Source organism: Microbispora sp. NPDC049125 (assembly GCF_040802045.1).
In the GTDB taxonomy this organism is placed as follows: domain Bacteria; phylum Actinomycetota; class Actinomycetes; order Streptosporangiales; family Streptosporangiaceae; genus Microbispora.
Genome location: NZ_JBEZDW010000055.1, coordinates 1 through 44521, shown reverse-complemented (window position 1 = coordinate 44521; position 44521 = coordinate 1). Strand labels below are relative to the sequence as shown.

Annotated in this window: 48 protein-coding genes and 2 pseudogenes; 18 read left to right on the top strand and 32 right to left on the bottom strand. The window is 69.6% G+C overall.

From position 1 onward, the window contains the following. Nucleotides 1-303: 303 nt before the first annotated feature. Nucleotides 304-1413, top strand: a complete 1110-nt coding sequence (locus AB0B72_RS37555; RefSeq protein WP_367744346.1) for a transposase — start codon at nt 304-306, stop codon at nt 1411-1413. Nucleotides 1414-1474: 61 nt separating this feature from the next. Here the strand turns inward: AB0B72_RS37555 and AB0B72_RS37550 are convergent, their stop codons facing one another. Further along, a complete protein-coding gene (locus AB0B72_RS37550) occupies nt 1475-4954 on the bottom strand; it encodes an NB-ARC domain-containing protein (protein WP_367744345.1) in 3480 nt (1159 codons plus the stop codon). Between the two features lie 303 nt (nt 4955-5257). On the opposite strand from AB0B72_RS37550, the gene AB0B72_RS37545 reads away from it, so the two are divergent. Then, a complete protein-coding gene (locus tag AB0B72_RS37545; RefSeq protein ID WP_367744344.1) occupies nt 5258-5446 on the top strand; it encodes a hypothetical protein in 189 nt (62 codons plus the stop codon). Nucleotides 5447-5478: 32 nt separating this feature from the next. Here the strand turns inward: AB0B72_RS37545 and AB0B72_RS37540 are convergent, their stop codons facing one another. From AB0B72_RS37540 to AB0B72_RS37530, 3 genes are read right to left on the bottom strand one after another with little or no spacing between them, the layout of a single operon-like run. Next, nucleotides 5479-5901: an integrase core domain-containing protein gene (locus AB0B72_RS37540; RefSeq protein ID WP_367744342.1), complete on the bottom strand. Its 423-nt coding sequence runs from the start codon at nt 5899-5901 to the stop codon at nt 5479-5481. Between the two features lie 3 nt (nt 5902-5904). Then, nucleotides 5905-6396 carry an IS3 family transposase gene (locus AB0B72_RS37535; RefSeq protein ID WP_367744341.1) on the bottom strand — a complete coding sequence of 164 codons (492 nt, stop codon included), beginning with the start codon at nt 6394-6396 and terminating at the stop codon, nt 5905-5907. A 2-nt stretch (nt 6397-6398) separates the two neighbouring features. Continuing rightward, entirely contained in the window at nt 6399-6542 is a 144-nt protein-coding gene (locus AB0B72_RS37530; RefSeq protein WP_367744339.1) for a hypothetical protein, read from the bottom strand. A gap of 555 nt (nt 6543-7097) precedes the next feature. Between AB0B72_RS37530 and AB0B72_RS37525 the strand changes: the two genes are divergently transcribed. Both AB0B72_RS37525 and AB0B72_RS37520 read left to right on the top strand, forming a co-directional pair. Further along, nucleotides 7098-8285, top strand: a complete 1188-nt coding sequence (locus AB0B72_RS37525) for a hypothetical protein (RefSeq protein WP_367744338.1) — start codon at nt 7098-7100, stop codon at nt 8283-8285. A 299-nt stretch (nt 8286-8584) separates the two neighbouring features. Beyond that, nucleotides 8585-9064: pseudogene (locus AB0B72_RS37520) on the top strand (DUF4158 domain-containing protein); the annotation flags it as partial. Nucleotides 9065-10054: 990 nt separating this feature from the next. On the opposite strand, the gene AB0B72_RS37515 reads toward AB0B72_RS37520, so the two are convergent. Next, nucleotides 10055-10702 (bottom strand): nitroreductase family protein, encoded by a 648-nt coding sequence (locus AB0B72_RS37515; RefSeq protein ID WP_367744337.1) that lies wholly within the window; start codon nt 10700-10702, stop codon nt 10055-10057. 14 nt (nt 10703-10716) lie between these two features. Beyond that, nucleotides 10717-12078, bottom strand: a complete 1362-nt coding sequence (locus tag AB0B72_RS37510; protein WP_367744336.1) for an MFS transporter — start codon at nt 12076-12078, stop codon at nt 10717-10719. A 135-nt stretch (nt 12079-12213) separates the two neighbouring features. Here AB0B72_RS37510 and AB0B72_RS37505 point away from each other — a divergent pair, with 135 nt between their 5' ends. Beyond that, nucleotides 12214-12693: a MarR family winged helix-turn-helix transcriptional regulator gene (locus AB0B72_RS37505; RefSeq protein WP_367744335.1), complete on the top strand. Its 480-nt coding sequence runs from the start codon at nt 12214-12216 to the stop codon at nt 12691-12693. Nucleotides 12694-12836: 143 nt separating this feature from the next. Continuing rightward, nucleotides 12837-13784 carry a tyrosine-type recombinase/integrase gene (locus tag AB0B72_RS37500; RefSeq protein ID WP_367744333.1) on the top strand — a complete coding sequence of 316 codons (948 nt, stop codon included), beginning with the start codon at nt 12837-12839 and terminating at the stop codon, nt 13782-13784. A 141-nt stretch (nt 13785-13925) separates the two neighbouring features. Here AB0B72_RS37500 and AB0B72_RS37495 read toward each other — a convergent pair whose 3' ends face one another. Beyond that, nucleotides 13926-14633 (bottom strand): LysR substrate-binding domain-containing protein, encoded by a 708-nt coding sequence (locus tag AB0B72_RS37495; protein ID WP_367744348.1) that lies wholly within the window; start codon nt 14631-14633, stop codon nt 13926-13928. A 63-nt stretch (nt 14634-14696) separates the two neighbouring features. Then, nucleotides 14697-14801 (bottom strand): annotated as a pseudogene (locus tag AB0B72_RS37490) (hypothetical protein); the annotation flags it as partial. Here AB0B72_RS37490 and AB0B72_RS37485 point away from each other — a divergent pair. Next, the gene (locus AB0B72_RS37485; protein ID WP_367744331.1) at nt 14783-15031 is read left to right on the top strand and encodes an EthD family reductase; all 249 of its coding nucleotides are present in this window, start codon (nt 14783-14785) and stop codon (nt 15029-15031) included. The pseudogene AB0B72_RS37490 and the gene AB0B72_RS37485 overlap by 19 nt on opposite strands. Before the next feature lie 379 nt (nt 15032-15410). Continuing rightward, on the top strand, nt 15411-15845 hold the full coding sequence (locus AB0B72_RS37480; RefSeq protein WP_367744330.1) for a VOC family protein: 435 nt from the start codon (nt 15411-15413) through the stop codon (nt 15843-15845). 200 nt (nt 15846-16045) lie between these two features. Here AB0B72_RS37480 and AB0B72_RS37475 read toward each other — a convergent pair whose 3' ends face one another. After that, a complete protein-coding gene (locus AB0B72_RS37475; RefSeq protein ID WP_367744328.1) occupies nt 16046-16387 on the bottom strand; it encodes a hypothetical protein in 342 nt (113 codons plus the stop codon). 72 nt (nt 16388-16459) lie between these two features. Here AB0B72_RS37475 and AB0B72_RS37470 point away from each other — a divergent pair, with 72 nt between their 5' ends. From AB0B72_RS37470 to AB0B72_RS37460, 3 genes are read left to right on the top strand one after another with little or no spacing between them, the layout of a single operon-like run. Then, entirely contained in the window at nt 16460-16822 is a 363-nt protein-coding gene (locus AB0B72_RS37470) for an ArsR/SmtB family transcription factor (protein ID WP_367744327.1), read from the top strand. After that, nucleotides 16806-17327, top strand: a complete 522-nt coding sequence (locus tag AB0B72_RS37465; RefSeq protein WP_367744326.1) for an SRPBCC family protein — start codon at nt 16806-16808, stop codon at nt 17325-17327. The genes AB0B72_RS37470 and AB0B72_RS37465 overlap by 17 nt, the downstream gene beginning before the upstream one ends. Beyond that, nucleotides 17327-17992 (top strand): dihydrofolate reductase family protein, encoded by a 666-nt coding sequence (locus tag AB0B72_RS37460; protein WP_367744325.1) that lies wholly within the window; start codon nt 17327-17329, stop codon nt 17990-17992. The genes AB0B72_RS37465 and AB0B72_RS37460 overlap by 1 nt, the downstream gene beginning before the upstream one ends. Before the next feature lie 28 nt (nt 17993-18020). Here the strand turns inward: AB0B72_RS37460 and AB0B72_RS37455 are convergent, their stop codons facing one another. After that, nucleotides 18021-19064 carry an aldo/keto reductase gene (locus AB0B72_RS37455; RefSeq protein WP_367744323.1) on the bottom strand — a complete coding sequence of 348 codons (1044 nt, stop codon included), beginning with the start codon at nt 19062-19064 and terminating at the stop codon, nt 18021-18023. 115 nt (nt 19065-19179) lie between these two features. Between AB0B72_RS37455 and AB0B72_RS37450 the strand changes: the two genes are divergently transcribed. Beyond that, on the top strand, nt 19180-19719 hold the full coding sequence (locus tag AB0B72_RS37450; protein WP_367744322.1) for a TetR/AcrR family transcriptional regulator: 540 nt from the start codon (nt 19180-19182) through the stop codon (nt 19717-19719). Between the two features lie 20 nt (nt 19720-19739). Here AB0B72_RS37450 and AB0B72_RS37445 read toward each other — a convergent pair whose 3' ends face one another. The 5 genes from AB0B72_RS37445 to AB0B72_RS37425 form a co-directional block, all read right to left on the bottom strand. Next, on the bottom strand, nt 19740-20072 hold the full coding sequence (locus tag AB0B72_RS37445) for a YnfA family protein (RefSeq protein ID WP_367744320.1): 333 nt from the start codon (nt 20070-20072) through the stop codon (nt 19740-19742). 55 nt (nt 20073-20127) lie between these two features. Next, a complete protein-coding gene (locus AB0B72_RS37440) occupies nt 20128-20715 on the bottom strand; it encodes a helix-turn-helix domain-containing protein (protein WP_367744319.1) in 588 nt (195 codons plus the stop codon). 115 nt (nt 20716-20830) lie between these two features. Beyond that, nucleotides 20831-21415 (bottom strand): hydrolase, encoded by a 585-nt coding sequence (locus AB0B72_RS37435; RefSeq protein ID WP_367744317.1) that lies wholly within the window; start codon nt 21413-21415, stop codon nt 20831-20833. 73 nt (nt 21416-21488) lie between these two features. Continuing rightward, nucleotides 21489-21941 (bottom strand): MarR family winged helix-turn-helix transcriptional regulator, encoded by a 453-nt coding sequence (locus AB0B72_RS37430; protein ID WP_367744315.1) that lies wholly within the window; start codon nt 21939-21941, stop codon nt 21489-21491. Between the two features lie 83 nt (nt 21942-22024). Further along, the gene (locus tag AB0B72_RS37425) at nt 22025-23176 is read right to left on the bottom strand and encodes an FAD-dependent oxidoreductase (protein ID WP_367744314.1); all 1152 of its coding nucleotides are present in this window, start codon (nt 23174-23176) and stop codon (nt 22025-22027) included. A 140-nt stretch (nt 23177-23316) separates the two neighbouring features. Between AB0B72_RS37425 and AB0B72_RS37420 the strand changes: the two genes are divergently transcribed. Beyond that, nucleotides 23317-23946 (top strand): TetR/AcrR family transcriptional regulator, encoded by a 630-nt coding sequence (locus tag AB0B72_RS37420; RefSeq protein ID WP_367744312.1) that lies wholly within the window; start codon nt 23317-23319, stop codon nt 23944-23946. Nucleotides 23947-23994: 48 nt separating this feature from the next. On the opposite strand, the gene AB0B72_RS37415 is transcribed toward AB0B72_RS37420, so the two are convergent. Continuing rightward, nucleotides 23995-24795 (bottom strand): putative protein N(5)-glutamine methyltransferase, encoded by an 801-nt coding sequence (locus AB0B72_RS37415; RefSeq protein ID WP_367744310.1) that lies wholly within the window; start codon nt 24793-24795, stop codon nt 23995-23997. Between the two features lie 279 nt (nt 24796-25074). On the opposite strand from AB0B72_RS37415, the gene AB0B72_RS37410 reads away from it, so the two are divergent. After that, nucleotides 25075-25725 (top strand): SRPBCC family protein, encoded by a 651-nt coding sequence (locus tag AB0B72_RS37410; protein ID WP_367744309.1) that lies wholly within the window; start codon nt 25075-25077, stop codon nt 25723-25725. Between the two features lie 174 nt (nt 25726-25899). Here AB0B72_RS37410 and AB0B72_RS37405 read toward each other — a convergent pair whose 3' ends face one another. Both AB0B72_RS37405 and AB0B72_RS37400 read right to left on the bottom strand, forming a co-directional pair. Next, entirely contained in the window at nt 25900-26376 is a 477-nt protein-coding gene (locus AB0B72_RS37405; RefSeq protein WP_367744307.1) for an N-acetyltransferase family protein, read from the bottom strand. 42 nt (nt 26377-26418) lie between these two features. Beyond that, nucleotides 26419-27582 carry an FAD-dependent oxidoreductase gene (locus AB0B72_RS37400; RefSeq protein ID WP_367744305.1) on the bottom strand — a complete coding sequence of 388 codons (1164 nt, stop codon included), beginning with the start codon at nt 27580-27582 and terminating at the stop codon, nt 26419-26421. Between the two features lie 94 nt (nt 27583-27676). Between AB0B72_RS37400 and AB0B72_RS37395 the strand changes: the two genes are divergently transcribed. Continuing rightward, the gene (locus AB0B72_RS37395) at nt 27677-28222 is read left to right on the top strand and encodes a TetR/AcrR family transcriptional regulator C-terminal domain-containing protein (protein WP_367744303.1); all 546 of its coding nucleotides are present in this window, start codon (nt 27677-27679) and stop codon (nt 28220-28222) included. A 39-nt stretch (nt 28223-28261) separates the two neighbouring features. On the opposite strand, the gene AB0B72_RS37390 is transcribed toward AB0B72_RS37395, so the two are convergent. The 5 genes from AB0B72_RS37390 to AB0B72_RS37370 all read right to left on the bottom strand — a co-directional run bounded on the left by AB0B72_RS37390 (nt 28262) and on the right by AB0B72_RS37370 (nt 33372). Beyond that, nucleotides 28262-29464 (bottom strand): alpha/beta hydrolase family protein, encoded by a 1203-nt coding sequence (locus AB0B72_RS37390; RefSeq protein ID WP_367744302.1) that lies wholly within the window; start codon nt 29462-29464, stop codon nt 28262-28264. Nucleotides 29465-29533: 69 nt separating this feature from the next. Further along, nucleotides 29534-30976, bottom strand: coding sequence for a S41 family peptidase (locus AB0B72_RS37385; protein WP_367744301.1), 1443 nt, complete (start codon nt 30974-30976; stop codon nt 29534-29536). After that, a complete protein-coding gene (locus AB0B72_RS37380) occupies nt 30973-32046 on the bottom strand; it encodes an ABC transporter permease (RefSeq protein WP_367744300.1) in 1074 nt (357 codons plus the stop codon). Before AB0B72_RS37380 ends, AB0B72_RS37385 begins: the two co-directional genes overlap by 4 nt. Further along, nucleotides 32043-32930, bottom strand: coding sequence for an ABC transporter ATP-binding protein (locus AB0B72_RS37375; protein WP_367744298.1), 888 nt, complete (start codon nt 32928-32930; stop codon nt 32043-32045). The genes AB0B72_RS37380 and AB0B72_RS37375 overlap by 4 nt, the downstream gene beginning before the upstream one ends. 49 nt (nt 32931-32979) lie before the next feature. Then, complete coding sequence (locus AB0B72_RS37370) at nt 32980-33372, bottom strand: GntR family transcriptional regulator (protein WP_367744296.1); 393 nt, start codon at nt 33370-33372, stop codon at nt 32980-32982. A 255-nt stretch (nt 33373-33627) separates the two neighbouring features. Here AB0B72_RS37370 and AB0B72_RS37365 point away from each other — a divergent pair, with 255 nt between their 5' ends. Both AB0B72_RS37365 and AB0B72_RS37360 read left to right on the top strand, forming a co-directional pair. Further along, a complete protein-coding gene (locus AB0B72_RS37365; protein ID WP_367744294.1) occupies nt 33628-34080 on the top strand; it encodes a hypothetical protein in 453 nt (150 codons plus the stop codon). Between the two features lie 215 nt (nt 34081-34295). Next, complete coding sequence (locus tag AB0B72_RS37360) at nt 34296-34619, top strand: Tn3 family transposase (RefSeq protein WP_367744293.1); 324 nt, start codon at nt 34296-34298, stop codon at nt 34617-34619. On the opposite strand, the gene AB0B72_RS37355 is transcribed toward AB0B72_RS37360, so the two are convergent. From AB0B72_RS37355 to AB0B72_RS37315, 9 genes are all read right to left on the bottom strand, one after another. Continuing rightward, entirely contained in the window at nt 34501-35736 is a 1236-nt protein-coding gene (locus AB0B72_RS37355) for an iron-containing alcohol dehydrogenase (protein WP_367744291.1), read from the bottom strand. The two genes, AB0B72_RS37360 and AB0B72_RS37355, sit on opposite strands and share 119 nt — an antisense overlap. A 1-nt stretch (nt 35737) precedes the next feature. Beyond that, entirely contained in the window at nt 35738-35986 is a 249-nt protein-coding gene (locus tag AB0B72_RS37350; protein ID WP_367744290.1) for a hypothetical protein, read from the bottom strand. Then, nucleotides 35983-37443, bottom strand: coding sequence for an NAD-dependent succinate-semialdehyde dehydrogenase (locus tag AB0B72_RS37345; RefSeq protein WP_367744289.1), 1461 nt, complete (start codon nt 37441-37443; stop codon nt 35983-35985). The genes AB0B72_RS37350 and AB0B72_RS37345 overlap by 4 nt, the downstream gene beginning before the upstream one ends. A gap of 76 nt (nt 37444-37519) precedes the next feature. Beyond that, nucleotides 37520-37696, bottom strand: a complete 177-nt coding sequence (locus tag AB0B72_RS37340; RefSeq protein WP_367744287.1) for an FAD-linked oxidase C-terminal domain-containing protein — start codon at nt 37694-37696, stop codon at nt 37520-37522. A 23-nt stretch (nt 37697-37719) separates the two neighbouring features. Beyond that, on the bottom strand, nt 37720-38796 hold the full coding sequence (locus AB0B72_RS37335; protein ID WP_367744286.1) for an ABC transporter ATP-binding protein: 1077 nt from the start codon (nt 38794-38796) through the stop codon (nt 37720-37722). Continuing rightward, entirely contained in the window at nt 38796-39863 is a 1068-nt protein-coding gene (locus AB0B72_RS37330) for an ABC transporter ATP-binding protein (protein WP_367744285.1), read from the bottom strand. The genes AB0B72_RS37335 and AB0B72_RS37330 overlap by 1 nt, the downstream gene beginning before the upstream one ends. Continuing rightward, on the bottom strand, nt 39863-40774 hold the full coding sequence (locus AB0B72_RS37325; protein ID WP_367744284.1) for a carbohydrate ABC transporter permease: 912 nt from the start codon (nt 40772-40774) through the stop codon (nt 39863-39865). The genes AB0B72_RS37330 and AB0B72_RS37325 overlap by 1 nt, the downstream gene beginning before the upstream one ends. Further along, nucleotides 40774-41724 carry a carbohydrate ABC transporter permease gene (locus tag AB0B72_RS37320; RefSeq protein WP_367744283.1) on the bottom strand — a complete coding sequence of 317 codons (951 nt, stop codon included), beginning with the start codon at nt 41722-41724 and terminating at the stop codon, nt 40774-40776. The genes AB0B72_RS37325 and AB0B72_RS37320 overlap by 1 nt, the downstream gene beginning before the upstream one ends. Further along, nucleotides 41721-43070, bottom strand: a complete 1350-nt coding sequence (locus AB0B72_RS37315) for an extracellular solute-binding protein (protein WP_367744281.1) — start codon at nt 43068-43070, stop codon at nt 41721-41723. Before AB0B72_RS37315 ends, AB0B72_RS37320 begins: the two co-directional genes overlap by 4 nt. Nucleotides 43071-43538: 468 nt before the next feature. On the opposite strand from AB0B72_RS37315, the gene AB0B72_RS37310 reads away from it, so the two are divergent. Next, nucleotides 43539-44282 carry a GntR family transcriptional regulator gene (locus AB0B72_RS37310; protein ID WP_367744280.1) on the top strand — a complete coding sequence of 248 codons (744 nt, stop codon included), beginning with the start codon at nt 43539-43541 and terminating at the stop codon, nt 44280-44282. Nucleotides 44283-44521: the final 239 nt, after the last annotated feature.

Here is a 44521-nt window from a genome sequence, read left to right as displayed (position 1 = left end):
ATCGGTCAACTCGATCGGTACCGCGGACGGGCCCGGATTCCCCATACGCATCAGGATAAGTATTTATCCGACGAATTTCAGGCGTATGGCACTAGTGGGGTCTGACTCAATCAAACCCTGACCTCGACGGTGAGTGTCTTTGCGCCGATCTGCCGGCTCCGCCGGGGCGTCTGCAGGGTGCATCCCGAGCCGGTGCCCGTGACTTGATAGGAGCCTGACAGTAGGTCCCGTCACTGGTCTGTCCGCTCACCGGCCCGGCGCGTGCCACCAGTCCTTGTCTCAGAGGAAGGTGGCAGGTCCAGGATGGCACGAGGCGGCAAGAAGCCGAAGAAGCGGCGGATCGTCGGTGGGGTTGACACCCACGCCGATACCCACCATGCCGCGGTGGAGCTGATGAACGGCGGCCGGGTCGCCGACGCCCAGTTCCCTGCCACCGCCGACGGATACGCGCAGTTGCTGGTGTGGATGCGCTCGTATGGGCGGCTGCACGCCGTCGGGGTCGAGGGCACCGGGTCCTACGGCGCCGGCCTGGCCCGGTATCTGCGCGGTCAGAGTGTGCACGTCGTCGAGGTGAACCGGCCCGACCGGCGTCAGCGCCGCAATCGGGGCAAGTCCGATCCGCTGGACGCCTATGCTGCAGCCGACGCCGTGCTGGCCGGCCGAGCCCGCGCGCTGCCCAAGGGCGGCGATGGGATCGCCGAGTCGATCCGGGCCGTGCACCTGGCCCGCTCGGGCGCGATCAAGGCCCGCACCGCCTGCCTCAACGAGCTGCGCAGCCTGCTGGTCACCGCGCCCGCCGAGCTGCGCGAGCGGATGGCCGGCATGTCAGCCCAAGCGCTGACCGCCGCCTGCGCGCGGCTACGCCCGGCCGCAGACCTTGCCGATCCCGTCCAGGGCACCAAGCTTGCGCTGCGCAGCCTGGCCCACCGCTACCAGGCCCTGACCACCGAGATCGAAGAGCTCGATGCCCACCTGGCGGCCCTGGTCGCTCAGGCCCGCCCCAAGCTTTTGGCCGTACACGGGGTCGGGCCCGAGACCGCCGCCCAGCTGCTGATCACCTGCGGCGACAACCCGACCGACTCACCTCCTCAGCGGCCTTCGCCGCCCTGTGCGGAGCCGCCTGCGAGCGAATCTGATCGCCTCACGCGGCAGTACCGTCGCGGCGGCCTATCTAGGACGGGTCGCCGACTACTCCGCCGCCTTCCGGTTCACTACTGCGCCAGCCCGATCGCGAGCTGGACCGCCGCACCCATCTTCACGATGACGAGCACCACCACGATGACGGCGACCGGGATCGCCCAGCGGCCGAAGCCGTCGAGAACAGCGACGAGGACGACTTCAGGGGGTAAACCTCCTGTTCGGAACACCAACTTGTGGTGTCGAACCCGAGGCGGAGCACGACTCCCCGACTGACCTGGTGTACGGATCCAGTGAGCCGGTGCCGGATGACCGTTTCGGTGGCGGTGGACACTGCTCATGAAGTCATGGTGAACCGGTACAGACCGCCGGTGCCTCCGACTACGAGATGGTTGCCGGTCGGGCTCCAGGCGCAGGCGCGTACGCCACCGTCGACTCGCATCATGGCGCGTGGCTGGCCGGTAGAGGGGTCCCAGAGCCTGATTCCGCCGGTGTGGCCGGCGGTAGCGAGTGTGCGGCCGTCGGGGGCGACGGCGAGTGCGGTCGCGGCCGGATCGGTGAGTCGCACGCGCTGTCGCCAGGTGGTGGTATCCCAGATGCGTGTGGTGCCGTCGCGGCTGACGCTCGCCAGCCAGGTGCCGTCCGGCGCTACGGCGACACCGTCCACCCAGTTTGTGTGTCCGGTGAGTATCGCGCGCTGCCGCCAGGTGGTGGCGTCCCAGATCCGCACAGTGTTGTCCCACCCGGCGGTGGCCAGCCAGGTCCCGTCGGGGGCGACAGTCACGGCGCGCACACTGCGGTGCTCGTGCATCAGCGCCTGGCGTACGCCGGTCGCGGCGTCCCAGACCTGCACCGTCCCGTCGTGGCTGCCGCTCGCCAGCCAACTGCCGTCGGGGGCGATGGCAACCGCGTGTACGGCGTTGTCATGGCCGGTGAGGGTGCTGCGCGGCTGCCAGGTCGCTGTGTCCCAGATCCGCACGGTGTCGTCCCCGCCGGCGGTGGCGAGCCAGGTGCCGTCTGGAGCAACGGCGACGTCGCCGACCCACCATTTCGTATGACCGGCCAGGGTGGCGCAGGGTATGCCGGATCGATCCCAGATCCGCACTAGGGCGTCGCCCTGGTCTCCGGTGGCGTACCAGGTGCCGTCGGGCGCGACGGCCACGGCGGTGATGACCCGGCTGCGGTCGGCTGCGGCACGCGGCCGCGGTCTGATGGTGTCCCAGATGCGGACTCGAGTGGCGTGGCCGGTGGCGAGCCAGGTGCCGTCTGGCGCGATCGCTATCACGGTCGAGCCGGTGAGCCTCATGCGCTGTTCCCAGATCGTGGTGTCCCATAGCCGCAGCTCGCCGCCCTCGCCGGCGGCGGCGAGCCAGGTGCCGTCCGGCGCGACCGCTACCGCGTTCACCCTGCCTCTGTAGCGCAGCGCCTGGAGCTCCCGCCAATCGTCGGTGGCCCAGATGCGCAGGTGCGACGATGCGTCAACCGTCGCCATCCATGTGCTGTCTGGGGCCACCGCCACACCGTACACAGCTCGGTCTCCGGGTAGTTCGGCTCGGACCGTGCCGGTGACGACATCCCAAATCTGTACCGTCGAAAGCTCGGATACGGCGGCGAGCCAGGTGCCGTCCGGCGCGACCGCAAGCGGTCCGATGTTGCTGAACAGGCTGCGGCGGCCCACGAGCGGTGCCTGCTCACGCCAGCGGTCGGTCTTCCAGATTCGAATCGACCGGTCCTTCGTTCCTACAGCGAGCCAGGTGCCGTCCGGCGCGACCGCCAGGGCGTTGACCCGACGGCCGAGGTAGAGCGTGCGGCGCTCCTGCCAGCAGCCCGTGTCCCAGATCCGCACGGTGCCTACGTGGTCGCCGGTGGCGAGCCAGGTGCCGTCTGGCGCGACCGCCGCAGCGGACACCTTTCCCTCGTGGTTGGTGAGCACCGCGCGTCGCTGCCAGGTCGCGGTGTCCCAGATGAGTACGGTCGCATCCGAGCCGCCGGTGGCGAGCCATGTGCCGTCCGGGGCGACCGCCATGGCATACACCCAGTCGGTGTGGTCGGTGAGGACGCGGCGTAAGGCTGGGTCCGGCGAATCCGGCAGTGGCCAGTCGTTGACCAGTGCGGGCCCCTCGCGCCAGGCGGCCAGCATCCGTGCCTGTGATCCCCAGTCAGGATCGTCGGCCATCCGGCTGAGCAGCACGTCGACGCATGAGCGAGGTGGGTCGGTCGGCGTCAGCAGGTGAGCGGCCTGCCCGAGGAGGCCGCGCAGGCGGATGGTCTGTGGCGTAGCCAGATGCCTTAGATCCGCCAGCGGTGCCGTGGGACCGGATCGCTCCAGCCGTGCCGCGACCCACCGTAGATCGGTGACGAGCGTCTCGGCACCGGCCGCAGCGCCCGCAGCGCACAAGTGCTCGACGAGGTGGTTCCACAGGTACCCGTCCGGCTCAGCCAACCGCCACCACGGTGTGCTGATCCCCGGCGGGTCGTCCGGCTCGACCGGCAGGCGGGCCGCGATCGTGTCGAGCAGCCGCCGGTTCAGGTCGGCGACTGTGGCCGGGCCCAGTTCGCCGCGAAGGAAATCGCGCAGCACGTCGTGCATGCCGACAGTGCCGCCGGCGTCGGTCGGCTCCAGCGTCACCAGAGCGAGGTCGGCCAGCCGGGCGCACATCGCGTCGGCGGTGAGCCGGTCGATCCCACCGGTGGCTCGCCATAGCATCGCCACCAGCGCCGCCGGCACCGGCTCGTCCTCGGCGAAGATCGCCAACTCGGCGAGGCGGGCGCGATCGAGCGGTGCGAGCAGTCCACGGCTGGCCTCGATTGTCGCGGCTACCGCGCTGATTCGCTGTCGTGGGTCGCCGACATTCAATCGATGGGGCGCAGCGCCAGTGAGGCGGTCGACTTCGGCCACGCCGCCATGCTGTAACGCCTCCAGCAGTTCGCGCCCCACCACAGCCGAGTCGGTCCGTAACCGAACCTGGTCGCGTAAGACCCTGTTGACCAGCCGCAGCAGCAGCGGCCACCGCCCGGTCTCGGCCAGTAACCCATTGAGCACGTCCGGAGGCAGAGCGGGTAGGTCCGCCAACAGCACCGCACGCGCCTGCACGTCGGACATCTGATCGACGGGTACAGCCGCCACCGTGTGACCAGCGATGAGCGTCGGCACCCGCGTGGTCACCAACCTTGTACACCGCCCGGCAATCGGAAACGCGGCGAGCTGATCGTCGAACCACACGTCGTCGAGCACGATAAGCCGCGACGGCCCGACGGCGAGCACCTTCGCCAGGTGATCGGCAGCCTGCTGCACGTCGGTGAACGGCTGCGCCTGGCTGGGGTCGATCTGCCGGACGAGGTCGTTGACCTTCGAAACCAGGGTGTCACGGCGCACGTCACGGCCGAGCGTCACCCAGTACACCCGCCCGCCAAACCGGCGCAGAATTCTTCGGTCGGCCCGTACGAGCTTCGCCAGCGTGGTCTTGCCGAAACCCCCAGCGCCCTGCACCGCCGTGGTGCTAGAGGCGCGCAGCGCATGCACGATCTGGCCAACCTCGGCCGGCCGGTCGACGACCCACCGCTCCGGGCGCTGTACCGGCGGGATCAGCGCGGAGAGTTCCCGTTCAGCGAGCCGCTGGCTCCAACCAGCCAGCACCGCCGCAGCGGCCACCGCGGCGGTCGCGCCCACTGTCCACCAAAGGGGATGCCGCTCGATCGCGGGAAACCACGGACTCGACCCGCCGGTGGCCACATTGGACGCGATGGTCAGCAGCGTGCCGGCACCTGCAACGACCAGCGGCACCGCCAACACCAGGATCATCCGCCGCCAGCGCATCACCGCTTCCCTTCCCGGCCTCACGATAGAGGAAGTGACGGGTTCATACAGGATGTGAGCGGGCGTGGATTGCCGATACACAGCGGCCGCATTCCTCGCCCCACAGTCCCCGAACGTTCTGGGCCCGCGGCACCCGCGTGCCGTCCCGCTGCATCAGAAGCTCCATCGGGGTGGTGATCCGCGCGGCGGCTGCGGCCGATACCAGCGCTCCGCCCAAACCCCGTACCCCGTTCCCGCTTGGGGTTTGGCGGCAACGAACGCAACCGGAACGACACACCGATAGCCCACCTGAGCGGCGCCGACGTGCTTGAGCTGCTGGACTGCCGCCACACGGGCACGCCCGACCAGGCTGCGGCCAAGGACGTGCGCGACATGCCCACGAGCAAGATGGCCAATATCAGCCCTGGACGCACCAGCGCCATGCGGACGCGCTGGACAGTCGTCAGGGACATGGGCCTTACCGGCCTGTGTCTTATAAACTTCGCACGCTGAGCTGTCAATCCCCTGAGAACGTGGAGACGGTCCTATGCCACAGCGGTCCTCAGCAGGGCCGATGAGGCTTGTCTCTTCTCGATCATGTGACGTTCGAATGTGACAGGCGGCAGTCCATGATTGGCGCTGTGCCGCCGGGTGGTGTTGTAGAAGTCAGCGATCCAAGTGGCGATCTTCAGGCGGGCCTCAGCCCGGGTGCGGAACCGGTGGCGGTGCACGTACTCGACCTTGAGGGTGCTGTTGAACGCCTCGGCGGCTGCATCGTCCAGCGCGCAGCCGACCCGACCCATGGACTGGACCACGCCCAGGCGCCGGCATAGCTCCTGGTAGCGGGCGGCAGTGTATTCCGAACCGCGGCCCGAGTGAAAGATCACCCCGTCCATGTCACCGCCGCGGGTGGCCACCGCCATCTGCAGCGAAGCCCTGGTCAGCGCGGCATCGTGGTGTTCGGACATGGCTTAGCCGAGCAGCCGGCGCGAGAACAGGTCCTCGACCGTAGCCAGGTACAACCTGCCCTCGTCCGTGTCGATCTGCGTCACATCACCGCACCACAACACGTCCGGCGCGACTGCAGTGAACTTGCGCCGGACCAGGTCCGGGGCGGCCGGCCGCTTGCCCTGCCGGGTCAGCGAGCGCGGCTTGCGGGGTTTGCGACCGGCCAGGCCAAGCTCGGCCATCCGTGCCGCGACGGTGTTCTCCGACACCCGCCAGCCCGCCTCATGCAGGTCGCGGGTGATGCGGGGCGAGCCGTAGGTGCCGCCCGACGCCTTGAACAGGCGGGTGATCTCTGCATCCAGGTCGGCCCGCCGGTGCTGGCGAGCGGTCGGCGCACCCCGGCCGATGCGGTTCTTCCATTTGTAGAACCCCGACTGCGACACCCCCAACGCCCGGCAGGAGGTGATGTGGTCGATGCCGTACTCGGTCTTCTGGGAGCTGATGAAAGCCGCCACAGCTATCGGCCCATCGCCTCTTTGACCCACAAGACCACGGAGCGCTTGAGCACGTCACGCTCGTCTTCCAGCTCAGCGCGTTTCTTGTCCCACGCGGCCTTGTCCCGGGCGTGCAGCTTGGCCAGCTCGACCTTCTCCCGCCGCAACCGGGCCAGTTCCTCCTGCTCGGACTCTTACAGCGTTCCACTCCCGTTGCTGCCGTCGCCGGTGTACTGCTCGGCGAGCCGATCCATCTGCACCCAATTGTGCAGCGTGTACGGGCTGATCCCCAGATCCCGGGCACCTGCGCAACCGGCTTGCCGGTCTCCTTCACGATGCGCACCGCGCCCACCCGGAACTCCGGATCAAAGCGCCGCCGCGTGACTGCTGCCACGACCAAACCTCTCACGGTTCGGTCTCCACGCTATGAGGGGAAGGCCAAACGCACCTTACCGACCGAACGGGGCATTCAGGCGACGAGCAGGCGGCTAAGCCGCTGACACGCCGTGAGGAGCCCGCTGACGGTTGCGACGAAACGCCTGCCCAACTAGGGGTGACCACTCTCATCTGACGGCACGTTGATGGGCAGAGACCACGCAGACGCCAGATAACTTGCGGGAATTACCCTTCTCCCAAGTTAACGACCATCTGCTCACGCGCAACAGATCGGTGTTTCCGTTTTTCCATTTCCAGAAATTTAGAAATTCGCTACGATGGGCCGCGTGACGATCTCCACGACGAGGACGGCCTGCCGGCATTGCGGCGCGCCGATCGAGCAGCAGGCACGCCGGGGGAGGCCGAAGGAGTACTGCCCTGAGGGCGACTGCCAGGCGGCGGCCAAGCGGGAGAGGGAGCTGCGCCGGGCCACTCCGGGCTTGGAGGGCGCGCTCGCCCGTGTGGAGGAGCTGTACGAACGGATGGAGAAGGGCCTGAGCGCGGCCATCGAGCCGCTCGCCCAGGTGCTGGCCGAGGAGCTGAGCCCGGCAGGGGTGGAGGCGAAGCTGAGCGCGGTGCAGGCCGAGGCGCACACCAGCGTCGCCATCGCCCGCGCCGAACGCGAGCAGGCCCTCGAACAGGTACGGCTCGCTCGTGAGGCGGCGGAAGAGGCTCGCCGGGAGGCGGCGGAGGCGAACAGGAGGGCGGAAGACGCCTACGCCGAGCGGGACACCGCCTTCGCCGACGCCGAGAACGCGCGCGAGCAGGCACTGGCCGCCCTCCGGGAGGCGGCGCTCACCGAGCGGCGTTCCCGCCAGGAGACCGCCGAGGCCACCCGCAGGGCCAGCGTCGCCGAGGCCGCTCGCGAGCAGGCCGTCCGGGAGCTGGCCGACCGGGTCGACCGGGCGTCCGCCGAGGTACGCGAAGCTCGGGCGGTTGCCGTACAGGCCCAGGAGGAGCGCGACCGTGCGCAGGAGGAGGCGGAGCGCGCCCGCAGCGAGGCGGAGCTGGCGCGGCGCGCGCATCGGGAGGCCGAGCAGGCGAGCGCCGCCGCCCTGGCACGGGCACAGGCGGCCGAGGCCGAACGCGACCGGGCCGTGACACGCGCGGAAGCCGAGCGGGATCGGGAGGTGTCGCTCGCACAGGCCGACCGGGACCGGGCGCTCGCCCGCGCGGAGACAGCCGAGACCTCCCGAGCCGAGGCCGTGGGGGAGGCGGCCCGCGCCGCCGATGAGGCGGCCCGGGAGCGGGCCCGTGGAAGCGCCGCCGCCGAGGAGGCGGCTCGGGCCGTCGAAGCCGCCCGTACGGCGGCGGCTGAGCGTGACCGGATCCAGGCCGAGCTCACTTTGGAGCGGGCCCGGCTGTCCGACCTGCGGGCACAGCTCGACGTGGCCAGGGCCGAGGCCGGTCAGCTACGCGAAAGGGCGGTCGCCGCAGAGATCCGCCTGGGTCCCGATCCCGCTCCCGAGCCTTAGGTGAAAGAAAGCAGTTGGGGTCACCGGCTGCGGTTCGGGTCCAGCCGAGATACGGGTAAAACCGGCCATGAGTCGATTTTGAGAACGTCAGGCGTGCCTACCGCGGGTCCGGGTTGAGGGCATTCGGTACCCGGCGCCGACTTCCCGTGACGGGTGGTGCGTAATCTCGGAAGCCACTTCTCGGGCGCGGGAGAGTGCCGACTCTAGATTCCACGTTCCGTCTCGCGCATTGTGTTTGGTCGGCTACAGTACGACCCATTCTGTGATGATCGGGGCTGTGCTGGGGAAGGCCGTGCCTGATGGCCTCGATCGACAAGACCGCCTACCCGCGGTTCAAGCGGACCATCTCCGAGCGCGAACTGCGTGAGGCGTACTCGCCGAGCCTGGCAGAGATGGACTGGGCGCGGGAGATGACCGACAGTGATGAGACCCGGCTGTCGCTGATGGTGTGGTTGAAGTGCTGTCAGCGGCTGGGGCGGTTCCCGCGTGTGGCCGAGATCCCGGCTCAGGTGATCGAGCACGTACGGAACGAATTGGGTCTGCCGGAGCAGGTCGGCATGACGGACGTGGCTGAGCGGACGGGACGCAACCACAAGGCGCTGGTGCGGGCCCGGCTGGGGCTGGACGGCGATCAGGACGCTGCGCGCAAGCTGGCCGAGCAGGCGATCCGGCTGGCGGTCAAGACCAAGGACCACCCGGCCGATCTGATCAACGTGGCGCTGGAGGAGCTGGCCAGGAACAGCTGCGAGTTCCCGGCGTCCTCCACTCTGAATGATTTGGCCTCTCGGGTGCGCGCGGAGGTCAACGGCGCCATCTTCACCCTTGCCTACGGCCGGATGAGCTTCGATGACCATGCGCGCCTGCTGGCGATGCTGAAGGTGGATCCGGCCACCGGCCGTAGCGGCCATGACCGGGCCAAGAAGAGCGCGCCGCGGGCCACGGTGACCAAGCTGCGCCTGCAACTGGACCATCTGGCCTGGCTGGATGGCATGGCGGGGGCCAGCGACGCGTGGCTGAAGGGGGTGCCCGCTTCTAAGATCGCGCATTTCGCGGCCGAGGTGCGGACGCTGGACGCCGCCGAGATGCGCGCCTACGGCGAGGTCAAGCGGATCGTGCTGGAGGCATGTGTGCTGCACCAGGCGCGGGTGCGGGCCCGTGATGACCTGGTGACCATGCTGTGCAAGCGGATGAACACCATGCACAACAAGGCCCGCGAGCTGCTGGAGACCATCCGCGCCGAGCAGCGCCAGCGCAACGAGCGGATGCTGGCGGTGCTCGGCGACGTGCTGAGCGCGGCCAAGGAGGTCGACCTGGCGGCCAGGAACGCGCCGAACCCGTGGACGGCGGTGCGGCACCGGCACGAGACCGGCCGGGCGGTGCTGGAGACGATCGAGACCAACGGCGGCCTGACCGGCCTGGTAGCCGAGCACGAGGCGCTGGCCGCCTTCCACGGCGACAACTACCTGCCGCTGCTGGACCGCTTCTACCGCTCACACCGCGGGCTGCTGCTGCGCCTGGCTGGCGTACTGGTGCTGGAGCCGGCCAGCACGGACCGCAGGCTGCTGGAGGCGTTGGAGTTCGTACGCACCAACGCCAACCGCACCAGCGAGCTCATCGGCGACGAGTACACCGCCGAGGAGGAGGTCGTCGATGAGACGACGGGCGAGGTCTCCACCGTGACGGTGCGCAAGCACGTGGACGTCTCCTTCGCGCCGGAGGCCTGGCAGAAAGTGATCGCCGACAAGCGCCGCCCCGCCTGGCAAGCGTGCTCACCACCGTTCCCAGTGCAGGACCTCCTCGCGCGGGATGCGGGGGGCGGGCTTGAAGTCGGTGCCGAGGGTGAAGGCCAGCGGGATGAACGCCGCCAGCATGACCTCCTCGTACGGAACGCTGAGCACCTGGGCCAATTCGCGTTCGAGCGGTCCCTGCGCGGTGGTCCACACCGTGCCCAGGCCGCGCGCCCGGGCGGCCAGCATGAAACTCCACACCGCCGGTAGGATCGATCCCCATGCCCCCGCCTGCACGGCCGCCGGGGCGCGGTCGGTGCGTCCCTCCACGCCCGGGATGACGAACGCGGGCACCCGGTGGATGTTGTCGGCCAGGTGGCGCAGGCCGTCGAAGACCCGCTCGGTGGAGCCGGAGTGGTAGTTCATCCGCCGCACGTCGCGTTCGGTCAGCGGCTGCCCGATGGCCAGCGGCAGGGCGCGCAGGAAAATGTCGGCCACGGCCCGTCGCTGCTCGGCCTCGGTCACGACCATGAAGTGCCAGCGCTGCCGGTTGCGCCCAGTGGGCGCCTGTACGGCCATGTCCACGCACTCCTCGATCAGCTCGCGCGGCACCGGGCGGGTGAGATCGAGGCGCTTGCGTACGGCGCGGGTCGTGCTCAGCAGTTCGTCGGGTGTGAGATCCAGCGTCATGATGTGGGTCTCCTTCAGGCGGTGGGGGCGGGTATGGGTGCGGGGCGGCGGGAGCGCAGGCCGAAGGCGGCGACGAGGGCGCCGAGCAGGGAGAAGCCGCCCGCCGTCAGGAAGGCGATCCGGTATCCGGTCAGCGTGGAGTCGCCGAGCGTCATCATCGCCGCCAGCACCGCCACGCCGATGCCGGCGCCGATCTGGACGGCGGAGGTGACCAGTCCCGAGGCCAGTCCCTGCCTCTCGTCGGGCAGGCCGGCGACGGCGGCGATGTTGAGACTCGGGAAGGACAGCCCGTTGCCGATGCCGTGAACGACCAGCGCGGGCAGCAGCATCGTGGCGTAGTCGCCGGTGGCCCCGGCCCGCAGGAACAACAGGATGCCCGCGCCCTGGACCAGCATCCCGGCGGCGGCCACCCGCCCCAGGCCGTACCGGCTGATCAGATGGCCGGCCAGGTTGGCGGCGATGACGATGGCCAGGCCCATCGGGACGATCCCAAGCCCGGTGGCCAGCGCGCTGTAGCCGAGCACCTGCTGCAGATACAGCACAGCGACGAACTGCCAGCCGATCGTCGCACACGCCCAGGCCAGCGCCGCGAGATTGGCGGCGCCCACGGTGCCGGACCTGAACACCTCCAGCGGGACGAGCGGCGCGCGTCGTCGGCGCTCGATGACGACGAAGGTGCCCAGCAGCAGCACAGCCACGACACCGGCCGGCCGGCTCTTCTCGGTCAGCGCGAACACCAGCAGCAACACGCCGCCGGTGACCGCGGCCGCGCCGGCGACGTCGAACCCCTCGCGCGCCCCAGGCGGCCGAACGCCGCGTGGCAGCGCCAGCGGCGCTGCGGCCAGCACCAGCAGGGCGATCGGGACCGGCAGGAAGAACACCAGCCGCCAGCTGATCTCGGTCAGCAGGCCGGAGGCGATCAGCCCGGCGGTGTAGCCGGTCGCCCCGGCCAGCGAATAGACCCCCAGCGCCCGGTTGCGCTGCGGCCCCTCGGCGAAGGTGGTGGTGATGAGCGACAGCGCCGCCGGGGCGGTAAGCGCGGCCGCCACCCCCTTGATCACCCGGGTGGCCACCAGCGGCCATCCCGCCGACAGCAACCCGCCGACCAGGCTCGCCGCCGCGAACACCGCCAGCGAGAGCAGGAACACCCGGCGGCGGCCGAACAGATCGGCGATGCGGCCACCGAGCAGCAGGAAGCCGCCGTAGGCGACCGCGTAGCCGGACATCAGCCACTGCAGGGTGCTCTCCGGCAGCGACAGATCACGCCCGATGGCGGGCAGGGCCACGCCCATCAACGACAGATCCATCGAGTCCAGGAACACCGCGGCGCACAACAACACCAGGGCCACCTGTTGGCGACCGTCGGGTCGGGTCACGATCACTCTCCATCTGCAAGAAAACAATTGGCGGAAAGACGGTTTTGACCGTATGCCTGCAAATCATCTGCTGTCAAACAGTCTGCGTGGAGATGTAGTTGCGGTAGAGTGACGGCTGAACGCAAGAGGAGAGTGATGGCGACAACGACCAGAACGACGGACCGCGGGACGGCGTACTTTCCGCAACTCGCCGCCGAGCGGCTGGACATCGCACTGTGCCGGGCCTCGGCCGCCGTGGCCCGCGCCGCCGACTTGCACGCCGCCGGGGAAGGGCTCGGAGTCGGGCAACATCTCGTGCTCCAGATGCTCGACGCCGTCGGCCCGTGCTCCCAGCAGACGCTCAGCGAGGAACTCCGGATCGACCGCAGCGTCATGGTCGGCATCTGCGACGACCTGGAGCAGGCGGGCCACGTCCGCAGGGAACGCAACCCCCGCGACCGGCGCTCCTACGCCGTCACCATCACCGACTCAGGCCGCCGGCGGCTCGCCGAGGCCCAAGCCTTGATCCCGGCCTTCCTCGAGGACACTTTCCAGGCCCTCACCCCCGCCGAGCGCGGCCAGTTGAGCGCGATCCTCGCCAAACTCCTGCAGGCCGGCGCCAGCAGCCCCCGCTGACCCCCATGTCAGTAGCCCATGCGCAGGATGTGGCGCCCGCGGTCCGATCTCGTGCTACCCACCGGGCTCCCAAGCGTTCTTGTCCGCGCCGGGCAATCCCGTGCTTCCGAGATCAACACAATCTCGGAAGTAGACTCCCAGGTGTGACTTCCGAGATTACGAAGCGCCGTCCGGGCGCCCGCCCCACCCGGCTGCCGCCCGCCTACGACGCGGTGCTCGGCGAGTACGCCGCGGCGCTGGAGCGCGCGCCGCTGTCGGACGAGACCCGGCGCACCTACCGCTCGCGCGTGCGCATGTTCCTGTCCTGGCTGTCCGATCACGCCGCCACCTATTCCGCCGATCCCCTCGCCGATCGGCAGGCTCGGGACTGGGCGGTGCGCGACTATCGCATGTGGCTGCTGCGCGACGGCCCGGCCAGGCGCAGCCGCGTCTACGTCAACTCCGTCCTCACCGCGCTGGACGACTTCCACGTCCGCAAGGGCCTGGGCAAGGCCGTCGTCGGCCGCGAAGACCTGCCCAAGAGCGCGCCGCGCGCGCTGGAGGAGCGCGCCCGCATCCGCTGGCTGCGCGCCGTGGAGGCGCATCTGTCGCCCCGGGGCCGGTGCATCGCGCTGATCCCGTACTACGCCGGCGCGCGCATCAGCGAGGTCGTCCGCCTCGATGTCGGCGACGTCCAGATGTCGGCCCGCAAGGGCAAACTGCGCCTGTACGGCAAGGGCGGCAAGTTCCGCGAGGTCGACATCCACCCCAAGCTCCGCCACGAACTGCAGCTCTGGCTCGACGAACGCCCCAACTGGCCCAACGCCGACGGCAACCGAGCTCTGTTCCTCAATGCCAAGGGGGGACGGCTGACCGCCCGGGCGGCCAGCGGCACCATCGCCGAGATCGCTCAGACGGCCGGGCTGGATGATCCCACCACCGCGCACGTCCTGCGCCATACGCTCGCCACCACTCTGGTCCGCGGCAAGACCGACCTGGTCTTGGTCGCCGAGATCCTTGGCCACTCCCGCCTGGAGACCACCCGCCGCTACAGCTTGCCGTCCGACAAAGACAAGGAAGATGCCCTCAGACTGATCACGGTTGACCGCTGACCGTACGCCTGCCTGCGGAAACGGGGCGTCAAGATCGACTCGTGGCCGGTTTTGCCCGTATCTCGGCTGGACCCGGTGGGAGTGCCGCAAGGTCTTCGGCCTCGCCACCGCGGAAGTTCGCCTGGCATGACCCGCTGCCCGTCAGTCCGACAGCCAGTGCAGCTCGTGCGCCAGGGTTTTGGCGGCGGCACGGACGCGGCGGTGTAGCGGCGACTGTTCGCGCGGAAGGACCAGGTGGATCGTCAGGCCGGGTGCGCCGTGCAGCGGTCGCCAGGTGATGCCGGGCGGTGATCCCGTGACGGCGGCCTCGCCGGCCGGGGCGAGGGTGAGCCCGTTGCGCAGATCGCGCTGTGACATGTCGAAAGAGACTGTGGGCGTGTGGAATCGGGGATGTGGCCGGGTGTCGCGGAACAATGCGGCCAGCTGGTCGTGGATCACGGGGTTGGCCGCACGGTCGGGGAGTCGCAGCGGATACGCGGCCGCGGCGGCGATCTCGATCTCCGGGTGTTCGGCCAGCGGATGGTGCTGCGCCAGTTGGACGCCGATCCGCTCACGCCGCAGCAGGTACCGGCGCACGCCACGGCCCGGCTGTTCACCGCGGGTGATCCCGGCATCGATGCGGCCGTCGGCGACCGCGGGGGAGATCTCGAGCGTCGCCATCGGGACCGCGCCGACCTCGAGTCCGGGACCGCTGCGAATCAACTTGTCCACCAGGGCCGGAGCCGTCTCGGCCCCGGCGCTGAGGCTGTATCCGATGCGGAGCGTGCCCAGCTCACCGGCCCCCGCCCGCCGGGCGGTGTCCCATGCCCGGTCCAGCGCCGCCAGCGCAGGCGGCGCGGACTCCGCCAAAGCCGCACCGGCCGCGGTCAGTACGACGCTCCGCGTGTCTCGAACCAGCAGGGCGTTACCGAGTTCCGTTTCCAATCGGCGAATCCGGGCGCTGAGCGCAGGCTGCGCGATACCGATTCGGGCGGCCTGACCACTTCCGCGACTACTACGTGACCAACCACCTTCCACTGGTCATGAATTGGCCCGGCCTGCTTGCGTGGCGCTACAGCTTCGACGTGGCGGCGACCAAGGGGGAAGCGCCGTACTTCGCGGTCTTCGAAGACGACTTCGCCGACGCCGCCGCCATGGCCGCGGCGCGGGCGTCGCCGCAAGGCCAACGGGTAGCCGCCGATGTCGCCAACTACGCCACCGGCGGTGCGGTCATCATCCACTATCCGGTGCAGGACGACACCGGCTGAGGCGGGGACGGTACGCTCCAGGACGCGTTCGGTCCGCCGTTGCGGCCAGGTCCGGCTGTCGGCGGACGCCGTTCGCGGCACTTGAGCCCTGAGTGACTCGGTCTCAGTCCGTCCCGAAGGGCGTCCTCCCGCAGGTGCGCGGTGAGGACTTCAGCGATGGTGTCGAGGGCGTCCTTGATGGCGACGTGGTCGGCGCCGCTGATCGTGGCGTCCAGCGACTCGCTGTCGCCGTGGACGGTGGTCCATCCTTCCTTCGGACTGCGGAAGTCTTCCTCGCCGAGTGTGACAGTGGTCGATGATCCGACCGACTTCGCCAATCCGGCCGGGGCGCACAGTGGACGATTACGGTATGTATGGTGATCTATGGGAGGATTTTCCCATGGGATCCGTTAGGCAGATTCAAGTCGCCTTCGATTGCGCTTCACCTGAGCGTGTCGGTCGCTTCTGGTGCGAGGTGTTGGGGTATGTCGCGCCGGCACCGCCTGAGGGATTCGCCAGTTGGGACGACTTCAATCGGACGCTGCCGCCCGAGCAGCGGGACTCATGGTTCGCATGCAGCGACCCCTCGGGTGTCGGTCCGCGGCTGTACTTCCAGCGCGTTCCCGAAGGCAAGGTCGCCAAGAATCGGCTGCACCTTGACGTGCGGGTCGGCACCGGACTCGTCGGTGCAGAGCGCCTGGCAACCCTCGAGGCCGAATGCGCACGATTGATCCCTCTCGGCGCGAAACGCGTGCGGCTCCTGCCCGCCGATGAAGAAAACGAGTCGTGCCTCGTGATGCAGGACATCGAGGGCAACGAGTTCTGCCTGGGCTGACGAACGTCCGCCTCGTTGAACGCGACACAGACCTGACTCGCTGATCGGCTCCCACGGGAAGGCCGTCCGTCAGCTCTGCCTTCGCACCGCGCCGCTGTCGATCTCGGCCGGATGGCCCTGCGCCCGCATCTGGTGTGAAGCGTCGTCAATGTCGACCGTGTTCCACGGCACCAGGAAGTTCGAAACGGTGCCCAGAGCCCTTAATCGGCCAGGCCGCCGACCTGCTCTGGCTGCTGACGAGCTTCGACGGCTTCGACCTGCTGTACACCACCGGCCGAGCCCTGTCCGCCGACGAGGTAGGCCCTGATCACGACCGCCGAGCGCAGCCTGTGCCGGTAAGGAGCGCGTGGGCCGTAGCCGATGCGGATGCCGGCGGCCGGGCCGTCCGGCGCGAGGGCGAGCGGCACGGCGAGCCGGGTTCCGCCTTGCGGCGCGGCACGCGAGCGCGTGCTTGCCCCGGGGGCTTCGTCGTCGTCCAGGTGAACCGGGGCGAAGTCCAGGTACAGGTAGCCGAGATCGGGTTCGCACTGCTGGTGGGTCATGCCCAGTCCAACGGCTCCGGTCGTTGGTCACACAGCGTTGACACTTTCCCATATAGGCATATGATTGCCGCCATGGCACGAGCGGCGACGACCTCGGACGCGTTCAATGCGATCGCCGAGCCGCAGCGGCGGGAGATCCTGGTGCTGCTGCGGGGCGGCGAGCGGCCCGTGACCGAGCTGGCGCGGGACCTGGGGATGAGCCAGCCGCAGGCGTCCAAGCACCTGCGGGTGCTCCGCGAGGTCGGGCTGGTGCGGGTCCGCGGGGCGGGCAAGCAGCGGCTGTACGGCCTGGACGCCCGCGGGCTGCGGCCGATCCACGACTGGGTGGGCGGCTTCGAGGAATTCTGGAACGAGACCTTCGACCGGCTGGACGAGTACGTGCAAGACCTCAAACAAGCAAGGCGGGAGGAACCAACGGATGGCGACGACCAGTAGCGACGGCGAGCCCGCACACGCGACCGCGGACCGCGAGATCGTGATGTCGCGGGTCATCGGCGCACCTCGGGAGCTGGTGTTCGAAGCGTTCACGCAGGTCCGGCACCTGTCGCGGTGGTGGGGACCGGAGGGGTTCTCCACCACCACGCGGTCCTTCGAGTTCCGCGTCGGCGGGGACTGGGACTTCGTGATGCACGGACCGGACGGAACCGACTACCAGGAGTGGATCACCTGGCGGGAGATCGTCCCGCCGGAGCGGATCGCGCTGCTGCACGGCGAGTCCCGCGACGACCCCGACGCCTTCGAGTCGGTCCTGACCTTCGAGCCGGCCGGCGAGGAGACCCGGATCGTGATGCGCACGGTGTTCCCCACCAAGGAGCTCCGTGAGGAGGCGGTGGAGAAGTACCACGCGATCGAGGGCGGCGAGCAGACCTTGCGCAACCTGGCGGCCTACGTCGCCGAACTCACCTGGAACGAGACCACCCCGAAGGAAGTGGAGAGCTGATGGCCGGAAAGGTGTTCTTCAGCGTGACGATGTCGCTCGACGGCTTCATGGCGCCGGAGGCCGTGCCCGTCGAGGACGTCTTCTCACCCCAGGGCCGGAACGACCCGCGGGTCCAGCGCTGGATGACGAAGTGGTCGGAGCTGCAGGCGTGGTTGTTCCCACAGCGGTGGTTCAGGGAGAACCTCAAGCTCGGCGAGGGCGGCGAGGAAGGCATCGACAACGACATCGCTCGGGCGACGTACGAGCGGACCGGCGTGAGCGTCATGGGCAAGCGGATGTTCGACGGCGGCGAGTTGGCATGGCCGGAGGAGGCCCCGTTCCACACCCCGGTCTTCGTCGTGACCCACACCAAGCGTGACCCGTGGGAGCGGCCGGGCGGCACGACCTTCCATTTCGTCAACGACGGCATCGAGAGCGCGCTCGACCAGGCACGCGAGGCCGCCGGCGACCGCGACGTCCGCATCGCCGGCGGCGCCGAGACCATCCAGGAGTATCTGGACAGCGGCCTGATCGACGAGTTCTCGATTACTCTCGCGCCCGTGCTGTTCGGCACCGGCATCCGCCTGTTCGACCGCGTGGACCCTGCCCGCATCGCCCTCGACCAGACCCGCACGGTCGCATCGTCCCGGGTGACCCACCTGACCTACACCGTCGGGAAGCGGTAGCCCGCCGCGCGGCTTGTCCGGACGGGATTCAGGATGTGGTGGCGTATCCCGGTATCCGAGCCATGATCCGCTGCAACTCGGCGTCGCTGGAAATGCCCTGGAAGTCGTACCTCGGCGTGTACGGCCGCTCCACTTGGGCGATCTCCTCGGCGGTCAGCTCGATGTCCAGCGACGCCACGGCCTCGTCGGTGTGCCGGATGGTGTTCGCGCCGACCAGCGGGGCGGTGACGACCGGGTTGGCCCGCAGCCACGCCAGCGCCACCTGGGCGCGGCTGACGCCCCGGCCTTCGGCGACGGCGCCGACAGCGTCGACGATTCGCCGGTCGCTCTCCGGGGTGGAGTAGAGCATGTCGGCGTAGCCGCCGTCGGTCTGTGACCGAGTGGTGGCGGTGTCGTCCCAGGCCCGGGCCAGGCGTCCGCGCGCCAGCGGGCTCCACACGATGGTGCCGACGCCCTCGTCGGCGCACAGCGGAAGCATCTCCCGCTCCTCCTCGCGTGCCAGCAGGTTGTAATGGTTCTGCAGGGACACGAACCGGGCCCAGCCGTTGGCCTTCTGGGTGTGCAGCGCCTTGCTGAACTCCCACGCGTGCATGGACGACGCGCCGAGGTAGCGCACCTTGCCGGCCTTGACCAGGTCGTGCAGCGCCTCCAGAGTCTCCTCGAGCGGCGTGCCCGGGTCGTTGCGGTGGATCTGGTAGAGGTCCACGTAATCGGTGCCCAGCCGGCGCAGGCTGTGGTCGATCTCGGTCATGATCGCCTTGCGGGACAGGCCCTTGCCGTTGGGGCCCGGCCGCATCGGGTGCCGCAGCTTGGTCGCGATCACCACGTCGTCGCGGCTGGCGAAGTCGCGCAGCGCGCGGCCGAGGATCTCCTCGCTGGAGCCGTAGGAGTACAGGTTGGCCGTGTCGAAGAAGTTGACGCCCTGCTCCAAGGCGTGCTTGATGAGCGGCCGGGACTGTTCCTCGGGCAGCGACCAAACCGGGTGACCGCGGTCGGGCTCGCCGTAGGTCATCGCGCCGATCGCGATCGGGGAAACGTCCAGACCGGTGGCCCCGAGCTTCACGTACTCCATCACTGTCTCCAGACCTGCTAACCTTCGCCTAAACGGAGAGGTCTCCGCACAAATGGGACCTTAACGGAGAGGTATCCGTATAGCAACCGGCTCATGTGAAGGGGTGGTCTGCGCCGTGCCGCAGCGAAGCGACGCCCAGCAGAACCGCGCGAGGATCCTCAGCGTCGCGCGGGACGCGTTGACGGAGGACGGTGACGCTTCGCTGAACTCGATCGCCAAGCGCGCCGGCGTCGGCCCGGGCACGCTCTACCGTCACTTCCCCAACCGCGAGTCGCTGGTGCTGGAGGTGTTCCGTGCCGAGGTGCAGAAGCTGGTCGACTGGGCGCCCGAGCTGCTGCGCACCGAGCCGCCGCTGATCGCGTTGCGGCGGTGGTTCGAACGACTCGCGAGCTACATCGTCATCAAGCGCGGGCTCGGCGACGCGCTCACCGCCGCCACCCACGACGCCGTCGCCAACGAGACTTACGGCCCGGTGATCGGCGCCATCTCCGTGATCATGCGTGCGGGCGAGGCGGACGGCACCATCCGGCCCGGTCTCGATCCCGACGACGTGCTGCTGATGATGGGCTGCGTGTGGAGGGTGCCGCCCGGCCCGGCCGGTGAGAAGCAGGCCGAACGGCTGCTGGATCTGGTCATCGACAGCCTGCGGCGTTGACGGCCCGGCGAGTGTGGCGATCAGCCGCGGGGGGCGTACATGATGACGGCCACTCCGGCCAGGCAGACGACCGCGCCGACGACGTCCCACCGGTCCGGACGGAACCCGTCCACGACCATGCCCCAGGCCAGCGACCCGGCGACGAACACCCCGCCGTAGGCGGCCAGGATCCGCCCGAAGGCGGCGTCGGGCTGCAGGGTGGCGACGAATCCGTACAGGCCGAGCGCGATCACGCCGGCGCCGATCCACGCGACGCCGCGATGCTCGCGCACGCCCTGCCATACGAGCCAGGCGCCGCCGATCTCCGCGAGCGCGGCCAGGGCGAAAAGGCACAGGGACCGGACGACCGTCACCACCGCAACGTTATCCCGCCCCCGGACCGTCCGGTCGAGCCGGTACGCCAAGGGGTCAGGGGGTGCGTTGCCGGGGGCGGGCTTTGACGTGCGCCCGTTCGCCCTGGGGGCCGAACAGGCTGAGGACCTCCGCCACCTCCGGTCCGGGGTTGCCGAAGAAGTGCGGGATGCGGGTGTCGAACTCGGCCGCCTCTCCGGCGGTGAGCAGCACGTCGTGCCGGTCGAGCAGCAGCCGTATCTTGCCGGACAGGACGTACATCCAGTCGTAGCCGTCGTGGATCTTCAGGTCAGGCTCGTGCGAGGGCCAGTTCACCGGGATCACTATCTTGTACGCCTGCATGCCTCCCGGGCGGCGGGTCAGCGGGATGAAGGTCCTGCCGTTCCGCTCGAACGGACGCGGATGGACCCGCGGATCGCCTGTCGCGGGGGCGCCGACAAGCTCGTCCAGCGGCACCTGGTGAGCCCTGGCCAGTAGCAGCAGGAGCTCCAGCGTCGGCTTGCGCCGTCCGGACTCCAGCCGCGACAGCGTGCTCACCGAGACCCCGGTCGTCGCGGACAGCTGGGCGAGGGTGGCGCCTCTGCGCTGTCGCAGTAAGCGCAGCCGGGGGCCCACCGCGTGCAGCACGTCGCCGAGTTCGTCCATCACCACATCTTGCTGCATCGGCAACGGGAGCGGTCAAATCCAGCCCCCGGGCGAGGACAGTACGGCCATGGATGAGATGGGATGAGGTGGCTGTCGAGCGCGCCGCGCGCGGGTGTCAGGGGCGGGTCTTGGCCAGCAGCTCGATGATCTCGGCTGTGGTGCCGCTCTCGCCGAGGCGGGGGAAGATCCACTCGACGCTGTTGCGGTGGGCGTCCGGGTTGAGGTCGGTCATGGCGTCGGTCGCCAGCGTGACGTGGTAGCCGTGCTCGTAGGCGGCCCGCGCGGTGGACTCCACGCCGATGCTGGTCGCGACACCGCCCAGCACGATCTGCGTGACACCGCGGCGGCGCAGCTGCAGGTCCAGGTCGGTGCCGTAGAAGGCGCCCCAGTTGCGCTTGGTCACGGTGATGTCCCCGGGGTGGCCCCCCAGGTCGTCGACGATGACGTCCCAGCCCTCCGGCCGGCCGCCGGCCCGGCCCGGGGACTCGGTGCGTCCCGGCGTGGCGTCCGCTCCGTCGGCCGCGATGCTGACCCGCACGAGGACGACCGGGGCGCCGTGCGCGCGGAAGGCGCCGGCCAGTTCGGCCGCGCGGACCACCACCTCGGAGCCCGTGTACGGCGTGGTGGGAGCGGACATGACGCCGTTCTGCAGGTCGATGAGAACGAGCGCCGTGCGTGCGTCGAGCGTGCTGACAGCCATGAGTGTGCCTTTCGTGGTGCGGATCGCCTCGGAGCCGTCCAGCGCGCGGCGCGCTGAGCGGGCGAAGCGGGTGTCACGGGTGGGTGAGTCTGTCCAGCAGCGCCATGGCCTCGATGACGGTCTGGCGCTCCGCCTCCGTGAAGTGGTCATGCAGGGCCCGGGTGAGCCATTCCTCACTCACCCGCCGGCGGTCGTCGAAGAACTCCCGGCCGGCCTCGCTGAGTGAGATCAGCTGCCGGCGACCGTCGCCAGGGTCGGGGCGGCGCTGGACCAGCCCGCGCTGGTCGAGCACCGCCAGCGTGGCCGCCATCGACTGCGGACGGACCCGCTCGGCCGCCGCCAGGTCGCTGGCCGAGGCGGGCCCCTCCTTGCCCAGCCTGCTGAGCACGGATGTCTGGCTGGGAGTGAGGTCACGGGTGTCGTAGGCCTCTCTCAGCCGGCGGCGCAGCCGGCTGAACACCACCCGCAGGTCACGGGCCGCGCGGGCGGCCGACTCGGAGATGCCCTCGGCGTCTGCGTCCACCATGTCACCCTAGAACCAACAGTCTGAACTGTCCAGTTTGGACTGTCGATGCCCGCAGGCCCGTAGGCATGCCGAGGACTCCCTTGTCAGAAGGCCCTGCCGAACATCTGGCCGGCCATCCGGAGCGAGTGGCCGACGGCGTCGAAGCCACGCGGCAGCATGACGCGTTCGTACGCGGCGACCGCGTCGATCAGCGATTTCTCGCCGCGTGCGGCGGAAAGCAGCTCGCCGGCCAGCGTGGCGGAGTCCTGCAGAGCGGTGTTCGCGCCGGCGCCGCCGGTCGGCGGCATGAGATGGACGGCGTCACCGAGCAGCGTGACCGGGCCGGACTTCCACGCCTCGACGGGCTCAGCGGCCTGGATTCTGATCGGGAAGAACGTGCCGGCGTCGGCGTGCGCGAAGAGCTCCCGGAGCGCCGGATGCCAGTCCGCGACGAGCTCGGCCGAGATCTTCCACAGCTTCTCCGGGTCCAGCGTGAACAGCTCCTCATCGGGGATCGCCAGCCGCTTGGAAGTTGCGACGAGGGTGGTCATCAGGTAGTCCGACGCGCCTTCGGGCCGGGACCGGAACCGTACCGGCCCGAAAGCGGCACCGCACCCGTCGTCGTCGGCGACCCAGCAGAATCCCCGGTCGAAGTCGTCCGGGATGAGAGCGCCGGTGGCTTCGTTGATCGTCATTCGGCCGTAGACGCATCGGAGACCGAGGTCTCTGACGGTCGCGTGCGGAAGCAACTGGCGGCGTACCGCCGAGCGGACGCCGTCCGCGCCGACGAGCAGATCACCCACGTCGCCGCCGCCCTCGGCGAACTCCACCCGCACCCTGCCGGAATCGGTGATCTGGTAGCCGGACAGCGTCCGCCCGAAGTGGACGACATCGCTCAGACCAGTGAGAAGCCCATCCCGGAACGCGTTCCGGTCCACGTGGGTGATCACGTCGTCGGGGGTTCCCGGGAAGGTCTGCGCCATCACCTGCTCCAGTCGGTGGGTGTACGCGGCCACGAGATCGCTGTTGGCCCCGCTGGCACGACGTACCAGGTCGAGCACCCGCGCCGGCAAGCAGGTCCTCAGCGCGGCGTTGCCGTTGAGGTCGATGTGGATGCGGTAGCCCTGGTTTCGGATCTCCGGCGACGGGTCTCGCTCGTATAAGGCGACGTCAAGCCCGCCTTGGCGGAGCGCCTGCGCGAGTGCCAGCCCGCCGACGCCGCCGCCGGCGATGAGAATCCGTGTTTCGTCCGCCATCGCGTCGTCCTTCCTGGTCGGAATCGCGCCGTGGAGCCGGCGCCCTTCCCATGGTCAACCGACCGCTCAACCGTGTCAAACATTTGCTTGATAAAACCATGCAGCTGTTTGAGCTTGCTCGTTGCATGTACAATCCGCGGGTGCCGTCCAAACCTCGCAGGTCACCGAAGCCACATGAGCGGCAACGCGACCCCGACCACACCCGCAAGCTGATTCTCGACGCGGCGGCGGCCGAGTTCAGCGCGCATGGTTACGTGGGCGCCAGGATCAGGGCGATCGCGGCCAGGGCGGGCGTCAACCAGCAGCTGATCTCCTACTATTTCGACGGCAAAGAGGGCCTCTACCAGGCCATGTCGCAACAGTGGCAGCAGCGGCAGCGCGAGCTGGTGCCGCCGGGCACACCATTGCCCGAGCAGCTGCGCCGTTATGCCCTGGAGGTGTTGCACAACCCGGAGGGGCCCCGCTTGCTGGCCTGGAGCGGGCTGCAGTACACCGGGCCGGACGACGATCCCGACCGCGCCTCCCGCACCCGGCAACTCGCCGATAGCGTCGACGAGCTGCGCGCGGTGCAGGAGTCCGGCCGGCTTCCGGCCGAGGTGGACCCGGCCTGCCTGCTCGTCATGCTGATGGCCGCCGCCATGGCGACCACCACGCTGCCGCAGGTCATCGAAGGCGTCTGCGGCACGGACCCCAAATCCGCCGGGTTCGTGGAACACTTCGCCGATCAGGTGGCCGTCCTCGCCCGGCTCATCGGGCTCGAACCAGCCTGACACAGCAGCTGCGCACGACCGATCCCGGCGCCGTGGCGTCCTCCGCCCTCAGACCGGAGGCGCGGCCTTGGCCGCGATGACGACGGTGGCGTTCAGTTCCTCGGAGGCGGCCAGCCGGGGGAGCAGCCCGTCGCGGCCGACGACCTCCATGGCCTGGCCCGCCTGGCGCTCACTGGTCTCGAACAGCAGGCAGCCTCCCGGCGCCAGCCACAGCGGCGCCGCGGCGGAGACCCGCCGCAGGACGTCGAGGCCGTCCGCGCCGCCGTCGAGCGCCACCCGCGCCTCGTGCAGGCGGGCCTCGGAGGGGAGAAGCTCGATCTCCCCGGTCGGCACGTACGGCACGTTGGCGAGCAGGACGTCCACGCGGCCCCGAAGCGTCGCGGGCAGCGGCTCGTACAGGTCGCCTTCGTACACCCGGCCACCGGCGGCGGCGAGGTTGCGGCGGGCACACTCCGCAGCGGCGGGATCGATGTCGGAGGCGTGTACCTCCACCTGGTCCCGGGCCTCGGCCAGCGCGGCGCCAAGCGCGCCGGAACCGCAGCACAGGTCGACGACGACGGCTCGCGGCCGGACGAGCGCGGCGGCCTGACGGACGAGGAACTCGGTGCGCCGGCGGGGCACGAAGACTCCCGGCGCCACGGATATCCGCAGACCGCAGAACTCCGCCCAGCCCAGCACGTGCTCAAGAGGGAAGCCGGAGACCCGCCGGTCCACCATGGCGGCGGTCTCGGCCGGGGTACGGGCCGTGGAGGTGATCAGCTCGGCCTCGTCCTCGGCGAAGACGCAGCCGGCGGCACGGAGCCTGGTGACGATGGCGGAGAGCGGGAGGGACGAGGGAGAAACCGACATTGGGGAGCCTTTCGGAATGCCGATGGGCGCTCCCTCAGAGCCCTGCGTCAGGGCACCACGATACGGAGGGGGAGCACCCGGCCTGTTCTGGCGGTAACGGGGCTCACCTCCTCGGTCGGTCCATCGCTGGAGGTGGAAAGACTACCGGGTCCGCCTCTCGTGGACGGACCGGGCCCGGCTGCACGGGCGCGCGGACGAAAGCTTGCCCTTATATAAGCAACACGTGATATTTTCACCTGACGGCCGTCCGGCCGGGATCGAGCGAAGTGGAGCGAGAACGTGATCGACGTCATCGAGCAGGTAAGCGCCGTACGACGGCAGGTCGGCAGCCGGGTCCTCGAGGCGGGGGAGGCCCGCGTCGTCACCGTGAGCCAGGCGTACGACATCTCAGTGGACGAGCTCTGGGACGCCGTCACCGACCCGGCCCGGATCTCCCGGTGGTTCCTGCCGGTCTCGGGTGACCTGCGCCTCCACGGCAGGTACCAGCTCGAGGGCAACGCCGGCGGCACCATCGAGCGCTGCGACCCTCCGAAGGGCTACGCGGCGACCTGGGAGTTCGGCGGAGAGGTGAGCTGGATCGAGGTCCGCCTCACGGCCGAGCCGGACGGGCGGGCGCGGTTCCTGCTGGAGCACGTCGCCCACGTGGACGACGAGCGGTGGGCCCAGTTCGGCCCGGGAGCGGTCGGCGTCGGCTGGGACATGGGCCTGCTCGGCCTCTCCCAGCACCTGACGCCCGGGCAGGGGCTCGAATCCGCGGACGGCGCGGCGTGGGCCGCCTCCGAGGAGGGCAGGCGGTTCATGACGCTCAGCAACGAGCGGTGGCGCGAGGCGAGCGTGGCCTCAGGCACCGACCCGGCGCAGGCCCAGGCCGCCGCCGACCGCACGATCGCCGCCTACACCGGCGTCCCCGAGGAGCCGGCCCAGCCGTGACGTCGGCGTCGGCGCCGGCCTCGGCGTCGGCGTCGGCGTCGCAAGGACGCTACACGCCGCTGATCGCCTTGCCGGATCGCAGCGTCTGCGTGTGGGGTTCACGACATCGTTCGCCCCATTCGCGGTGAGAGAAAGGTGAGGGCGACGGGCGGCCTCGGCCATGCGTGGTGCCGATCAGTCGAGGACGAGCTCGTACTCGACCTGTTGGAGCGGGTTGCCGTCCCCGAAGTCGTGTCCGCGGACGGCACCCGACTCGGTGAAACCGCTCTTGGCGTAGAAGCGGCGGGACTGAGGCGTGTCACGCAGCGTCCACAGATGCACCCCGCCGAAGCCGTCCTCGCGCAGCCTGCGCAGGGAGGCGGCCATCAGGACGTTCGCGCCGCCGGTGCCCCACCCGTCGGGGTGACTGTAGAAACCGAAGATCTCCGCCCAGCCCGGCCTCGTCGGCGAGGAGCCGAAGTAGGAGAAGGTCAGCGGCCGTCCGGCCAGCGCGGCCAGCAGGATGGTGTCCTGCCGCTTGCCGAGCACGTCATGCCACTTCCCGCGCCGCTGCCGCACCGCTTCGGCGAAGAACGCCGGGTCGAAGAAGCCGGCGTAGGCAGCTTCCCAGGACTCCGCGTGGATCTCCCCGAGCGTGTCCCCATCGCCCAAAGAGGCTTCAAATAGTACAAAGCTGTCTTTCACGACAGCACCCTACTGGGATGCCGCCGTGTCAGGGACGAACCTCTTCAGCGCCTGCTTGCCGAACTCCACCGCGGCGTTCCCACGTTCGAGCAGGTCGTCCTGGTACGCGCCCAGTACCGAAATCAGCTCCCGCTCGCCCCGGTCGACCTCGGCCAGCGACGCGCACAACCGCGCGGCGTCCTGCATCGCGGTGTTGGCTCCGTTCCCGCCGCTGGCCAGCGTCAGGTGCGCGGCGTCGCCGAGCAGCGTGACCCGGCCGACCGGCCAGGACGGCATCGGCCGGTCGTAGACCTTGGACCGGCCGACGGCGCTCATGTCGGCGGAGCGCACCAGATCCCGCAGGTCGGGATGCCAGCCGTCGATGAGGTCCAGCACGAGCTCGCGCGCGTCGTCCCGGGCACGCCCGGGGTCGGTCGCCGCCGGGTGCTCCGGCGGCACCAGCAGCACCCACCGCACGTAGCTGTCGCGGTACGGCATGTCCAGCCCGGGGGCGATCTCGGCGGCGGCCTCGGAGGGCTCCCTGCCGAACTGCATGCGTCCCAGCATCAGCGTGATCCCGGGGCCCTTCACCATCGTGCCGCGCCCGGGAACCAGCCGCAGGAAACGGTCGGTGACGGGGGTGCGCCCCATCGCCCCGCACAGGTCCGAGTCGACCAGCCCGACCTCGGGCGCCAGGTTCCGCCGCACCACGGAGTTTCCGCCGTCGGCGCCGACCAGCACCTGACCGGTGGCCCGCGTGCCGTCGGCGAAGCGCGCGGTCACGGTCCCCTCGGCGTCCTGGGTGAGACCGGCCAGCCGCTTGGCGTACGCGACCCGGTCTCCCAGGTCGCCGAGCAGGATCCGCCGCAGCACCTGCCGGTCCACCGCCCTCGCCTCTGCCGGCGGCCCCTCCAGGTCGCGGCTCAGCACCGTGAGCTGCTCGTCGAACAGCAGTCCCGGCCCGGTCAGACTCCCGCTGGTGACCTCGACCAGCCGGTGGAGCCGCGGCGGCAGGCTCGCGCGCAACACCTCCATCGCCGGGGGCGCCAGCCCGATCCGGTATCCCTGAGATCGCTCGCCTGGGCCGTCGTCGGCTTCGTAGACGCGCACGTCGACACCCGCGCGGACGAGCCCGTGCGCGAGCGTCAGCCCGCCGAGCCCCGCCCCGACGACCAGCACTCTTCCCACCGTCATTTCCATCCTCCACACCCACGTGAACGACGTTCACGTGTACATTGTTCACGTACGAGGGGATGGACTGTCAACCCCCGGCTGGGAGGAGAAATCGGTGGGGCAGCGGCGCGCTCAAGTGCTCCAGGCGGCAATCGAGTTGCTCGACGAGGTCGGCCTCGACGGTCTCACCATGCGACTCCTGGCCGGCCGCCTCGGGGTGCAGGCGGGCGCCCTCTACCGGCACTACCCCAGCAAGCAGGCCCTGCTGGACGCCATGGTCGAGCATCTGGTCGCCCCGCCGGCCGCCGTCCCGCTGCCCGCCGGGCCCTGGGACGAGCTGCTGCGCGGCGTCGCGATCGGCGTGCGCGAGGTCATGCTGGCCCACCGCGACGGCGCGCGCCTGTTGTCCACGTTCCAGCGCCCGAGTGACGAGGCCGTCGCCACCTTCCACGGCCTCGCCGCCGCCCTGTCCGCCGCGGGCGCTCCCGCGGACACGGCCATCGTCGCCGTGGACACCGTCCTCGCCTACGTCAACGGCTACACGACCGAGGAACAGGCCCGCAAAGCCGGCACCGACGCCTGGCCGAGGGAGCTCCGCGACCGCGCCTTCCGCGACGGCCTGGAGCTGATCATCACGGGCATCAGAGCGAGTCTGTCCTGAATCGGCGACCCGTGGTCCAAGGGCGTAAGGGGCGATCCGCTACTCGCAGGTCTTCGTGGCGGGAGTGCAGACCTTGACCTCGGGGAAGCGTGGCGACGCCTGGTCCAGCAGGGGCTGGCGTTCGCCACGCAGATGCAGGTCGAAGAAGGCCCGGACGTACGTACGGCCGATCTCCACGGAGCGGGCCGGGGACGAGCCACCCACGGTGCCGAGACCGAGCGGGCCCGCCAGGACCGCCACGTCGGTGAAGGACTGGTGCTCCCCGCCGGGCACGAGGAGCCAGCGTTTCCAGCCGGTCAGCAGCTTCCAGTCGCGGTCCCACGAGTTGTCCCGCCCGCCGGGCGGGTGGCCCGCCGAGCCGAGGAACAGGAACGGCCGCGACAGCCCGCGCTTGGGGATCCGGGCGTAGGTGGTGCCGTCGATGTCGATCCCGGCGCGTACCCGGGAGTCCTTCACCATTGCCGCCAGGGCGGCGGCCCCGCCGATCGACTGGCCGGCCATCCCGATCTTCGACGGGTCGATCAGGGAGGAGCCCTCCCACTTGGCGTGCGGCCCGGTGAGCCGGTCGAGGACGAAGGAGACGTCGGCCGCGCGGACCGTGACATCCTTGGTTCCGAAGCCGGGGTCGGAGTCGCTGTCGCACGCGACGCATTCGGCGATCCGCCCGTCGGGGAAGGTCGTCGCGTAGTTCTCATATGCATGGTCGACGCCGGCCACCACATACCCTCGGCTGGCCAGCTCCTCGGCCAGGGATGTGAGTGTGGTGCGGGGCATGGTGAACCCGGGGGAGAGCACCACCAGGGGCAGAGTGTCCTTGCGCCCCGCCGGTTTCGCGTCGCTGAACGCGTTGGTGCGTGTTCTGCTCAGCAGGTCGTACGGCGCGCCGGTCACCCTCTTGCCCTTCAGGAGCAGCTCCGACTCCTTCGCGGTCATGTACGGGGCGCGCTGCTCCCCGGCCGCCCGCGCCGGATACCACAGGGTGACCATGAGCTCCCTGGCCTTCGCCTCGGGCACCCATGGGTCGGGGCGGGAGGTGTCCTTCAGATACAGGGTGGTGGTGCCGACCGGGTGGGGCCCGGTGGGCGGAGGCATGACCGCGGGGCCGGTGGGTGTGACCGACGGGGCGGCCATGGATCGGGGAGGGGCCGGCGCGGCGCAGGCGGCCGCGGCGAGGACGACCAGCCCGGCGGCGGCCGCCAGGCCGCCACGCAGAACCGGCCTCGGTCTGAAGGCATGACTCATGAAACGGTCCGTCCTTTCGGGGGGACGACCTGATGACAGGGGAGTACGCGGCAGGTTTGGGCGGCGGTGTCACTTGTGCAGCAGGGTCAGGGCCTTGGCCAGGGCGGGGTCGCGCCCGGTGGCGGCGTCCCGCGGGGTCGGCGGCACGTAGAAGTCGGGTGCCACACCCACCCGGTCGATCACCTCGCGGTTGGGGGCCAGATGATGCTGGGACGGGAACCCCAGGAGGGTGTTGTCGCTGAGGAGGTACGGCTGCGCGGGCCCCGAGACGACGCCCGCGGTCCGCGTTCCGATCAGCCGGCCGAGACCAAGGTCCTTGACGGCGGAGCTGAAGTGCTCGCACGCGGAGGCGCAGCCGCGGTCGGTGAGCACTGTCAGCGGCAGGTTGAGCAGCGCCACCGTGTCGTCGGTCCGCATGGTCTCGCACGTGCCGTCCACGGCGCACTGGTACGCGGTGACCTTGCCGTGGGCGAACGCGCCCAGCAGCCGGTTGGCCTCGTCGGGGCTGCCGCCGCCGTTGCCGCGCAGGTCGAGCACGAGGCCGGTGAGCGTCCGGCCGGATCGCAACCGGGAGATTTCCTTGAAGACCCGGTCGGCGGCGTCGGGCGCGAAGCCGCCCAGCTTCACGTAGGCGATGTCGTCCTTCAGCAATTTGGATGTCACGAGCTGCGTGGTGGCGGGATCAGGCTGGTAGAGGCCGGGCTTCAGCGTCACGGTGCGGTGGCGGCCGGTGTCCGGCCGCAGCACCCGGAGCCGCACCGGGCCGGCTTCCGGATAGCGCGGGTAGAGCGCGGCGACCGCGGCCGCGATGACGGCTTCGCCGATGAAGGGCGCCGATCCGTTGATCGACTCGATGACGTCGCCGGGGCGCAGCCCGGCGGCCTTCGCCGGTCCGCCCGCGACCACGGTCACGAACAGCGGGGCCAGGGCGGTCCCGGGGTTGCCGGCCACCTGGGGGCCGGCGTTGGCCCGCAGGCCCAGGCCGTATTGGTCGCCGTCGTAGTAGTCGGGCGGCCGCTGTTCGCCGTGCTGCCAGCGGGCGTGGTTGTCGCCCAGACTGTCCACGATGGCCTGCAAAGTGGCGGCGGCCAGCTTCTTCCGCAGGCCGGCGTCGTCCGGCAGCTGATCGGTGACGCGCCGGTAGACCTTCTCGAACGCGGCCCAGTCGGCTTTCCTGTCGCCGGTCAGCGCCGGCATGGTGGCGTCGGGCAGGTCGTGCCCGTCGCGGATGAGCTCCTGGGTGAAGGCGACGAATCCCGCGCCGAGCAGGGTGCGCGCGTCCAGCGTGGCTCCGCTGTAGTACTCGGCGAGGATGCAGAAGTAGGCCTGCTCGACGACGTCGATCGTGGTGGGGGTCTCCGGCGCGGGGTTGCCCCGGGGCCGGTCGCACACGGCCGGCCCACCGGTGGCCGTCGCGCCGGGCAGGGTGCGCGGCGGCGTGCTCGCCGTGCAGGCCGCCGCGAGGAGCACGGCGAGACCGGCCGTCACGGTTTTGACGGTCTTGGCGGTCATGACACGCGCCTGCGGATCCACCGGAAGCAGAGCCCCGCAAGACCGAGGGTGAGCAGGGCGTAGAGGCCCGTCTCGACCCACTGGAAGGGCCAGAAACGCTCGAAGGGCTGGTAGGTCGCCCGCTGCCGGTAGCCCAGCCGGTTGATCTCGACGAGGCACGGGTCGAGGTCGCCCCCTGCCGGCTGCGCTCCTTGTGGCCGCCTCTCCGGCGGTGCGCAGGGTCCGGAGGATGTGGACACGGCGATGGGGAGAGGGCCGCCGTCCCCGGTGATGGGCCCCGACGGGCCGATGAGCGTGCTGGACAGGAGCCAGGCGCCCGTGTGGCCGGGGATCGCCGGCTCCAGGGTCAGGCTCATGGATCCGCCGTCGCGCGGCATGTGGAACCCGTCGACGTTGTCATGGCCGAGCTCGAAGGTCGAGGTGACCGGGGGCAGCAGGTGGGGCCGCACCACCAGCGGCACGACGACCTGCACCACCGCGAAGACGGCCAGGGTGACGGCCATGGCGGTCAGCGTGCGGCGGACCATCATCCCCACGGTCACGCCGAGGACGAGGGCGAAGGCCGCGTACGCCATGGGGACGATTCCCCGGGCGCCGAACACCAGCGGATCCAGCAGCCCGAAGCCCGGGGCGGCGGATCTGTCCAGAGGGCCCGCCCACCAGGTCACCGCGAGGCTGCACAACCCGGCGGCGGCCACGGCCGCCAGGCCGGTGAGACCGAGTTTGACGGCCAGCCAGCGGGTGCGGGTGATGCTCTGGTTCCACACCAGCAGGTGCGTGCCGGCCTCCAGCTCGCGGGCGATCAGCGGCGCTCCCCAGAAGAGCCCGAACAGGGCCGGCAGGACCAGCACGATGAGGGTGACGATCAGGAAAGGGCCCTGCTTGTCGTCGAAGAACCGGTCGAAGAACCCCGCGCAGCCGCCCGCGGCGGTGGCGCATTCGGCGATCCCGGAGGAGTAGTCGGATGCGAGATCCGGGCCGGTGAGAGCCAGGAGGACGGCGAGCAGAACGAGTGCGGCGGCCGCCATCGTGGCCGCCCCGCGAAACTGCCGCCAGGTCAGCCAGATCATCGCTGCACCTCCAGTGCGACCGGCCGGACGGCGGCGGGCTTCTCCATGTAGGCCAGGACGAGGTCTTCCAGGCTGAGCCGGCTGACCGTCCAGGCGGGGTCGTGGATCGGTGCGTCGGTGCGTACGACGAAGGTGCTCTGCCGCTCGGTGTGGCTGGCGGACACCACGTGCTGGTCGGCGGGCAGGCGGCCGGGATCGCGGCGCGGCCCGGTGAGCCGGTGATGGGTGGCCAGCAACTCCTCGACCTCCCCGGCGACCCGGACACGCGAGTCGACCAGCACGATCAGGTAGTCACACGTCCGTTCGAGGTCGGCGACCAGGTGGGAGGAGAGCACAACGCTGAGCTCGTGCTCGGCGGTCGCCTCCATCAGGCCCTGCAGGAACTCGCGGCGGGCCAGCGGGTCGAGCGCGGCGACCGGCTCGTCCAGGATCAGCAGCTCGGGCCGCTTGGCCAGGCCCAGGGTGAGGGCGAGCTGGGCCCGCTGGCCGCCCGACAGCTTCCCCGCCCGGCGGCCGGGGTCGAGATCGAGCCGTTCGACCCGTTCCCGTGCCAGCGCGGCGTCCCAGCCGGGGTTGAGCCGGGCTCCCAGCCGCAGGTGGTCGGCGACGCTCAGCCCGGTGTAGACGGGAGTGTCCTGGGCGACGAAACCGACCTTGGCCAGCTGCGCCGGGCTGGCGGCGGGACGGCCGCCGAGCACGGTGATGGCGCCTGCCGTCGGCGCGAGCTGGCCGCCGGCCAGCTTCAGCAGCGTGGTCTTGCCGGCTCCGTTGGGGCCCACCAACCCCACGACGTGCCCGGCCGGGATGTCGATGGTGCAGTCTCTCAGCGCCCATCGCCTGCCGTACCTCTTGCCCAGCTCGTGGGCCCGCAGGACGTCGGTCATGAGGTTCCTTCCGCAGCTCTCATGACCAAGGTGCGGTGCTTGCGCTCGGTCACGCTATGTCCTCCTGTGCGGCGGTCCGAAACGTCGTCATGAACAGGGCCTCGATGCTCTCCTCGTCGAGGCCGGCCAGGCGGGCCTTGGCGAGCCAGCGCTGCAGCTCCCTGCGCAACGGGGCGTGGGCGGCCAGGGAGGCGTCGGTCAGCGTCTTCGTCACGAACGTCCCGACCCCCGGCCGGGCGGCCACCAGGCCCTCGTGTTCGAGCTCGCGGTAGGCCTTGAGGACCGTGTTGGGGTTGATCGCCAGCCGAGCGACCACGTCCTTGACGGTCGGAAGCTGGTCGCCCTCACGCAGCAAACCCAGCCGCAGCGCTTGCCGCACCTGCTGGACCAGCTGCAGGTACGGCGAGACACCGGACCGGCCGTCCAGATGGAACTCGATCACAGTTCCTCCATTTATCTAGTCTCATAGCACTTTAGGGGGATGGATGTTAAGAAGCCATAAGGACCGCCGTGTCACGCGGGCAGACTTGGGGGCTTGGCGGTCGCTGGAGTTCCTGCGCGCTGTGGGCGCGGATGCTCTAAATCTGTCGGTGATGCCGGCCGAGCGGCGCCGGTTTCTGGCCACGGCCGGCCGCCGGTTGACCGCGCAGGCGCTGCAACGGCGCGATCCACAGCGCGCTACCCGATCCTGCTGACCTTGCTGGCGCAGTCGTCGACCGAGGCGCTCGATGAGGTGGTGCAGTCGGTCGACCAGGCCGTTTCCGCGCGGGAGAGCAAGGCTGAGCGCACCATGCGCGACGCGCTGGCCGAGCGTGGCAGATCGGGCGAGGACCGGCAGTCTCTCCTGGACGACCTGCTGACGATCATCACCGATCCAGCTGTACCCGACGATCAGGCCGGTGGGCTGATCCGTGGCGGGCGGGTCGGGTGGCCGCGTCTGCGGTCGGCGATGGCGCAGGTCACCTCCAGGCTGCCGCGCGATCACGGGCGGCTGGCCGCCTTGAAGGGCTCGTATGGGTGTCTGCTACCTGGAGACGGCGGCCACCGGCGGCGATTTTCGGCACTACGGGGAGTTGTGCCGGCCTGCGCAGCGGGGATGTGTTCGTGCCGGGCTCGCACCGGTATGGCGACCCGGCGGCTTACCTGCTGACGCCGCGGCAGTGGGCCTTGCAGCGGGCGGAGTTCTGCCGGCTGGCCGGCAAGCCCGTCCAGGCCGCCGGTGGCCCAAACCGAGGCCGAGCGGGAGCTGGGGGGACTGGAGGAGGTCGTGGCCGCCGGGGACGGCCCAGTGCGCCTGGACGAGGCCGACCCACACCCATGTGACCGATCGGCACACCACCTACGGCACGAAGATCGCGACGAACCGTGAGGCCCACTACGTGCTGGACGAGACCTTGGGAACGCCACCCCGACACCCACGGGGTGACGCCGGTCGTCTTCGCGTTGTTCGACCTGCTGGGGTTACAGCTGTCGCCCCGCACCCGCGACGTGGGCAAGATCGCTCTGTACGGGGCATGGCCACGGGGACGGGCCGAGGCCGACTACCCGTCGTCTTGTGAAAGGCCCGTCACTATCTCTGCTCCGGAGTCAGAACGTGTCGGGTCCGGTCCCCGATCCAGGCCGCTTCGAGGATCGCGGTCAGGCTGGCGCTGTCGGTCGGGCCTGGATGGTTCTGGATCAAGCGGGTGACGCCGGTGGCCATCTCCGCGAAGCGCGGGAGGTCGGCGCGTGCCACGCCGATGTCCGCCAAGGTGGTAGGGATGCCGATGTCGGCAAGGAGCCCGTCGAGCCAGGTGAGGAACGTATCTGCGGCCTCGGCATCCGAGGCGTCGGTCACGTCGAGCCCGCACACCCTGGCGAGGATGGCCAACCGGTCGCCGATGGCATCCCTGGCCGCGTCCAGCGCGTAGGGCAGCAGCAGCCCGACGCCCAGGCCGTGCGGCGTGTGGGTGGCTGCGCCGATAGGGTACTGGAGGGCGTGCGGAGCCGCGTTGCCTGCGTGGGAGAATGCGATCCCGGCCAGCATGGACCCATAGGACATGTCCGCGCGCGCGTCCTTGTCGCCTCCGTCCCTGACGACATGGGGCAAGCTGCGGGCGATCCGCTCCGCGGCCAGGAGCGCGTAGTGATCGGTGATCGGGTTGCGGCCGAGGAAGACCTGCTCCACCGGGTCGCGCGGTCCGTGGGCCCGGGGTCGCGCGGTGAAGCTCTCCACCGCGTGGCAAAACGCGTCGATGCCGGAGTGGGCGGTGACGCTCGCAGGGCAGGTGTAGGTCAGCTCGGGGTCGACGATGGCGAAGTCGGGCACGATGTGGACGCTGGAGACCCCCACCTTCAGCTCGCGGTCCGGGTCGGTCAACACCGAGACGGGCGTGACCTCGGAGCCGGTGCCTGACGTCGTCGGGACCGCGACGAGAGGAAACGTCGGCCCCGGCACCTTCGACTCGCCGTAGAAGTCGCGCGGCGTCCCACCGTGGCGCCGGATGACGCCGACGATTTTGGCGAGGTCGATCACCGTGCCACCCCCGATGGCGAGGATCACGTCGGCGTCCACCTCCTCGGCGACCGAGACGGCCAGGGCGACATCGGTGAGTGGCACGTCCGGAGTCGCGTCGGCGAACACCCCGACGACTGCGACCTTCTCCCGCACGGCGGCCACGATCTCGGCCACGCCCGGCTGCGCCAGAAGAACCCGGTCGGTCACGATGAGGACTCGCGAGCCGCACTCGGCCACCACTCGTGGGATGTTCTGCGCGACCCCTTCGCCCACTATCAGCTGGCGCGGCCCGCGGACGGTCTCAAGCATGTCAGTGCCTCTCTGGAACGTCGGCGGTGATTTGCTGGGCGGACGTCCAGGTCACCTGCGAGACCGGGACGGCGTCGGCAAGGTTGGCTGCCGGGTGGCGCAGGCGCGCGCCGGGCTCCCGGACTCGGTCGTGCCCGCCGGCCCTCGGGTACATGGCCCCGGTCCCGTCCCACGGGCGGAGGCCGGTCAGGTCATGTGTGCACAGGGCGCGGTGATCCTCGGCGGGCACCCGGAGCCGCAGGCCGGTCACGGTAGGTCGATCGCCGCGTAGGTGACGTCGAGGTACTCAAGGATGCCCTCGTGCGACCCCTCCTTGCCGATCCCGGACTGCTTCACGCCTCCGAACGGAGCTGACGGGTCCGAGATCAGACCACGGTTGACGCCGACCATCCCCGTCTCCAGCCCCTCGGTGAACCGGAGCGCCCGCTGGAGATCACGGGTGAAGACGTATCCGACCAGGCCGTGCTCGGTGTCGTTGGCCTTCGCCATCACCTCGTCGTCGGACGTGAACGAGATGATCGGCGCCACCGGGCCGAAGATTTCCTCCTCCAGGATCTGCGCGTCTTCGGGCACGTCGACGAGGACCGTAGGCGGGTAGAAGTGGCCCGGCCCATCCGGACGCCCGCCGCCCACCAAGACACGGGCGCCGCGATCGACCGCGTCGGCGACGAGCTCGTCGATCTTGGTGACCGAGGCCTCGTCGATCAACGCCCCGACGTCCACGCCGTCGTCGAGACCATGGCCCACCGAGAGCGCGCCCATCCGCTCGGCGAAGCGCGCCGTGAACTCCTCGCGCACCGGCTCCTCGACGTAGATTCGGTTGGCCGCGATGCAGGACTCCCCGATGTTGCGCATCTTGGCCACCATGGCACCGTCGACCGCGACGTCCAGGTCCGCGTCGGCACACACGATCAAGGCCGCGTTGCCGCCCAGTTCCATGGAGGTGCGCAGCACGTTGTCCGCCGCCTGTCGTAGCAGCACGCGCCCGACCTCGGTCGACCCGGTGAACGAAAGCTTGCGGGTCCGGCGGTCGGCCAGCAGTGCTGAGACCACCTCGCCGGAACGCTTGGTCGTCACGACGTTGACGACGCCCGGGGGAACGCCGACCTCCTCCATGATGCGGGCCAGGAACAGCATGGTGAGTGGCGTCTGGGCCGCCGGCTTGGTGATCGTCGTGCAGCCCGCCGCCAGCGCAGGAGCGATCTTGCGGGCACCCATGGCCAACGGAAAGTTCCAGGGCGTCACGAAGACGCACGGTCCGACCGGCTTCGGCACGGTGAGGACGCGGTATCCACCAGCGGGAGCGGTGTTGTAGCGCCCCTCGACGCGCACCGCCTCCTCGGCGAACCAACGGAAGAACTCGGCGCCGTAGGCCACCTCTCCCCGAGCCTCGGCGAGCGGCTTGCCCATCTCGAGCGTTATCAACCGGGCGACCTCCTCGGATCGCTCGGTCAGTGCCCGGTACGTCGCGGTCAGCAACTCTGACCGTTTGCGCGGCGGGGTCGCCGCCCACTCCGCCATCGCCTTGCTCGCCGCGTCCAGAGCGGCGAGCCCGTCAACGACGCCGGCGTCCGCCACCTCGGCGATGGTCTTGCCGGTGGCCGGGTCCTCGACGACAAAGGTGGCTCCGCCGGCGGCGTCGCGCCAGGCGTCGCCGATCCGGAGTCGCCGGTGCTCGGGGGCCAGGACGTTCATCGGGTCACTCATCGCGTCGCCTCCTGTGATGTTCTTGGTGATGTCCAGCGTGACCTCAGCGATCGCGCCACGCGCGTTGACGAGCGGGTCACACGACCTCGTCGGGGCCGAGGTTGCCGAGCGGGTCGAACGTGGCCTTGGCCCTGGCTGCAGGGCGACGCTCCGCGCCACCGATCGCCTTGCCGGGCCATGGTCGCTTCAGCGTCGTCAGGCCGTGCTCACCGGTGACGGTCCGCCGGGGCTCGATCACCACGTGCGGGCGCATGCCGACGTCGCCGCCCTGCGCGGTTACCTCCCGGCCTCGGACAGCGCCAGCCCGGTGCCCGCATCGAACAGGTGCGCACGGTCCAGGTCGACCGTGACATGCAGCCGCTCGCCCGGCGTACCGGTGACGGTGGGCCGTGCCTTGACCTTGAGGATCTCCGTCCCCACGCGGACGTCGACCACCGTTCTGTCACCGAGCGGCTCAAGGCCGTAGAGCTCACCCGGCAACGACGCGTCCCCACGCTGCTCGACGGACAGGTCCTCCGCGCGCAGGCCGAGCAGCAGCGGACGACCGTCCTCAGCCGTGGTCCAGCGGGGCCGCGGCAGCGTCCAGCCTTCCGCCCCGACCAGACGATCTCCCTCGGCGTGGCAGGCGAGCAGGCTGATCGGCGGGCTCCCGACGAAGCCTGCGACCCACTGGTTGGCCGGCCGCTCGTACACCTCGGCCGGCGTTCCGACCTGTTGCACCTTCCCCTCCTTGAGGACCGCGACCTGGTCGGCCATGGACAGGGCCTCGACCTGGTCGTTGGTCACGTAGACGAAGGTCGCTCCGAGGCTCCGGTGGATACGGGTGAGCTCGGTGCGCATCTCGACGCGGAGCTTGAGGTCGAGGTTCGTCAGCGGCTCGTCCATGAGAAACGCGCGCGGGCTACGGACCAGCGCCCGGGCCAGGGCGACACGCTGCATCTCACCGCCCGACAACTGCGCGGGACGACGCTGCAGCAGACGTTCGATGTGCAGCAGGCTCGACATCCGCTCGACGGCAGCGGCGATCTCGCTCGAAGAACAGCGGCGTGCCCGCAGCGGCGAAGCGATGTTCTCGTACGCCGTGCGTCGCGGGTAGAGGGCGTAGCTCTGGAAGACCATGGCCAGGTCGCGTGCGGCCGGGGCGTCACCGGTCGCGTCCCTCCCGTCCAGATGCACCGACCCGGCGTCAAGCTTCTCAAGGCCGGCGATCGCTCGCAGGGTCGTCGTCTTGCCTGCCCCGGAGGGCCCGAGCACGACGAAAAACGAGCCGTCCGGCACGTCCAGCGTCACCCCGTCCAGGGCCTGGACTTTGCCGAAGGACTTGCGCAGCCCGTGCACTGCCACGGTTCCCATCAGGCCACCAACTCTTCCGTGCTCACGTCGTAGACCGCCGGGGCCCCGCCGGTGTGCCGCAGCCCGACCGGTGCGTCAGCATCGAAACGGACAGTCGGTGGCATCCGAACCCGTACGTCGCGCTGGCCGTCGTGGTCGACCACGTAGATGATTTCGTCGCCCAGCCACTCCGCCGAGACCACGCGGGCCGGGACCGAACCTTCCGCCCCGGGTTCTGTGACTTCCAGCGCCTCCGGACGGACGCCCGCGACCAGGCGACGGTCGCGCGGCAGGCCTGGCGGTGGCGTGAGGACCAGTCCGCCCTGACTGCGCAGCTTCCCGTCGGCCACCTCCACCTCGATCAGGTTCATCGGCGGGGAGCCGATGAATGCGGCGCAGAAAAGACTCGCCGGACGGTCGTAGACCTCCAGCGGCGTGCCGATCTGCTCGACGCGGCCCTTGTTGAGGATGGCGATTCTGTGACCGAGCGACATCGCCTCGACCTGGTCGTGGGTGACGTAGACCATCGTCGTCCCCAGCTCCCCTTGCAGGTGCTTGATCTCCGTGCGCATGTCCGCCCTCAGCTCCGCGTCCAGATTGGTGAGGGGTTCGTCCATGAGGAATGCGCGCGGTCGTCGCACCAGGGCGCGAGCAAGCGCGACGCGCTGCTGCTCCCCGCCGGACAGCCGGTGCGGTCGCCGGTCCAGGAGCGGACCAAGCCGCATCAGCCGGGCGGCCTCGTCGACCCGCTCCTGCACCTCCGCCTTGGGCAGTCCCTCGGCCCGCAATGGGAACGCCAGGTTGTCGCGGGTTCTCAGATGCGGGTAGAGAGCGTAGAACTGGAACACCATGGCGATGTCGCGCTCGGCGGGCGGCAGGTCGTTGACCAGCGTGTCGCCGATGCGGATGTCGCCCGACGTCTGCCTCTCCAGGCCGGCTATGGCCCGCAGCGTGGTCGTCTTGCCGCAACCCGAAGGGCCGAGCATCACGAACAGCTCGCCGTCGCCGATGGACAGGTCCACCTGCTCGACTGCGACCGTCCCGTCCGGGTAGCGCTTGTGCAGGGTGGTCACCTCGATGCCCGCCATCAGCGTCGCACCGCCCCGAGCGTCACACCGGCGACGAGGTGCTTGCGCACAAGGTAGGCGAAGACGAGCACCGGTAGGGCGAAGACCACGGAGGCGGCGGCCACGAGACCCCAGTCCACAGTGGTTCCACCGATGAGGCCGGCGATGGCGGGTGGGGCCGTCCGCACGCTGTCGCTGGAGGTAAGGAAGATGGCGAACACGAACTCGTTCCAGGAGAAGATGAGTGCGAAGACCGCCGTCGCGGCGATGCCGGGCAGGAGCAGGGGAAGGGTGAATTTCCAGAACGCCTGCAGGCGGGTGTAGCCGTCGAGCATGGCGGCATCCTCGTACTCTGCGGGCACCTCGTCGACGAACCCCTTCATCATCCAGATCGTGAACGGGACGTTGAACGCGGTGTAGATGAGGATCAGGCCGAGCTTGTTGTCGATGAGTCCGAGCTGGCGGTACATGAGGAAGATCGGGATCACGACCACCACGGGCGGCATGAAGCGGGTGGACAGGATGAAGAACAGTTGGTCCTTCTTGGCCTTCACGGAGAAGCGTGAGTAGGCCCAGGCCGCCGGGACGCCCAGCACGGTGGCCAGCGCCGTGGAGACCCCGGCGACCACGACGGAGTTGAGGAACGAGACGGACAAGGCCGAGCGACCGCCGCCGGAGCCGGCGAACACGTCCTTGAAATGGTCCAGTGTGACCTTGAAGTCGAAGAACTTGGCCGGGATGGCGTAGACGTCCCGGTTCTCCTTGATGGACGTCTCGATCATCCACAGCACCGGGAAGAGCATCACGACGGCCAGCACGGTCAGCAGCGCGACCTCCAGCACGGAGCGGCCCCGGCCGCCACGGCGCCGCGTGGGGGGTGTGTGATCCCGGCCAGGACCTGCGGACACGGCCTCGTCGACGGAGACGGCCATCAGTCCTCCTTGAGCTTGTTCAAGTAGCGCAGGTAGAGCTGCGTGAGGACGAGGACGATGAGGACCATGAGGATCCCGTACGCCGAGGCGGTTCCGGTGTTGAAGCCCAGGAACGCGACCTTGTAGACGTGGAACGACAACGTCTCGGTGGAGACCCCCGGACCTCCGCTGGTGAGGATGTAGACGAGGTCGAACAGCCGGAAGGCCTCGATGGCCCTGAACAACACGGCGATGAGGAGCAGCGGCCACACCAGCGGAAGAGTGATGGTGCGGAACCGGAACCACTCGGACGCCCGGTCGATCGAGGCGGCCTCGTACAGGTACTTGGGGACCGCGGTAAGGCCCGCGAGTGCGATGAGCATGATGAACGGCGTCCACTGCCAGGTGTCGACCACGATCAGGGAAAGCAACGCCGTTCCCTGCTGGGTGAGCCACTCCACCTGCCCCAGGCCGAGCGAGCCGAGCATGCTGTTGATCACGCCGAACTGCGCGTCGAGCATGAACCGCCAGAACAGCCCGACCACGACCGGCGACAGCATCATCGGAACCAGGAACGCGGTGGTCAGCAGTCCCCGCCCGTGCGTGCGCCGTGAGATCAGGTACGCGATGGTGAAACCGAGCACGGTCTGCAGGGCGACCGCGCCGACCACGTAGATCAACGTCGTCAAGGCCCTCAGGTGGACCTGCGCCGACGTCAGGATGGCGGTGTAGTTCTCGAACCAAACGAAATGGGCGGGCCCCCCGCGGGTGGCCGAGTAGTCGGTGAAAGACAGGTACAACGCCCACAGCAACGGGAACACCGACATTGCGAGCAACAGCAGCAACGCGGGGGAGATGAAGGCCCCGGCGAGCAAGCGGTCGCTCAGGCGGCGGGACCGGCCCGGTGCGGGCGGCGTCGCGGACGCCTCCTGCACCGGGTGGTCGGTCGTCAGAGGGACGGGGTCACTCACAGTCCGCCGCCGCCCTTGCGGCCGCTGGAGTCGAGCACGGCCTGCTGCTGCTTGGCGATGTCGTCGAGCGCGTCCTTCGGCTTCTTCGCGCCGTTGAGAGCCGCGTTCACGTTGGTGTTCTCAATGTCGATGAGGCGCGCGTACTCGGGCACATTCCACATGTCCCGCATCCGCGAAACCGATTCGGTGTACACCTTGTTGAACGGCCCGGCGTTGAGGAACTCGGGCGACTCCAGAGCGTCCGTACGCGATGGCACGCCACCGGCGGCGGCCCACTTCTTCTGGATGTCGGCCCGCTCGAACCACTTCATGAAGTTCAGGGCCTCCGCCTGGTTCGCCTTCGGGGAGTAGGCCGACACGTGCATCCCCATGCCGCCGAGAGGCACCAGGTTCGTCTTCTGGCTCGGCAGGGGGGCGAACCCCAGCTTGTCGAGAATCTGCTCCCGCGTGGTGCCGAGCGTCGACTGCTTCGGGTCGAGCAGGCCGCCACTCGCGGCGATCCAGTTGAACGCGATGCACGCCTTGCCCTGGGCGACCGCCGCGTTCACCTCGTCGATGAACCAGTTGCCTGAGCCCTTGGCGGTCAGCGGCTTCATCTTGTTGACCAGGACGTCCATCGCCTCCTGGCCCGCGGCGTCGTTGACGACGCCGTCGATCTTGCGCGTCTTGGCGTCCCAGAGGTTGCCGCCGTAGACGCCGTTGACCGTGTTGTAGGTCACGGCCGCGGCGTCGGAGCCGTTGGCCTGGTGGAAAGCCAGCCCGCTGACGCCGGGGTGGTCCGCCTGGCACTTCTCGGCGACTGAGATCATCTCGTCCCAGGTCTGCGGTGGCTTGTCGCCGATCAGGTCCTTGCGGTAGATCATCGTCCAGGTGTCGCCGAGCAGCGGCAGTCCGTACAGGCTGGCGTTCTCGTCGCGCTTCCCGGTCTCCGCCTGGGGGTACTGGCCGTAGGCCGCCAGGAGGTACGGGTTGTAGGCCTTGACGTCGATGTTCTTCTTGACGAAGTCGGTGATGTCGAGGATGTTGCCGTTGGTCACGGCCTCGCCGATGTGCTGCGAGTCCAGGATCGGGATGTCGAAGTCGGTCTTGCGCGCTGCGAACTGGGTGAACATCGCGTCGTGCCAGTTCGCGTTCGGCACGGTCTTGACCTTGATGGTCACGTTCGACCGTTCCTTGGTGTACTCCGCGTTCGCGAAAGCCTCCAGCGCGTGGGCGGGGGGCCAGTCGAACCAGATGAAGCTGAGGGTCAGCGGGTCCTTGGTGAGCTCCGGGATGGTCGCCGGCGCCTTGGGGGCGCCCCCCTGCGCGCTGTCGTCCTGGCCGCAGGCCGCCATGGTCGTGGCCACCAACATGGCCGCCGTCGCCAGCTGAACCGTTCGACGGGGAACGGACAGTGGTCCTGTTCGCCTTGGATGCCGCATCTTCTTGCCTGCTTTCTAGGTGGGGAGGTTCTGGAGCCCTGCTGCGTGGTTCGCCGAGCAGTTACTGGGGGGTGTTCAGGCGTGTTGCCGGCTGTCGCAGGGCTGACCCGCAGACCGGCGTCACGGGTACGCCGCGACGTAATGGGGCTTCAAGCAGTCAAGAAGTCCTTTGGTCCTTATCGGCCCGGGGGCGAACCGAGTAGGACGTCGAGCATGCTCATTGGAGCTCCAACTGATCGAAGCGGAGCGATGACGGGGGGGGTTTCGCGAGGGTGAAGGATGGCTGGCATCCGCCACCTTTCCTATACGATCCGGGTGGGGGCGTCAACATCCCGCAGCGTTGCGACCGAATTCAACAGGTTTCCGAAAACGTAAGAAAGGCCTCACGTCACGATGGACGACGAAGTGATGACCGCGCGGCGCCGTGGGGCCATGACGGGCGGAGCGCCGCCGCGAAGATCTCGCGGCCGGCTTGCCGACGAGGTGTACGACACGCTGCTCGGGCAGCTGATGTCGCTGCGGATCGAGCCTGGCTCCCGCGTCACGATCGACGTCCTGGCGCGAGAGCTGGGGGTCTCGCAGACGCCGATCCGAGACGCTCTGAACCGCATGGAGGCCGAGGGCCTGGTCGTGCGCGTACCCCATGCCGGCTATCGCATTCCCCCCCAGATCACCCGTCAGCGATTCGAGGACATGCTTGAGCTCCGCCTGCTCCTCGAGCCGGCGGCGGCGCGCAGATCCGCCGAACGCGCATCCCCGAAGCAGGTGGCCGGTCTGCGACGGATGCTGGAGGAGATGGCGGAGCTGGAGGGGGGCGAGGGGCCCATGGCCTATGGCGCCTTCGGGCTGCGCGACGCCGCTTTTCACGATCTCGTCGCCCTGAGCGCGGAGAACCAGGTCATCCGCGAAGCGCTCGCTCGCCTGCACACGCACGTGCACCTGTTCCGGCTTCTCCACGACACCCAGGTCACCTACTTGGCCATGGCAGAGCACGAAGAAGTTCTGGCCGCGGTCGCCGCGCGTGACCCCGAGGCCGCCGCCTACGCCATGCGCCGGCACATCCTGCTGTCCGGCGAGCGGTTCCGGCGATTGTTCGACGAGGTCAAGGGCGCTGACGGAATGGCGGTAAAGGCTTGACGGGCGGGCCGGGCCAAGGAATGCTAACCCAATCGGATCGGATTGGATCGGATCCACCTCACCCGCTCCAGATGCGAGGAGAAGCAGGTGCCCCGAGCACTGCTCCTGACCGGCGACGCCGCCGAGGAGCTCGACACCATGTACCCCTACTATCGCGTGCAGGAGGGCGGCTGGGACGTCGACGTCTCGTCACGGACGATGCGTGACGTTCAGCTGGTCATCCACGAGTTCGACCCCAA

What these genes read in the sequence shown, in the direction of transcription:
- AB0B72_RS37375 (WP_367744298.1), bottom strand. Translation starts at nt 32,930, where the DNA reads ATGACCGACGTCCTGCGGGCCCACGAGCTGGGCAAGAGGTACGGCAGG.
- AB0B72_RS37470 (WP_367744327.1), top strand. Translation starts at nt 16,460, where the DNA reads ATGGCACGAGCGGCGACGACCTCGGACGCGTTCAATGCGATCGCCGAG.
- AB0B72_RS37330 (WP_367744285.1), bottom strand. Translation starts at nt 39,863, where the DNA reads ATGGCGGGCATCGAGGTGACCACCCTGCACAAGCGCTACCCGGACGGG.
- AB0B72_RS37460 (WP_367744325.1), top strand. Translation starts at nt 17,327, where the DNA reads ATGGCCGGAAAGGTGTTCTTCAGCGTGACGATGTCGCTCGACGGCTTC.
- AB0B72_RS37475 (WP_367744328.1), bottom strand. Translation starts at nt 16,387, where the DNA reads ATGACCCACCAGCAGTGCGAACCCGATCTCGGCTACCTGTACCTGGAC.
- AB0B72_RS37465 (WP_367744326.1), top strand. Translation starts at nt 16,806, where the DNA reads ATGGCGACGACCAGTAGCGACGGCGAGCCCGCACACGCGACCGCGGAC.
- AB0B72_RS37555 (WP_367744346.1), top strand. Translation starts at nt 304, where the DNA reads ATGGCACGAGGCGGCAAGAAGCCGAAGAAGCGGCGGATCGTCGGTGGG.
- AB0B72_RS37355 (WP_367744291.1), bottom strand. Translation starts at nt 35,736, where the DNA reads ATGCTTGAGACCGTCCGCGGGCCGCGCCAGCTGATAGTGGGCGAAGGG.
- AB0B72_RS37440 (WP_367744319.1), bottom strand. Translation starts at nt 20,715, where the DNA reads ATGGACGAACTCGGCGACGTGCTGCACGCGGTGGGCCCCCGGCTGCGC.
- AB0B72_RS37385 (WP_367744301.1), bottom strand. Translation starts at nt 30,976, where the DNA reads ATGACCGCCAAGACCGTCAAAACCGTGACGGCCGGTCTCGCCGTGCTC.
- AB0B72_RS37415 (WP_367744310.1), bottom strand. Translation starts at nt 24,795, where the DNA reads ATGTCGGTTTCTCCCTCGTCCCTCCCGCTCTCCGCCATCGTCACCAGG.
- AB0B72_RS37540 (WP_367744342.1), bottom strand. Translation starts at nt 5,901, where the DNA reads ATGTCCGAACACCACGATGCCGCGCTGACCAGGGCTTCGCTGCAGATG.
- AB0B72_RS37505 (WP_367744335.1), top strand. Translation starts at nt 12,214, where the DNA reads ATGGCGACAACGACCAGAACGACGGACCGCGGGACGGCGTACTTTCCG.
- AB0B72_RS37390 (WP_367744302.1), bottom strand. Translation starts at nt 29,464, where the DNA reads ATGAGTCATGCCTTCAGACCGAGGCCGGTTCTGCGTGGCGGCCTGGCG.
- AB0B72_RS37455 (WP_367744323.1), bottom strand. Translation starts at nt 19,064, where the DNA reads ATGGAGTACGTGAAGCTCGGGGCCACCGGTCTGGACGTTTCCCCGATC.
- AB0B72_RS37480 (WP_367744330.1), top strand. Translation starts at nt 15,411, where the DNA reads ATGGGATCCGTTAGGCAGATTCAAGTCGCCTTCGATTGCGCTTCACCT.
- AB0B72_RS37335 (WP_367744286.1), bottom strand. Translation starts at nt 38,796, where the DNA reads ATGGGAACCGTGGCAGTGCACGGGCTGCGCAAGTCCTTCGGCAAAGTC.
- AB0B72_RS37435 (WP_367744317.1), bottom strand. Translation starts at nt 21,415, where the DNA reads ATGGCTGTCAGCACGCTCGACGCACGCACGGCGCTCGTTCTCATCGAC.
- AB0B72_RS37400 (WP_367744305.1), bottom strand. Translation starts at nt 27,582, where the DNA reads ATGACGGTGGGAAGAGTGCTGGTCGTCGGGGCGGGGCTCGGCGGGCTG.
- AB0B72_RS37425 (WP_367744314.1), bottom strand. Translation starts at nt 23,176, where the DNA reads ATGGCGGACGAAACACGGATTCTCATCGCCGGCGGCGGCGTCGGCGGG.
- AB0B72_RS37340 (WP_367744287.1), bottom strand. Translation starts at nt 37,696, where the DNA reads ATGCGCCCGCACGTGGTGATCGAGCCCCGGCGGACCGTCACCGGTGAG.
- AB0B72_RS37430 (WP_367744315.1), bottom strand. Translation starts at nt 21,941, where the DNA reads ATGGTGGACGCAGACGCCGAGGGCATCTCCGAGTCGGCCGCCCGCGCG.
- AB0B72_RS37380 (WP_367744300.1), bottom strand. Translation starts at nt 32,046, where the DNA reads ATGATCTGGCTGACCTGGCGGCAGTTTCGCGGGGCGGCCACGATGGCG.
- AB0B72_RS37325 (WP_367744284.1), bottom strand. Translation starts at nt 40,774, where the DNA reads ATGGCCGTCTCCGTCGACGAGGCCGTGTCCGCAGGTCCTGGCCGGGAT.
- AB0B72_RS37345 (WP_367744289.1), bottom strand. Translation starts at nt 37,443, where the DNA reads ATGAGTGACCCGATGAACGTCCTGGCCCCCGAGCACCGGCGACTCCGG.
- AB0B72_RS37515 (WP_367744337.1), bottom strand. Translation starts at nt 10,702, where the DNA reads ATGACGCTGGATCTCACACCCGACGAACTGCTGAGCACGACCCGCGCC.
- AB0B72_RS37310 (WP_367744280.1), top strand. Translation starts at nt 43,539, where the DNA reads ATGGACGACGAAGTGATGACCGCGCGGCGCCGTGGGGCCATGACGGGC.
- AB0B72_RS37550 (WP_367744345.1), bottom strand. Translation starts at nt 4,954, where the DNA reads ATGCGCTGGCGGCGGATGATCCTGGTGTTGGCGGTGCCGCTGGTCGTT.